Source organism: Mammaliicoccus sp. I-M35 (assembly GCF_022386455.1).
Lineage (GTDB): Bacteria > Bacillota > Bacilli > Staphylococcales > Staphylococcaceae > Mammaliicoccus > Mammaliicoccus sciuri_A.
Map to the genome: position 1 here is coordinate 1 of NZ_JAJNIL010000002.1, position 57671 is coordinate 57671.

Below are 57671 nucleotides of genomic sequence, written 5' to 3' on the forward strand. Positions count from 1 at the left end.
CACCTGTTCCCATGCCGAACACAGAAGTTAAGCTCTTTAGCGCCGATGGTAGTTGGGCTTACGTTCCGCGAGAGTAGGACGTTGCCGGGCAAATATTTAATTTTATTATTCCACAGTAGCTCAGTGGTAGAGCTATCGGCTGTTAACCGATCGGTCGTAGGTTCGAGTCCTACCTGTGGAGCCATGGCCCCTTGGTCAAGCGGTTAAGACACCGCCCTTTCACGGCGGTAACACGGGTTCGAATCCCGTAGGGGTCATTTTTATGGAGAATTAGCTCAGCTGGGAGAGCATCTGCCTTACAAGCAGAGGGTCGGCGGTTCGAACCCGTCATTCTCCACCATTTAATTTAATAAGCTGGAGGGGTAGCGAAGTGGCTAAACGCGGCGGACTGTAAATCCGCTCCTTCGGGTTCGGCAGTTCGAATCTGCCCCCCTCCACCATTTTTGGGCTATAGCCAAGCGGTAAGGCAACGGACTTTGACTCCGTCACTCGCTGGTTCGAATCCAGCTAGCCCAGCCATTAAGAGCCATTAGCTCAGTTGGTAGAGCATCTGACTTTTAATCAGAGGGTCAGAGGTTCGAATCCTCTATGGCTCATAAGTAAGAGGCATTAGTTAATCTAATGTCTCTTTTTTTATTGAAGAAAATATGCATAAATCGATGTATATACGTATAAATATTTGGAATATATTAATATTATCCACAAACCCTTATATAGCTTGATGTAAGTGCTTACATATACTAGAATATAATAGTAATGCAAATTAAGGGGGATTTGAAATTATGAAAAAGAGCATTGAAATAATCGGTGCACCAACTGCTTTTGGTCAAAGAAAATTAGGCGTTAATTTCGGACCAGATGCTTTGAGATATGCTGGTTTGATTGAAAGAATAGAAAATATAGGTCACCATGTCATAGATAAAGGTAATGTAGAATCACCTAATATTGATATGAAAAAATATAAAAGCGAACAAGAAGGTTTAAGAAATTTAGATGAAGTGATTTCATTTTCAAATAACTTATATGAATCCGTAAATGAAACGATGAATAATGGTAACTTTCCTTTAATTCTAGGTGGAGATCATTCATTATCAATAGGATCAATCGCTGGTATCAGTAAACATTATAATAATCTTGGTGTTATTTGGTATGATGCACATGGAGATTTAAATACATTAGATTCTTCACCGAGTGGGAATATTCATGGAATGCCATTAAGAGTTTTATTAGGTGAAGGTAATGAAGAATTAATGAATATCGGTGGATATAAAAATAAAGTAAAACCTGAAAATGTCGTTCTAATTGGTATGAGAGATTTAGATGATGGTGAAAAGGAATATATTAAAAAGTCAGGTATACGTACATATACAATGGCAGATATAGATAAACTTGGCATGAATCAAGTTATATCTGAAACGATAGACTACTTAAAGGATAAAACGGATGGTGTACATCTTTCATTGGATGTTGATGCATTAGATCCAGTCGAAACGCCGGGTACGGGCACAACAGTACCAGGAGGCGCGACATATAGAGAAAGTCATTTAGCTATGGAGTTACTCCATGAGTCAAATTTAATCGTATCTGCTGATTTAGTTGAAGTAAATCCTCTTATCGATGAATATAATAAAACGGCGCATCAAGCAATTGGATTAATGGGCTCATTCTTTGGAGAGAAATTATTATAATTGACAATCATGGATAAAATATACTTTAATAAAGAAGTCTCTTTAATAGAGGCTTTTTTTGTTTTATATATAATTAAATTAACAATATATCTCAAAAATTGTTATAATAATCACTAGGTAAATGAAACACGGAGGAGATACTATGCAGTTACCTGACATTTTTGGTGAATTAAGTGCCTTAAAAGTTATAACAGGTATACTTGATTTAATTATTGTATGGTATGTATTGTACTTAATTATAACGGTCGTTAAAGGTACAAAAGCGATACAACTATTAAAAGGTATATTTTTCATCATAATTGGTAGAACAGTAAGTAATTTTTTGAATTTGACGACTACTACGCTTTTATTTGATTTTGTATTGCAATGGGGATTTTTAGCAATCATTGTAATATTCCAACCAGAGTTTAGAAGAGCGTTGGAACAATTAGGGCGAGGAAGTCTATTTAAACGAGTAAATGTAGCGACATCAGCAGAACAAGAAAGGTTAACTGATAGTGTTGATAAAGCTGTTCAGTATATGGCCAAAAGAAGAATAGGTGCATTAATTGTATTCGAGAAAGAAACTGGTCTTCAAGACTACATAGAAACAGGGATACCTATTAATGCTGATATTTCTCAAGAATTACTCACAAATATTTTTATTCCAAATACACCATTACATGATGGTGCGATGATTATACGTGAACAAAAAATTGCTACAGCAGCAAGTTATTTACCGTTATCTGACAGTCAAAAAATTTCTAAAAGTTTAGGAACGCGTCATAGAGCAGCTGTAGGGATTTCAGAAGTATCAGATGCATTTACAGTTGTAGTATCAGAAGAAACAGGTTCAATATCTGTAACAATTGATGGTCGATTAAGAAAAGAAATATCAAGTGAAGCCTTTAGAGAATTACTAGTTGAGCATTGGTTTGGTTCTGTTCAAAACAGAAAGGATGTGAAGTAGATGCTAGAATCTAAATGGGGTTTACGTTTTGTAGCTTTAATTTTAGCGCTACTCATGTTCTTATCTGTGAATAATGTGTTCGGTAGCTTGTTTTCAGAAAATGCTTTGAAAAGTTCAGATCATGTAATAGAAGATGTGCCGGTAGATACAATCTATAATACAAAAGAATTATATTTATCTGGCGCACCTAAAACTGTGGATGTAAAAGTTTCTGGTCCACAATCAACAATATTACAGGCTGAAAAATTATTGAATTTTAAAGTGGAATTGGATTTGAAAAACAAATCTGTAGGGCAATATAAAGAAAACTTTAAAATCAAAGGACTTAGTGATGAACTTAAAGCGACAGTTGTGCCTAAAAGCGCAAATGTAACGTTACAAGACAAAGTTTCTAAAAAATATCCAATTGAAGCTGAGATTAATCAAAATAGAATTGCTTCTGGATATGAGCTAGTTGGAGAAACTGTTAATCCATCTCAAGTAACGATTACAGGTGGACAAGAAGAACTTAATAAAATTGCTTATGTTAAAGCTACTTTAGATGAAACGAAGCAATTAACAGATGATACGACTGAAAAAGCGGGTATTAGTGTACTTGATAGCAATTTAAATAAACTAGACGTACAGATTAGACCAGATACTGTTAACGTCAATATTAAAGTTGCAAGATCTAGTAAAACTGTGACATTAAATCCTGTGAAAAAAGGTAGTGTATCAAAAAATATAAATATTGATGATATTACTTTAGATAAATCCGAAGTTAAAATATATGGTTCAAGAAATGTACTTGATGGTATAGGATCAATAGATGTACCTGTCGATGTTTCTAATGTTGATGGAAATACAACTAAAAAAGTTGATCTTAGCTTGCCTGATGGTGTGGACGAAGCAGAATTCAAAGATGTTGAAGCAAAAATAGAAACTTCTAAAAACTAACGGAATTAAAGGAGAATTATAATGGGCAAATATTTTGGTACAGATGGTGTTAGAGGTGTAGCAAATTCTGAATTAACACCAGAAATCGCATTTAGATTAGGTAGATTTGGCGGCTATGTATTATCGAAGAAACATGGTAGTGAAAATCCTAAAGTATTAGTAGGTAGAGATACGCGTGTTTCTGGGGAAATGTTAGAAGCAGCTTTAATCGCAGGTCTTTCATCAATTGGTGCAGAAGTGATGAGGTTAGGTGTTATTTCAACACCAGGTGTAGCTTATTTAACAAGAGAAGTAGATGCAGATTTAGGTGTTATGATCAGTGCGTCACACAATCCAGTAGCTGACAATGGTATTAAATTCTTTGGTCCAGATGGTTTCAAATTAACGGATGATGAAGAATTAGAAATAGAAAAGTTATTAGATTCTACAGAAGACAATTTACCAAGACCTACAGGTAACCAATTAAATCATATTTCGGATTACTTTGAAGGTGCTCAAAAATATATAAGCTATATTAAATCAACTGTTGATGGAGATTTAGATGGATTGAAAATTGTCCTAGACGGTGCACATGGTGCTACTTATTCTCTTGCACCGTATTTATTCGGTGATTTAGAAGCAACGAGCGAAACAATCGGTTGTAAGCCAGATGGTTATAACATTAACTTAAATGTGGGTTCTACACACCCAGAAGAATTAGCAAAAGCTGTTATTAAACATGGTGCAGACCTTGGTTTAGCTTTTGATGGTGATGGGGATAGAATCATTGCTGTAGATGATAAAGGGCAAATTGTTGATGGTGACCAAATCATGTATGTGTTAGCTGAAGATATGGCACAAAATGGTGAATTAAAAGATAACATGGTTGTTTCAACAGTAATGAGTAATTTAGGTTTCTATAAAGCGCTAGAAGAAAAAGGTATTAAATCTAACAAAACAAAAGTTGGAGATAGATATGTTGTAGAAGAAATGCGTCGTGGTTCTTACAGCCTTGGTGGAGAACAATCAGGTCATATCGTGATGATGGATTATAATACGACTGGTGATGGTTTACTTACTGGTGCGCACCTTGCAAGTATCGTTAAAAGATCAGGTAAAAGTTTAAGTGACTTAACAAGCAATATGAAAAAATATCCACAAAAATTAGTAAACGTAAGAGTTTCTGATAAATATGGTGTTGAAGAAAACGCTAAAGTTTCTGAAATCATGACTAAAGTTGAAGTTGAAATGAATGGCGAAGGTCGTATATTAGTAAGACCATCAGGAACTGAACCACTAGTTCGTGTAATGGTTGAAGCTAAAACAGAAGAAGATGCTGAAAGATTTGTTAACAGTATTGCAGAAGTAGTAGAACAAGAAATGGGAATTGAATAATAATATTATAAATCTGAGACAACTGTTGTCTCAGATTTTTTATTTTAAAATTTAACAAGTGTAATTATATAGAAAATAATGATAATTGCACGGAATATAGTATAATAATTGCACAACATACTATTTCATTGTAGAATGAAGAGAGCTTGCATAAGGAGGATTGTGAGGTTTATCGAAATAAGGAAACTTATAGCGCCTGAACAAAGCGCATACACGATTGTAGAGGCATGTATAATCAGATACATGCTGAATGAGTGTTATGACCTTTGTTGACGAGGAGGATAGTTATCGAATTTTCGGCGGATGCTATCCCGGATGTGGCCCATTCGAAGTTCAATGTTTAAAGCATATAGGTGACTGTATGTCCAAAGACGTTGAAATAGCCATAAATTGAACAGAGTATTGAAAGCGACTAGACTAAAAATTTTAAAGTCTGACCGCTTATTTAAAATTGGAGGAATTTTGATTATGTGTGGAATAGTAGGATATATAGGTACAGCAAATGCTAAAGAATTATTACTTAGAGGATTAGAAAAATTAGAATATAGAGGTTATGATTCAGCTGGTATTGCTGTAAGAAATGAAGAAGAAATTAAAGTATTTAAAGAAAAAGGAAGAATTGCTGAATTACGTAAAGCAGCTTCTGATGACTTTGATGGAAATATTGGTATTGGACATACACGTTGGGCAACTCACGGTGTGCCAAACTATGAGAACGCTCACCCTCATCAATCAACATCAGGTCGTTTCACATTAGTACACAACGGTGTTATTGAAAACTATGAACAACTTAAAAATGAATTTTTATCAGGTATCACTTTTAAATCAGATACTGATACTGAAGTTATTGTTGAATTAATTGAACACTTCTCAAACGAAGGGTTAACTACAGAAGATGCTTTCAATAAAGTATTATCATTATTACACGGTTCATATGCATTAGGTTTATTAGATGAACAAGATGCTGACACAATCTATGTAGCTAAAAACAAATCACCATTATTAGTTGGTATCGGTGATGGATTTAACGTAATTGCTTCAGATGCAATTGCTATGTTAGCTGTAACAGATACTTATAAAGAATTAGTCGACAACGAAATTGTTATCGTAAAACGCGATGAAGTGATCATCAAAGACCAAGAAGGTAACGTAATCGAAAGAGATAGCTATAAAGCTGAAATCGATGCTTCAGACGTTGAAAAAGGTACTTACGATCACTACATGTTAAAAGAAATTCACGAACAACCAGGTGTTATGCGTAACATTATTCAAAACTACCAAGATGAAGAGGGTAACCTTAAAATCGATAAAGAAATTATTGAAGATGTTGCACAAGCAGATAGAATTTATATCGTTGCATGTGGTACAAGTTACCATGCTGGTTTAGTAGGTAAAGAATACATTGAAAAATGGGCAGGCGTTCCTACTGAAGTACATGTAGCTTCAGAGTTTGTTTACAACATGCCTTTATTATCTGAAAAACCATTATTCATCTTTATTTCACAATCAGGTGAAACAGCAGATAGCCGTGCAGTATTAGTAGAAGCTAAACGTTTAGGTCACAAAGCATTAACAATTACAAATGTACCAGGATCAACTTTATCTCGTGAAGCGGATCATACATTAATTTTACACGCTGGACCTGAAATCGCTGTTGCATCAACAAAAGCATACACAGCACAAATCGCAGTATTAGCAATTCTTTCTCAAGTAGTTGCGAATGCACATAACAAAAATACTGGTGTAGATATTATTCCTGAATTAGCGAAAGTAACAACTGCAATCACTGCAATTGTTGACGATGCGCCTAAAATGGAACAAATCGCTAAAGATTTCTTAGAAACAACACGTAACGCATTCTTTATTGGACGTACAATGGATTACTACGTAGGTCTTGAAGGTGCATTGAAACTTAAAGAAATTTCTTATATCCAAGCAGAAGGATTTGCTGGAGGAGAATTAAAACACGGTACAATTGCATTAATTGAAGAAGGTACACCAATCATTGCATTAGCTACACAAGAAAAAGTTAACTTATCAATTCGTGGTAACGTTAAAGAAGTTGTAGCACGTGGTGCTAATCCATGTATTATTTCTATGGAAGGTTTAGAACACGATCATGATACGTATGTAATACCACACGTTCATGAAATGTTATCACCACTTGTATCAGTAATCACATTACAATTAATCGCTTACTACGCTGCATTACACAGAGGTTGTGACGTAGATAAACCACGTAACTTAGCTAAATCAGTTACAGTTGAATAGAATGATATTGAACACCTGAGCTACTCGCTTAGGTGTTTTTTTATGTAAATTTTGAATATATTATATACGGATAGGCGTGTATGATGGCTATAGTAACAAAAGTCGAGAGAATTGTAACTAAGGAGGTCCATAGTAACAAAAGTCTGGGAAAGTGTAACTAAGGCAGGCCATAGTAACAAAAGTCGAGAGAATTGTAACTAAGGACGCCCATAGTAACAAAAGTCCGGAGAATTGTAACTAAGGGCGCCCATAGTAACAAAAGTCCAAGGAATTGTAACTAAGGCAGTCCATAGTAACAAAAGTCGGAGGAAATGTAACTAAGGAGGTCTATAGTAACAAAAGTCGGAGGAAATGTAACTAAGGGCGCCCATAGTAACAAAAGTCGGGAGAATTGTAACTAAGGCAGCCCATAGTAACAAAAGTCCGGGGAATTGTAACTAAGGCAGCCCATAGTAACAAAAGTCGGGAGAATTGTAACTAAGGGCGCCCATAGTAACAAAAGTCCAAGGAATTGTAATTAAGGCCGCTCATAGTAACAAAAGTCCAAGGAATTGTAATTAAGGCCGCTCATATATACAAATGACTAAGAAAATGTAACTCACGACAATACTCTTGATTATTCTTACTTTCTTTATTCAACATCTCATTATAAATTTTTGAGCTTTTATATTGAAAAATATACTATAGGGGGGTATAGTATTAATTAGAGAGAGGACGTGATTGTATGAGTGAATATTTACATGAACATACGGTAACACCTAGAACGAAAGAGGAAAAAGATAAAGTGATCAATAGACTTAAACGTATTGAGGGTCAAGTGCGTGGTATTCAAAGTATGGTTGAGGAAGATAGATATTGTGTGGATATATTAGTACAAATTAGTGCGATACAGTCTGCTTTAAAAAATGTTGGATTTGCGGTAACGGAAAGACATATTAAACATTGTGTGACGGATGCTATTCAAAATGGTGAAGGTGAAGAAACGATTGATGAATTAATGAGTGTACTTAAACAATTTTCTAAGTAAGGAGGTTAACGAAATGAGTGAATCTAAACATGTTACTGTTGGTGTAACGGGTATGACATGTGCAGCATGTTCCAATCGTATTGAAAAAGTGTTAAATAGAATGGATGGCGTTGATGCTCAAGTGAATTTATCGACTGAGAAAGCATCCATCACTTTCAATAATGACGCTACAAATTTATCAGATGTAACTAATAAAATTGAAAATCTCGGATACGGTGTCTTAACTGAAAAGGCTGAATTAGATGTCTATGGTATGATGTGTGCAGCATGTTCTAATCGTATCGAGAAAGTACTCAATCGACAAGAAGGTATTACACAAGCGACAGTTAATTTAACGACTGAGCAAGCTAATGTCGAATTCAATCCTGAAATTATAGATGTTAAAAGTATCATTAATAAAATTAAAAATTTAGGCTATGACGCTGCTACTAAAAGTGATGTTCAAAATAAAACAACGCATAAAGAACAAGAAGTACAGAAAATGAAAACTAAACTGATTATTTCTGCTATTTTATCGTTACCACTTTTATTAACAATGTTTGTGCATTTATTTAATATGCCTATGCCACATATCTTAATGAATCCTTGGTTTCAATTTATACTAGCAACACCTGTTCAATTTATCATTGGCTGGCAGTTCTATGTTGGCGCTTATAAGAACTTGAAAAATGGTGGCGCTAATATGGATGTATTAGTGGCATTAGGAACAAGTGCAGCATATTTTTATAGTTTATATGAAGCTATCAAAACAATTGGTAATCCATCTTATATGCCACATTTATATTTCGAAACAAGTGCAGTGTTAATTACTTTAATCTTATTTGGTAAATATTTAGAAAAACGCGCTAAAAGTCAAACAACGAATTCTTTATCATCTTTATTAAATTTACAAGCTAAAGAAGCAAGAGTTATTCGTGATAATAAAGAGATCATGATACCTATTGATGATGTCGTTGTCGGAGATATTTTATACATCAAACCAGGTGAAAAGATACCGGTGGACGGTATTATTGAAAAAGGACGTACATCAATAGATGAATCTATGATTACAGGTGAATCTATTCCTGTTGAAAAAACGATAAATGAAGAAGTCATTGGTTCAACGATTAATAAGAATGGTTTAATTCATGTAAAAGCAACTAAAGTAGGAAAAGATACAGCACTAGCTTCTATTGTTAAAATTGTAGAAGAAGCGCAAGGATCTAAAGCTCCTATACAAAGATTGGCTGATGTTATTTCTGGGTATTTCGTTCCGATTGTTGTTGGGATATCAATCTTAACATTTATCGTATGGCTAACATTAGTAGACCCAGGTCAGTTTGAACGAGCATTAGTTGCAGCAATTGCTGTGATTGTCATTGCTTGTCCATGTGCGCTTGGATTAGCTACACCTACTTCCATTATGGTTGGTACGGGTAAAGCTGCAGAGAACGGCATATTATTTAAAGGTGGCGAACATTTAGAACGTACACACCAATTAGATACAATCGTGCTAGACAAGACTGGTACAATCACAAAAGGTAAACCTGAAGTTACGGATTATACTGGAGACTTAGAAACACTCAGTCTATTAGCAAGTGCAGAAAAAGGTTCAGAACACCCACTTGCTGAAGCAATTGTTGCATACGCTACAGAACAAGAAGTCGCATTTAATGATGTAGACGACTTCGATGCAATACCTGGATATGGTATTCAAGCTACTATTCAGAATAAAGAAATATTAGTGGGTAATCGAAAATTAATGACAAGACATGGCATTGAAACGACATCATTTGAACAAGACATGTCCAATTTAGAACAAGAAGGTAAAACGGCTATGTTAGTTGCTGTTGATCGTACATTTAAAGGTATTGTCGCAGTTGCGGATACGATTAAAGAAAGTGCACCAGAAGCGATTAAAATGCTTCAAGATGAAGGGTTAGAAGTCGTAATGCTTACAGGTGACAACGAAAGAACAGCTCAAGCTATCGCAAATCAAGTAGGTATTCAAAAAGTCATTTCTGAAGTATTACCAAATGAAAAAGCTGATAAAATTAAAGAAATTCAAAGTACTGGCAAAAAGGTTGCAATGGTTGGCGATGGTGTTAATGATGCACCAGCATTGGCAATATCAGATATTGGTATCGCAATTGGAACTGGCACAGAAGTTGCGATTGAAGCGGCAGATGTAACTATTCTTGGTGGAGAATTATTACTTATCCCTAAAGCGATTAAAATAAGTCATGCAACAATTAAAAATATTAAACAAAACTTATTCTGGGCATTCGGATATAATACGGCAGGCATACCAATTGCTGCAATAGGTATTCTAGCGCCTTGGGTTGCAGGTGCAGCAATGGCATTAAGCTCTGTAAGTGTCGTAACAAATGCATTAAGATTAAAAAAAGTTAAATTATAAATACTCATTCACACTCATATATAAATGGGTGTGAATTTTTTTATGAATCATTTTAATGTAAAATAAAAAGTAATGACAATGCATATAAATAAAAATTGTCATGTTCATACTTAAGTCTTACACTTATTCAGCGTTATATATTATATAATTAAGTTTCATCATTATGTTTTATTTATTATTATTGAGAGTTTTTATTTACAAAGTAATAAAATGAGAAAGATATCAACTTAAAGGAGCAAATCAATGGAGAGTTGGATTACAAGTGTAATGGAACAATTTGGCTATTTTGGTATTGCCTTATTGATATTATTGGAAAATGTTTTCCCACCCATACCATCAGAGGTTATTTTAACATTTGGAGGTTTCATGACAACGAAGTCAGATCTAACAGTCTTAGGTGTAGTCGTTGCATCTACAATAGGTTCTGTAGGCGGTGCTGTCATATTATATTGGATTGGTCGTATTCTAAATGTTGAAAGAATCGAAAGAATTATCGAGAAATGGGGTAAATATCTTAGGTTAACGAAAGAAGATGTAAGAAAAGCAGATGCTTGGTTCGATAAATATGGACCATGGACTGTATTTTTCTGTAGATTTATTCCACTTATTCGAAGTTTAATATCCGTTCCAGCTGGTATGAGCGGTATGAATCAATGGTTATTTTTAGTATTAACGACAATCGGTACATTGATATGGAATTTAGTATTAGTACTGGTAGGTGCTAAAGTAGGAGATAATTGGCATCAAATCGTTAATTATATGGATGTTTATTCTCACTTTATGTACGCAGTTATTGCAATTGGTATAATTGTATTTGTCATTTGGTTTATTAGGAAGAAGAAAGTTTCATAATTTAAACAATGAAGGTGATACAATGATAACTTTATGTGAGCAGTTAAATGATAGACATTATGAATTATTAGCTTTAGCAGATGACAATCAACATGCAGTTAATGATTATGCTGCTAGAGGACAAGTGTATGTTTATCAGCAAGATCATCAAGATATCGGAATTGCAGTTGGGTTATTAACGAGACCCAATACATATGAGTTAGTTAATTTAGCAGTTGATCCTCAATTTCAAAATCAAGGTATAGGACGATTATTAATTGACCATATGATTAATGAAGCGAGAAACTTACATTGTCACACAGTAACTGTTGGAACAGGTAACTCAGGTATTGGGCAATTGAAACTTTATCAACAAGCTGGATTTAGAATGAAATCAATAGATATTGATTATTTTGTAAAGTATTACGAAGAACCTATCTTTGAGAATGGTATTCAATGCAAAGATATGGTGAGATTAGAGCTGGAATTGTAATAATATAGCCTATACGGATTCAATTTTAAATTGTACCGTATAGGTTTTTTTACTTTTCGAAACAAAGTAGTATACTTTTTATAGTATATAAAGTATACTATAGTTAATTAATAAATAAGAAGAGGTGCAAGTTATGTTTCATGGTAAAGATGCAAATTTAGTAAAAGGCATTACATTAAATGTTAAAGATTTAGAAAAAATGACAGTATTTTATGACAGTATTCTAGGATTAAATATAAAAAGTAAAGATGACAAACAAACAGTATTTGAGATTGGTAACTCAGGTCATACTATTACATTAAATTTATTAGTAGATGGTAGAGAACCAAGTATGAGAGAAGCTGGATTATTCCATCTAGCAATATTATTACCAACTACTGCTGATTTAGCTGACTTTTTATTACATGCTTCAAGATTAAATGTAAGACTGGGTGCTGGGGATCATATCGTGTCAGAAGCATTGTATTTAAATGATCCAGAAGGCAATGGTCTAGAAATTTATAGAGATAGAGATCCAGAAACTTGGGTATGGAATGATGGTAACGTTAATATGGATACACTTGAAGTAGACGCAGAAGCATTAGTCCAACATGCTTCAACTGAAGGTTGGAATGGTATGCCTGAAGGTGCTAAGATTGGCCACTTACATTTAAAAACAAGCAACATCAATGAAAGCAAAGATTTTTATATTGATACATTAGGATTAAAAATTGTTGTAGGTAATTTCCCTAATGCATTATTCATGTCAACAAAAGATTATCATCACCATATTGCGATTAATACTTGGCAATCAAATAAAAAACGTGAAGATTTAGACAATAGTTACGGACTTGCTAATATCGATATGCAAATTCCGAACAGAGCATCTGAAGTATTGATTTCACCAGATGGATTAAGATTCGATATTAATCCAGAATAATCATCATAAAATTAAGCCTTCCTATCCTATCGTCTTTAATATAAGAGTTGTTTCATGTACAATAAGTGAATATTCTAAATTCTTATATTAAAGGGGATGTAAGTATGCTTCTTGATTTGAAACATATTAATTGGATTAGAGAAGGCAAATACATATTAAAAGATATTTCTTGGGAAATAGTAGATGGAGAACATTGGGTCTTGTACGGATTAAATGGTGCTGGTAAATCTACTATTCTCGATATTATTAACGCATATACAGCTCCATCATCTGGTGAATTTGAAATACTAGATATGAAACAAGGAAGACCAGGTTATTCTGCTGATGCTATTAGAAGGCAAATAGGTTACGTTTCGTCATCTTTATTTAAGAAAATGAGACAACAGGACAATGCTTATACAACTGTTATTAGTGGTGCTTATGCGTCAATAGGTGTTTATGAAGAACCTACTGAAGAAATTAAAGAAAAAGCGAAACATATTTGTGAAACGCTAGGTATTACACATTATATAAATAGAAGGTTTGAAACGCTATCTCAAGGAGAACAAACGCGCGTATTAATAGGTAGAGCGTTAATGTCAGAACCGAGGTTGCTTATTCTTGATGAACCAACAAATGGATTAGACTTTGTAGCGCGTGAAGATCTGTTAGAAAGAATTGAGTATATCGGTCAAGATAGTAATGGACCAACGATTATTTATGTGACACATCATTTAGAAGAAGTCTTACCAATCTTTAAAAACATACTTTTATTGAAAAATGGAGAAGTATTCCAATCAGGTGATATTCATTCGCTATTAAATAGTGATAATATGAGTAACTTATTTGGCATTGATGTGGATGTAACATTTAAAAATAATAGACCAATTTTATCTAAAAAGTAATATAAATTTTAAAAAATTGCCTTTATGTTGTGAGCATGAAATAATAGACATTGATAAATGATATGGAGGATTCAACATGACGACTCAAGCAGTTTTTTTAGATATGGACGGGACAATTTTAAATGAAGACAACAGAGTAACGAATCATACAAATGATGTTATTCAAGAAGTTAGACAAAAAGGCATTAAAGTATTTATTGCGACAGGAAGAGCATATGATGAAATTCCATATTTAGTACCTGAGAATTTTGAAGTTGATGGTATTTTATCTTCAAATGGTGCAGTAGGATATATTAATGGAGAAGAAATATTTAAACACCAACTACCTATGGAAACAGTGCGTAAACTTGTTGATTTAGCAGAACAACATCAAATTTATTACGAGTTATTTCCATACTATAAAAATCGTATCGCCTTAAAACGTGATAAAACGTTATTACTTTCTGAAATCCAAACAGATGAATTGGGAGATGTAGAACGTAATGAATGGAAATCTCGACAAGAAGCTTTAAGTGAGAAAATCAATTGGGTTGATGAAATACCAGAAGATGCTTATTCTAAGTTTTATTTCTTCAAAAAATACGAGTCAGAAATTAAAAAATGGGAAGAACTTATCGTACCTATGAAAGAAGAATTAGATATTTCAATCTCTCATTCAACAACTTGTAATTTAGAAACAATGCCAACGGGTGTTAATAAAGCAACAGCTATTCAAGCGACTTTAGACTATTTAGGTATCGCAGCGGATACTGAAACTTTTGCGATTGGTGATAGTGATAACGATAGACAAATGCTCGAATTTGTAGATAATCCAATTGTTATGAAAAATGCACCTGATCATATTAAAGCGTTAGGTAGTGAAGTTACGAGACGTACAAATGTAGAAAATGGTGTCGCTGACTTTTTAAGCCAAAAGTTTTTAATTAATTAAATCAATATATGAAACCATGTCCGATATAAGGTGACATGGTTTTATTTTATGAATAATAAGGTTGTTAGCAATATATTTTGTGTGATTGGTTTATATACATTTGGATATAATATAATGAATGATGTTTTTAGGGGTGATGAAATGATTAAAACAGTAGTATATGACTTATATGGCACGCTTTTTGATATCGATAGTGTGAGAGAAAAATGTGAAAAGTTATTCCCGGGAAATGGGGATAGAATAGCTAAAGCATGGCGATATAAACTAATTGAGTATACGCATGTGAGACAATTAGTGGATGAATATAAACCATTTAGTAAAGTGATTCGTGATTCACTAGAGTACGTACTCAGTAGAAATGATTTTGATTACTCATTGAAAGAAATTAACGAATGTATGGCAGCATATAATCAATTAACGCCATTTCCAGAAGTTGCCCATACATTAAAAGAACTATCAGAAGTTGATCAAATAATATTTAGTAATGGTAATAAAGACATGATAGAACAAGTATTAGATAATTCAAATATTACAAATTACTTTAAGTTTATCTTGTCTCTTGAAGCGTTTGGGGTGTATAAACCAGATTCTAATGGATACGCTTTGTTAGAAGAAAATATTCCATATAATAAAGATGAAGTACTATTTGTATCATCAAATAAATGGGATATTGTTGGTGCAGAAAAGTTTGGATTTCAAACGGCATGGGTTAATCGTAACTTTAGTGATTTTGAATATATAGAAGTAAAACCCGACTTTGAATTACAATCCTTATATAGTATTAAAGATTTATTATAAAAAAAGCGCTCAATCTTTTGAATGTAGATTGAGCGCTTAATATGTTATCAATTAGGATTACTGGTTATTTGGAGGGTAAAGTGCATTTTTATTTTTGTGATAGAAGTTCATCACACTTCCGTAAATGAAGTATGAAACAGCAAACATAAAGATAAAGTACACAATATATCCAAGTACCGCGAATATAACTTGTAATACTGCTGGCATAAATGAAACGACAACTGCAACTACGATACCAATAATAGCTAAAACAATATATGCAACAACAACATAGAGTAAGTTGCTGAATAATAATTTCCAAGCATTATTAGGACCTTTACTTGTAATATTCCAACCAATTGAGAATTTAGTGAAAGTTGGTAACGATCTTTGATCAATATGAACAAGTACTGTGTTCATAATAAATATCACTATATAATATAATGGAATAAACACTGCGAATAGAACTAAAATCATAAATAACATGATAATTACAAATGATATAGACATTGCGCCGAAAGCTTCACTTGAACCGCTTGGTTGCATAATAGCCATAGATGTTCCGAATATTGCAACGAATATTAGTTCAACAACTAATACGACAATATAAATCGCTATGTACATTGCAACACTAATCACACCTATAATAACTGTAAGTTTTAATGTTTTAACGTAGTTTCCTTTTCGTAAGAACATAAATAAATCACTAAAGTTTGGTCCAATACCTAAGTCTGTATCTTTATAGTATTTAATCATGCCATAAGCTAAAGGAATTAAAACAAAGATATATAAACCAAGTGTTAGTAAAAAGCCGAGTACCATAGTGATAAAGAATATTGCTAGTCCTCCGCCAGAAGGTTCACCTGAAAAGTCTTGTGATGAAGCGAGTGAGACACCACCGATTAAGAATAATACACCCGGTATTAACATTATGAGAACCATAACGATTGATGCTAAAATAGAAAATAGAATAGTTTTTAAATGGAATCCCTGTCCATTTCTAAAGTAATCCAATTGGAACTTGAACATATGATTCACCTCTTGTCTTTTTGTATCATTAGGGTACCATAAAAAACTATGTAAATGTCATTTAATTGTCAAAAACTTTCTTGCATTTGCGAATTTTTCAAAAAAGTTATAAGCACTTTATTTGATATCCTACGTTTTAACTCATATATTTGAGGTACATTAGTTATAGGAGTGAGCTATGAAAAAGTTATTCCGCTTCATCGTTTACCTTGCAACGTGGGTCGCTATTATTACCATGGTTATGCTTTTTAAAAGCCAAGGTGGATTCGATTTATTGAATCATTATGTTGAAGACGTAAAGAAGCAGATGAAAGAAAAAGAAGTAGCGATTCGTACGGAACAAATTAAAAAGAATGATAAAACAGATGACCGTTCACTTGGTAATTACTATCAAGAAGGTCAATGTACATTTTATGTATTTGAAAAAAGATTGAAAATTGATAAAAAAATTAGTTCATCATGGGGTGACGCTAAACATTGGGATGACCGTGCAAAAGAAGAAGGCTATAAAGTTAACGGACAACCTAGTGAAGGCTCAATCTTACAAACTGATTATGGTGAACTAGGACACGTCGCAATAGTTGAAGAAGTAAAAAATGATGGTTCAATTGTTGTTTCTGATATGAACTATAAAAAGCCATATGAAGTGACTTCAAGGTTAATCACGCCAGATAGATTACACAACTATCGTTTTATACATGAAAAAATTTAAAGGAGTGTTTTATAATGAAGATTTTCGTAATAGGTGCTAATGGACAAATAGGAAGACATTTAGTTAAAGATTTAGTAGCAGAAGGCAATGAAGTTGTTGCAGGTATTAGAAAAAACAGTCAAGCAAGTTTCTTTGAAGACTTAGGTGCAACAACAGCACCACTAGATCTTGAATATGACGATATCAATGACATTTCTGAAAAAATAAAAGATGCAGATAAAGTTGTGTTTACAGCAGGTTCAGGTGGACATACCGGTGCAGACCAAACAATTATTATTGACTTAGACGGCGCAGTTAAATCTATTGAAGCAAGTAAAATAGCAGGTACGAAACATTTTGTACTCGTGTCTTCATTTGATACAAGAAGATCAGCTTTTGAAGGAGATTTAAAACCTTACACAATAGCTAAACACTATGCAGATGAACATTTAAGAAATGCTAATATACCATATACAATCGTTCACCCTGGTGCATTAACAAATGATGATGCTATAGGAACAGTTACATTAGCTGAAGAAGTAGAACGTGGTAAAATACCTCGTAAAGATGTAGCGACTGTCTTGGTTGAAGTATTAAACAATGATGAGAAAATTGGTCAAGAATTCCAAGTCGTTTCAGGAGATGTTGAAATTAAAGAAGCGGTTGATCAATTTAATCAATAATCATGAAGGAGTCTTATGATGGTTAAATTCGCAATTTTGACAGATATACATGGAAATATCGATGCATTAAACGCGGTACTTTCAGATATCGATAATCGAACGGATATAGATCACATTTATAACTTAGGTGATAATATTGGTGTTGGCCATTGTACAAACGAAGTTCTTGAAGCAGTTACTATCAGAAAAGATATGACATACATTGCAGGTAATCACGACGAAGCGATTATGTCAGTCGTTAAAACCATATCCAGAAAGTTTGAAAAGTAAGTTCTATGAACATCATCAATGGATAGTAGAACATTTAGACAGCAAATATTATACCTTTTTAAATGACCTTAAACGTGAAGTTACAAAAGAAATAGACGGTTTAAAATTTTATTTCACACATTATCGAATACTCGAAGAAAATATGGATAAGCATATTAGTGAAGATCCATTTGAACCAATCGTAGATCCTTCGTTAGAACATGTACACGGACTATTTAACGGCGTAGATGCAGATTTTGTTACATTCGGACATAATCACGTGTTACATCACTTTGATGATATAGAAACAATATATTTTAATCCGGGGTCAGTAGGGTTAAATAACGGTGCATACGCAGTGTATGGCATAGTAGAAGTTAAAGATGGTGCCATAAACGTAGAAAGAGTCAAAGTACCTTATGATAATCAACCATTCTTAGAAGGATTCGATGATAAGAAAGTACCAGGCAAACAATTAATTTTTGAATCATTCATATAGAAGAAAACAGCCACAACATTGATGTTGTGGCTGATTTTTTTACTGATATGGATTAAAATGGAAATGAATAAACTTATAAAGAAGGTGAACCATTGAAAAAGAACTATTATTCAGTGATTGAATCTCTTATAGGTAGAACATACATAAGTCCTCAAGATATTCAAAAATATGAAACATATAAAAAAGGAAAAGAAGGTGAAAGGAAGTTTTTGGAAATATTAAACTCTATTGATCAATTAGAGTTTATATATGATTTACAACTTCAGAGTACTCAAAATTATCAATTTGATTTTATAGTTATTACTGATAAGATTATCTATCAATTCGAAATCAAAAATTATTTTGGTAAATATGAATTTAATAATGGTAATTTGATTTGTGATAACGGCTTTGTAATTAAATATCCGTTAGCTCAATTAGATAGAAATGACTATATTCTAAATAAAGTACTTGATAAATTAGATATAGAAAGAACTATAAAAAGCTATATAATATTTATTAACGGAAATTTTAGTATGAAAGGTAAAATAGATGAAGAAACAATTATTTTACCAAACCAGTTAAATAAAGTAAGACATCTCCTTAAAAACAGTAACTCTCCAAATAATTCTATAATAAAAACCACATTACAAAATCTCCATACACCTTTTGAAGATGATTATCATCAATATCCGAATTATGAATTTAACAAATTAAAACCTGGTATAAGATGTACACAATGTAACAATATAATAGATACACCACTGAAAAATAAAAAGAAAGTAATCACTTGTTCTAACTGTTTTAATGAGATACCTAGAAAAGAACTTATTTTAAATACTTTAGACGAATTAATGTATTTGAAAGGAGCACCATTCAATATGAAAGAAGCAAGGAAGTGGTGTAATGGTGTACATAGAAATACACTTTCATATATTATGAAAGGACATTTTAATATGATTACACAAGGAAATACTAAAGTATATTATAAGTAAGTTAAGGTATATCATAAATTTGATTTTGAATAGTGTGATGGGGTACTGAATCCAGGTATGGCGCACGAAGACTGAAAGATATCGTGCGCTAGGGTACAAAATCGGGGTGTAACGCACGAAGACTGAAAGATATCGTGCGCTAAGGTACAAAATCAAGGTGTGGCGCACGAAGACTGAGAGATATCGTGCGCTAAGGTACAAAATCCGGGTGTAACGCACGAAGACTGAGAGATATCGTGCGCTAAGGTGCAAAATAAGGGTGTGGCGCACGAAGACTGAGAGATATCGTGCGCTAGGGTACAAAATAAGGGTGTAACGCACGAAGACTGAGAGATATCGTGCGCTAGGGTACAAAATCAGGGTGTAACGCACGAAGACTACGAGATATCGTGCGCTAAGGTACAAAATCAGGGTGTAACGCACGAAGACTATGAGATATCGTGCGCTAGGGTACAAAATCGGGGTGTAACGCACGAAGACTGAGAGATATCGTGCGCTAAGGTGCAAAATCAGGGTGTAACGCACGAAGACTGAGAGATATCGTGCGCTAGGGTACAAAATCAGGGTGTATCGCACGAAGATTGAGAGAGATTCCTATACCAAATTATATAAAGTAAAAAACTAGAACAAATTAGGTATATATACCTAAATGTTCTAGTTTTTCTAATGTACGTGTTCTGTTTGTTCCATGCAACAGAGTAGGGAACTGTCATGCTGATGATCTGGTGTTTCTAATTGGATTGTTGCGTGATGTATAGATTTATGAATAAGTTTATGATTGATTTCTTCTATTATACTGTCGCATTCCTCCACAGTCTTATCTTTATCTACGACTGCGTGGCAACTTAATGCTGTTAAATCACTTGTAATGGACCATATATGCAAATCATGTACTTCTATTATATCTGGGTGCGACTTGATTGTTTCTGAGATTTCATGAACATCGATATTTGATGGTGTGCCTTCCATCAATACATTTAATGCAGACTTCGTAACACCATATCCGCTTCTAATAATTAATAGTGCCACAATAACACTTGCTATCGGGTCAGCTAATTTCCAACCGAATGCAATCATAATGAGTGCTGCTACGATTGCGCCAACTGAACCTAATAAATCTCCGAGTACATGAATGAAAGCACCACGCATATTTAAGTTGTCTTTCGTATCAGACCCTTTAAACATTAACCAAGCTATGAAAATATTAACAAGTAAACCGATTGTACTTATGATTAACATGCCTGTGGAAGCGACTTCTGGTGGATCAATAAATCTGGAAATGGCTTCATAAAAGATATATATACTAATAGCAATTAACAAGACACCATTAATTAAAGCTGCTAAAATTTCAAATCTCTTATAGCCATATGTCTTATTCTTATTGGCAACACGTTCACCAAATTTAAATGCCATTAATGCTATAAAGAGTGAAATGGCGTCACTAAGCATATGTCCAGCATCTGATAGTAAAGCTAAACTATTTGTAATATATCCACCAATCACTTCAACTATCATAAATACAGCAATGATAATAAATGAAATGAGTAGTATCTTTTTATTGTTTGTATGAACATGGTTGTGGTCATGTCCATGATGTTCATGTCCCATGAAAACACCTCCTAAATTGTTAATGTTTGGCATGCTCGATGGCTTGTTTTAATAATAAGATAACGTGATCATCATCGATTGAGTAATAAATACTTTTACCTTCACGTTCAAATTTAACAAGTCTAAGATTCTTTAAAAATCTTAATTGGTGCGATACGGAAGATTGACTGAGTGAAAGTGTTTCAGCTATACAACCTACAGAATGTCTTCCGGTACATAATAAATGTAATATCTTTACGCGAGTCGGATCGCTTAATGCTTTAAAAGTTTGTGATACAAGTAATAATGTTTCATCATCTAAAATAGTATTTGTAGTCATATTATTCTCCTAACATATGAATATATGTTCATATGTTAATCTTATTAAAATTTATGTTATCTGTCAAATTATTATAAATTGACAAAATAGCTATATTTGTGAGATGTTCACTTAAAGTAAATTTTTTGGAGGATACTATGGTGAAAATACATGGCTTAACTGTAGATAATGAATCTAGATGTGAACATTATCAAACGCCGCTAGATATCATCGCGATTAAATTTAAATGTTGTGATAAATTCTATCCTTGTTACAAGTGCCATAATGAATGTGAAAAGCATGACATTAAGAGATGGGATCAATCTGAATTTGATGAACACGCGATCCTATGTGGCGTTTGTAAAGAAACGATGTCCATCAATGATTATATGTTAAAAGAGGTATGCCCAAATTGTGATGCTCGCTTTAATCACCGATGCAAGTATCATCATCATTTATATTTTAAAATTTAAGTTGGTTTTCTATTTTAAAGGTAATTTATTACAAAACATGTTATAATATTTTTGACTTTAAAAATTTAACATTGAAATGAATGTGAATGTTGCATAGAGAGAAAAGGAGGACATTGAATGAAGGATTTGATTAAAGGTCATATATTAAGTGGCGAATTTGATACTGCATATAGATTGATGTCCGAAGTGGATTTCTTAGAATTTGAAGAACACTTTATTTCAGCAGCTCACGAAGAAGAAAGTACGATGTTTTATACATTTATATTAGACTGTATTAAGAAGGAAGAAACGAGTGAACTTCATGACTTAGCGTTCTTGTTACACGTTTATCCATATAGTGAACATGATGGCGCATTTCATTCAGCTTATTATCATGCTGAAAGATCGATGATTTTAACAGATCATAAAGAAGTTAAGAGTTTATTACAAATGCTTCTATTACATGCTATACCGGAACCTTTACTTTCTGATAAACAAGCTTTTGATATAAGTAAGCAAATACTTAAGATAGACCCTGAAAATAAAGTTGCTAGAAATATAATGAAAGAAACAGCAAAGAGAATGGACCAAGTAGTGGTAGATTTTTCACAACTATCCAAATCTCAAAATGCATAAACCTAGTCTTTTGACTAGGTTTATTTTTTATGTCATTATAGAAAAGTTACAAAATAAAATTTAGGAGAAAAAAATGGAGAATCAGTTTAAAAGAAAAATAATTATGATTGTCTTTTTAGTTGGTACATTTTTCATGATTTTAAATGAAACGCTCTTAAATATTGCATTAAAAGAATTAATGTCAGTATTTGATGTAGATGCACCAACTGTCCAATGGATGGCAACTGGTTTCATGTTAGTAATGGGTGTACTAACACCATTGTCTGCAGTTGTAAATCAATGGTTTACAACGAGACGGTTATTTTTAGGGTTAGTAACAATATTTTCTATCGGGACTTTAACTGCCGGGTTAGCCGTTAACTTCCCAATGTTATTAGTAGGTAGAATGATTCAAGCAGCTGGAACGGGACTTATGATTCCAACTGTCATGAATGCAATGCTCATGCTATACAATGAGAGCGAACGCGGGAAAATTATGGGTCAATTCGGATTAGTCATTATGTTTGCACCTGCATTAGGACCAACGTTATCTGGTGTTATTGTTGATTATTTAGGATGGAGATGGTTATTTTTAATCGTTATCCCATTCATGCTATTTACATTTATATTCGCTTATAGATATTTACAAAATGTTGGTGAAATTACGAGACCGAAAATTGATGTCTTCTCAATCATTTTATCAACAATTGGTATTGCAACTATTATATATAGTGTTTCATCGGTAAGTACTACTGAAGGTGGCTTCTCAAGCCCTTCAATTTACATCACGCTTATCATTGGTGTTATTGCGATGATACTATTTGTCTTTAGACAACTTAAATTAGAAGAACCTTTATTAGATTTGAAAGTATTTAAATACCATAACTATACAAAGGGTGTTATTATTTTCGTTGTTGTAATTATGACAATGTTTGCTTCTGAAATTGTGATGCCTATGTACTTGCAAGGTCCAATGGGATTCAGTGCTAAAGTTGCTGGATTGATCTTATTACCAGGTGCTTTATTAAATGGTTTCTTATCACCATTTATGGGTGCCATATTTGATAAAGTTGGTCCAAGAAAGCTAGTTGTACCAGGATTAATTGTGCTGTTATGTGTCTCGATATTTTATTCAACGATTCATCCAGGTATTTCAGTATGGATATTTGTTATTGTATATATTATTTTAATGATTAGTATTTCTGCAGTATTGATGCCGGCAAATACAAATGCATTAAACGCTTTACCAAAAGAAATGTATCCACACGGTACAGCTGTATCCAATATGTTACAGCCAATAGGTGGCGCATTAGGGATTGCGATTTTTGTAAGTATTATGAACGGTGGACAAAGAGCCGCATTAGAAGGTATTAAGAACCCTACAGTAGACCAAATCAATCATGCTATGACGCAAGGTATTCATCAGTCATACTGGTTTGGTATTGTATTACTCGCTTTAGTAATCATTGTCGGATTGACAGTTACAAGAGCGAATTATAGTCAATCAATTAAAGAAAATTCATAAATATATATGAAAAAGAGCAGGACTTTTATAGTCTTGCTCTTAATTTTTGGAATACTTTCGTAAATAGTGGGTATACATCATTATGTTGAACAAAATTTTGAGGAGGAAAGTTTGTGTCAAATTTGAAAGAAGCAACAAAAATAGGGTTTGCTTATGTTGGGGTCGTTGTAGGTGCAGGGTTCTCGACAGGGCAAGAGGTAATGAAATTCTTTACCCACTATGGTTTATACGGGTATATAGGAGTTATTATATCTGGTATAATGTTGGCGTTTTTTGGTAGACAAGTAGCTAAGATTGGTACGGCACTCGATGCAGATGATCATAGCTCAACGATTAATTATTTATTCGGTAAAGCAGGTATCGTTATAGATTATGTATTAATATTTTTCTTATTTGGTATATCAGTAACGATGATAGCTGGTGCTGGATCAGCATTTAATGAAAGTTTTGGGGTGCCAACTTGGTTAGGTGCTTTAATTATGTGTATTTTTATTTATATCACGCTTTTATTAGACTTCGATAAAATTGTAAAAGCACTAGGTGTCGTCACACCATTTTTAATCATTGTCATATTAATAATAGCAGGTTACTTTTTTGTAAATGGTCAAGTAGGCATTTCTGAAATTAACGATACGGTTGAATCACCAAGTCTTTTCTGGGGAATTGTTCAAGGGTTTATTTATGGTGGTTTAGCGTTCTCAGTAGGATTTAGTACATTAGTTGCCATTGGTGGCGATGCTGATAAACGTCGTATTTCAGGATTAGGTGGCATTATCGGTGGTGTGATATATTTAATATTATTAGCACTTATCAATGCTGGATTATTAGTTGAATATCCTAATATTAAAGATATTGAGATACCAACGTTAGAACTCGCTAGAACAATTTCACCTATTATTGGATTTGCATTATCAGTAATTATGCTTATGGTTATGTACAACACGATTTTAGGACTTATGTACTCATTTACAGCAAGGTTTACTGTACCATTTTCTAAAAAATACGTTGTATTACTGACGATATCTATGGTAATCGCTTATGGCTTAAGCTTTGTAGGTTTCTCATCACTGATTGATAAATTATATCCAGCTATGGGTGTTATAGGTTTAGTGATTTGTGCTGCCATTGTTGTTAAATATATTAGTCGTAAAAGTGATAACAAAAAACATATCGCATAAAATAATTGAATATGTTAAACTATCTTCTTACATGAGGAAGTGAACATATGAAAAGAAAAAAACGACGATTGTTTATTTTGATTGTAGCGATTATCGTTGTTGTAAGTGGGTTTTACGGTTATAACAAATATCAGGAACATAAAGAAAGGGAAGCACAATTACAAGCTCAAAGAGCCAATCAATTATTACTAAACAATAAGAAAGTAAAATTGATACGTGATGTATCTTATGGTCATAGTGCACCAAATAGTCAAATGGATATTATTATGCCTTCAAGAATGAAAAAAGGTGAGAAACTGCCAGTCATATTTTGGACGCATGGTGGTGGTTTTATAGCGGGAGACAAAAGACATAAGAATCCATACTTAGCACAAATTGCTGAAAAAGGATATATCATCGTAAATGTAAATTATGCTTTAGCACCTGATTACCAATATCCGACACCAATACAGCAATTAGATCAAGCAACTAAATATACATTAAAACATAGAAATAAATTTAATATCGACTATAGACAAATTATATATGGCGGAGATTCTGCAGGTGCACAAATTGCCAGTCAATATGTGGCTTTACAAACAAATGATAAATTGCAACAGCAAATGCGTATGAAGCCAACTATTAAAAAAGATTATTTAAAAGCTGCCATTCTTTTTGGTGGGTTATATAATATGCAAACAGTGAGATCTACAGAATTTCCAAGAATTGATTTATTTATGACAAGTTATACGGGTACTAAAGAATGGGAAAAGAACTTTGCGAGAATTAATCAACTATCTACCGTTGATCAAGTGACAAAAGAGTATCCACCTACATTTTTAACAGTGGGAGATGCTGACCCATTTGATCCACAAAATAGAGAGTTTGATGAAGTCCTTAAAAAGCAAGGTGTTCAAACGACTACAACATTCTTTGACGGTACGCACGGTTTACGTCATCAATACCAATTCCATATGAACTTGAAAGAATCTAAGAAGAATTACAATAACGTCATGATGTTTCTAGGGGCTAATACGAAACAGTCACCATATGAAAACAATGCGAATCAAGATTCTGAAACAGTGATTAAAAAAGATAAATAATAAAAAAGGCAAACTACGCGAAATACGTGATGAGTTTGCCTTTTTTTATAATAATTTTGCCATCATAAATTCATCGTAATATTTATCATTAAAATACAATGTTTGTTCTTTCTTTCCTTCTACTTTAAAACCGAATTTCTCGTATAATCGGTATGCTGGTTCGTTCTCCGTAACGACTGTTAACTCTAGTCTATGCAGTTGTCTTCTCACTGCCCAAGCTTCGGTTTCTTGAAGTAGTTTAAATCCAATTCCTTTATTTCTAAATGTCGGAAGTAGACCCATAGCAATTTTTGCGGCATGACGATTTCGATTTGTTTTGCCACCTTGGATCGTTACATAACCAATTAATGTATCATTTAATTCTGCAACAATGATTGTAGAGTTACTTGTCGTAATCATTTCTTCTAGAAATAAAGTTTGGTTTTGTATAGATATTTGATGTTCTCCTGGATTAAAGAGTAAATATTCGGATTGATTAATCACACTATCTAACAATTTATTAAAGTTTTCAACATCATTTATTCGAATTTCGCGTATGATTTCTTTCATAAAATGTCTCCTATTTCTATTTATAAATTACAATCAGTGGTATATTTATGGTAATTAAACAATAAGTTATAAATAGTATAACACATATGTAAAGTCCGAATATAAAGGAGTGCTTAAAATGAAAGCGAATGTACTCATCTCAGGTGGATCAGGGTATATAGGCAAGCATTTAATCAGTACATTAAAAGATGTCGGCAATCTATATACGATTACAAAGTATGAATCAGATATGATGATAGATGATGAAGTTACATGGAGAAAATGCGATATTTTTGTACTTAAAGATATGATTGAAGCTTTAAAAGATATCGATATTGCAATTTATTATTTAGATCCAAACAAGAAATCAGCGAAGTTAACTCAAAGTACTGCACGTAATTTAAATATTATCGCGAGTCATAATATGGCAAAAGCATGTAAAGTCAATAATGTTAAAAAAATTATATACATTAAAGGTTCGCCTTTTGATATAGAAACGATGGAAATATTAAGTTCAACGGGAATTGAAGTTCAAGTGACAGAACAATCTATTAAGCGACCAGCTGTATCGATAGAATTACAGAAGTCTAAAATAGATGATGTTAGAAGTGTTGATAGAATGCCCATTCCTTATAAATGGGATTTAGAAGATGTTGTGAAATACTATTTCCAATGGTTACAAGAAACAAGTGGCACGTTAGTGAGAACAGAATTAATTGGAGATATTTATTATGTTTATTTTCAACATCGCAGTAAACCATTATTAAAATTAAAAAGAGTGCATCCAAATATTGACGAAGATATTATACAGTTCAAAGTTATCGGCGGTTCACTTACTGTAGATTTATATGAAGATAATGGCATGTTAGAATTTAGAAAGTTAAGATTAACAAATGAATTTATGGTTCATTTATTTAATTACGTACCGAGATTACCATGGAGTATATATTATTTATCACAAGCACCAATTCACAATGTAACGATGAAGGGGTTTGAAGTTGATTGTAGAATTAAAGATTTTCAACTACGCAGTATAGCAGGCGAAGTTAAAAAATATACAAAGTAGAGGGATAGTATGGAATTACTAATAATTGAAGATGATGAAACTTTATTTAATGCTATGAAGCAACAACTAGAAAAATGGGATTGGTCTGTACATGGCATAAATGATTTTGGTGCCGTACTTGAAGAATATAAAGCATTACAACCAGACATGGTCATTATAGATATACAGTTACCTCAATATGATGGATTCTATTGGTGTCGTGCGATTAGAAAACAGTCTAATATACCGATCGTATTCTTATCATCAAGGGACCACCCGATGGACCAAGTCATGAGTATGGAACTAGGTGCGGATGACTTTATACAGAAACCATTTCACACAGAAGTGCTTGTTGCCAAACTTCAAGCAATTTATAGAAGGGTTTATCAATATAATAAAGATGAGCCTAGAATCAAGTTATGGCATAAAGCACGCGTTGATTATGGTAAACATATTATTGAAAAGAACGATATTGAAATTTCGTTAACTAAAAATGAAATGTTTATTTTAGAAATTCTGTTGAATCATAAAAATGAAATCGTGAGTAGAGATACGATTATTACTGCTTTATGGGATGATGAACAATTTGTGAGTGACAATACATTAACTGTTAATGTCAATCGCTTAAGAAAGAAACTTACTGAAATTGGCTTCAATGATTTAATTGAAACGAAAGTAGGTAAAGGCTATATTGCGCACGAGCCGGAGGGATAAAATGATCAAATCGTTTCTGAAAGAAAGATGGATTTGGATATTACTGTTTATAGTCATGCAAGTTACTATACTGCTTACGAGCTGGTTAGATATAGCCTTTTCTTTTAAAAGCGCTTTGTACTTAATTGGTATAAATTTGATTATTTTTATCGTGTTTATATGGTTGATTTACACGCGCGAAACAAGATTTTATAGCGCATTAAAAAATGATATACCGATTAAAGAAATTGAACATAAAGAATTGAATCAATCAACATATGAAAAAATCGTTTTTGATTATATTCAACTTTATGATGAACGTACGAGACGTACCATTCATAACCAAAATAAAGAAATACAAGCGACTAAAAATGATTTGCTAGATTGGATACATGAAGTTAAAACACCCATCACAGCAATGAAATTATTATTAGACCAAATTGAAAAACAAGATTTAAAAAAGAATTTATTATATGAGTGGAGCAGAATCGACTACTTACTTGATCAGCAACTTTATATTAGACGTTTAAGCTCTAAAAGTAATGATTTTTATTTTGGACATTATGCTTTAAAAGAGATGGTTATAAAAGAAATTCAACATGCACGTAATATTAGCATGGCTAAAGGCATAGGGTATGATATACAAATTGAAGATGAAAAAGTTTATACAGATGAAAAATGGTGTCGTACTGTCATTAGACAACTCATAAGTAATGCTCTGAAATATACGGAGAATAAAGATATTATCATATCAACTTATGAACAGCATGGTCAAACATACTTGAAAATTCAAGATTTTGGGCGAGGTATTAAAGCGCGAGACTTACCACGTATTTTTGAAAGAGGCTTTACTTCAACGACAAATAGACGTGAGTCAACAGCCACAGGAATGGGGCTTTATTTAGTTAAAGAAATTACTGAAGGACTAAGTATTAAAGTCAATGTGAAATCTACTTATGGTGAAGGAACGACAGTATTGCTTATTTTCCCGCAACCAAATGATTTAACAACGGTAGAACATTCAAGTGACAAAAATGTCACTTCAAACATGAAAATGTACGATGAATCAAAGGAAGAATTGTAAAAAAGGCTATAAGATGGAATCATAAACAAATTACAAAGGAGTTTTGAATATGAGTATATTAAAAACTGAACAACTCGTTAAAGTTTATGGTTCTAAAAAAAATCAACAAGAAGTGTTGAAACAAATAGATATGACAGTTGAAAAAGGTGAATTCATTAGTATTATGGGGCCATCTGGATCAGGAAAGACGACACTGTTAAATGTATTAAGTTCCATTGATTATGCGACAACAGGGCAAATTGAAATTAATGGTCATCAATTACAGAATATGAACAATAGACAAATGTCTAATTTCAGAAAAAAAGAGCTGGGCTTTATATTCCAAGAATATAATTTGCTTAATACGCTTACCGTGCAAGAAAATATCATGTTACCTTTAACCATTCAAAAAATTTCTAAAAAAGAAGCGCAAGTAAGATTTGAAGAAATTAGTAAGGCGTTAGGTATTTTAGATATACAAAATAAATATCCTAGTGAAATATCTGGTGGTCAAAAGCAAAGAACATCAGCTGCAAGAGCATTTATAGCACAACCATCCATTATATTTGCTGATGAGCCAACAGGTGCATTAGATTCTAAATCTGCTTCAGATTTACTGAATAAATTAAATCAAATGAATCAAATGACACAATCAACAATTGTTATGGTTACACACGATTCATCAGCAGCAAGTTATTCCAACAGAGTCATATTCTTGAAAGATGGTAAGATCTACTCTGAACTTTATAAAGGAGACGATGATAGAGAGACATTTTACAAAGAAATCATCAAAACACAAAGTGTGTTAGGTGGTGTTGTAAATGAGCTTTAATCAAATTGTTATTAAGAATTTAAGACGAAACATTAGACATTATAGTATGTATGTCTTTTCAATAACGATGAGTGTCATGCTCTTTTTCGGATTTGTCACGTTAAGGTTCTCTGAAGATTTAAATAGTGTTCAATCTGGTATAAGAGTTGGCGCAGCTATTAAAGTAGGTGTAACAATACTGACGATTATCATCGTTATATTTCTACTTTATGCCAACAAACTTTTTATAAAGAGAAGATCGAGAGAAATGGGATTGTACCAATTAATCGGTATGACAAAGCGAGAAGTCTTTAAAATATTTGCTTTAGAAAACTTTGTATTATTCACATTAACAGCAGTGATTGGATCTATTTTAGGATTTTTCTCTTCTAAAATATTATTGATGATTTTATATAAAATCATCGGCGTCCAACAAGAAGCACATTTGAATTTTAGTATAGAAGCTTTCGTTCAAACGATTGTACTTATGATTGCGATTTATATCATTATCGCTTTTCAAAATGCAATATTTATAAATAGAAAGACAATTTTAGCACTTATGCATGAATACAATGCTACAGATACTAAAATTAAGAAAATTAAACTATATGAATTGATTTTTGGTGCAATTGGCATCGTCATGATTATTAGTGGTTATTATTTATCAAGTGTTATGTTCGATAATCTCAGTAATGCAGGGATGGCAACGTTATATATAAGAATGCTTACCATTTTATTCTTAACAATAGTGGGTGCATACTTGCTCTTTAGATGTTCAATCTCGTTAATATTTAATACCATTCGTAAATATAAAAAAGGCATGCTGAGTGTAACAGACGTTGTTTCAACTTCATCTATTATGCACAAAATGAAAACAAATGCTTTATCGCTGACAATTATCGCAATAGTGTCAGCTATGTCAGTCGGCCTATTAGCATTGAGTTACGTTCAATATTACAACGCCGAAGAAACAGCAAGAAGTACATCACCAGATGATTATATTTTTGTAAATAAAGATGCAAATCAACAATTTAAAAAAGCATTAGATGCTGAGCATATTCAATATAAAGAACGTAATTACAACGTGACACGTTATATTATTGATGATAGAAAAGTGCTTGAAGGTGCTAATGAAACTAGAGGAGTAGAACCCAATTCACCGTCAACAGTAGCTAAAGCATCTGAATTTAAAGGTATAAAATTGAAAAACGATGAAGTAGCAGTTGTAGGATTCAATGATCTTCTTGATAGAGTCACTAATGTAAATGATGAAGAAAAAATGTCTTACAAAATGGGTAATCAAACACATCATCTTAAAGTGAAATCTATTAGTAAAGAAAATTATTTATCTTCAATGGTTTCTTATAATGCACCTGTTTATGTTGTGTCAGATCATACATTCGACCAAATGAAAAAACATGAAGCTAGAAATGACGACATGAATCAGCAATTTGGTGTGAACTTAACAAATGATAAAGATGTTAAGAAAGCAGAGCAAATCTTTGGAAAAGTACAAAGTAAAACCGAGTCATCTATGTCATATCATGAAATTTACAATGACTCTAAAAGTAGCCTAGGTGTTATGCTGTTTATTCTTGGATTCTTAGGTATCGCATTCTTACTATCTACTGGATGTATCATTTACATTAAGCAAATTGATGAAACGGAAGATGAAACATCAAACTACAATATCTTAAGAAAGTTAGGCTATACATCTAAAGATATGTCTAAAGGTATTGCACTAAAAATTGGCTTTAACTTTGCATTACCATTAATCATTGGATTATGTCACGGATATTTCGCGGCTAAATCAGCTTGGTTCTTTATGGGACAATCATTCTATACACCAGTGCTGATCGTGATGTCACTGTATTCATTAATTTATATTCTGTTTGCCTTCTTAGCATACATCCACTCTAAACGCGTGATTCAAAGAGTGCTTTAAAAAATAAATATTTAAAATAAAGGCTAGTGCTTGTCATTAGCCTTTTTTTGTGTTATAAAATACCAATGTGAACTTTGTGTTTACGAAAAGTTTACAGACAAGATAAATTTTCAAAAATAAATTAATAAACTGTGGTCGAATTCATTTTGAAAGAGTACAATGAAAGAGTAATTACATAAATTATGATGTAAATTTTGGGAGGATTACTAATGTTTAATAAGAAGAAGGATAAGTTTGGTATTCAGTTAGAAGCTATAGCTGAGAATTTAAGTCGCGCATCAGTTGAATTTGGAGAAATGGATTTTGATTCAGATTTCGACTTAAAAGCTTATTCAGATAAAATTAAAGCCTATGAGTCTAATGGTGATGATCTTATGCACCAAATGATTACTGATTTAAATCAAACTTTCATTACACCAATTGAAAGAGAAGACATTTTAGAATTATGTGATGCATTAGATGATGTATTAGATGAAATGGAAGAAACTTCAGCAATGTTTGAAATGTACTCTATCAGTTATTCAGATGAATACATGGCAGAATTCGTGAAAAATATACAAGCAGCAATTAAAGAAATTGAAATCGCTGTAACGTTAGTAGCTGAGAAGAAATTCTCACACATTCGTGTACATTCTATCAACATTAAAGAATATGAAACGAATTGTGATGGTATTTTAAGACAATCAATTAAATATATTTTCAACAGTGAAACAGATCCAGTAACATTAATAAAAATTAAAGATATTTATGAATCTCTTGAAGATGTAGCAGATAAATGTCAATTAGTAGCAAACAAATTAGAACAAATTATTATGAAAAATAGCTAAGGAGTTTTAAAAAATGGATAGTTTACTCATTATTACCGTAGCTATTGTTGTGTGTGCGTTACTTTTTGACTTTATTAATGGTTTCCATGATACAGCCAATGCAATCGCTACAGCAGTATCTACAAAAGCACTTAAACCACGACATGCAATTATTTTAGCAGCGGTTATGAACTTTGTCGGGGCATTAATGGCAACAGGTGTAGCACAAACAATTGCTAAAGATATTGTCGATCCGTTTAAGTTAGAAAATGGTTCAGTCGTTATTTTAGCAGCATTGATTTCTGCTATAGCGTGGAATCTTATTACTTGGTATTTCGGGATTCCAAGTTCATCTTCACATGCATTAATAGGGTCAATTGCAGGTGCAGCTATTGCTTCTGCAGGATTTGGAATATTACATTACCAAGGATTTTCAAAAATTATATTAGCTTTAATTGCATCTCCAATTTTAGCGTTTATCGTTGGTTTCATTGTATATTCTATTTTCAAAGTCGTATTTAAAAATAATAATTTAACAAGAACAAATAGAAACTTTAGATTTATCCAAATTGGTACAGCAGCTTTACAAGCATTCTCACACGGTACAAACGATGCTCAAAAAGCAATGGGTATCATTACAATGGCACTTATTTCAGCTAATATGCAATCTACAACAGATATTGAATTATGGGTTAAAATAAGTTGTGCTACTGCAATGGGTCTTGGAACTGCAGTAGGTGGATGGAAAATTATCAAAACAGTTGGTGGAAACATTATGAAAATCCGTCCAGCTAACGGTGTAGCAGCTGACTTATCATCAGCATTCGTTATTTTCGGTGCTACATTCATTCACTTACCAGTATCAACAACACACGTAGTATCTTCATCTATTTTAGGTGTAGGTTCATCACAACGTGTTAAAGGTGTTAAATGGACAACAGCACAAAGAATGATTATTACTTGGATTATAACTTTACCAGTATCAATTATCCTTTCTTTCATCATTTATCATATTTGTGCTTTATTCGTATAATCAATCATCAAAACATCCAACTCATTAACGTTGGATGTTTTTTTGTATGGGAAAAATTGAGAAGGTTAGGAGAAATATAATGATAGGTGAATTTTAGTGGGGAGATATTCTGAGTTAGGGACAGAATTCTGAGAAATGTCCGTAAGAGAGGTTGTTAGAGACAGAATTCCGAGAAATGTCCGTAAGAGTGGGTGTTAGGGACAGAATTCCGAGAAATGTCCGTAAGAGAGGTTGTTAGAGACAGAATTCCAAGAAATGTCTCTAAATGAGTGCCCATCTAATTACCAGAATTCAGAATAATGGAAGTTACAGCATTCTAATTACCTGAATTCCGAATAGTGGAAGTTACAGCTCTCTAATTACCAGAATTCAGAATAATGATAGTTAGCGCACTCTAATTACCACAATTCAGAATAATGGAAGTTACAGCGTTCTAATTACCAGAATTCGAAATAATGGAAGTTAGCGCCCAGATAATAAAAACTTCCACACACTAATTTTCTGCATAGAAAAAACCAGTTCGTCTTCTGAACTGGTTTTTTTATTAATGAATATATGAATAGTTATATACTTGTGATGCTGGGACTGTTCTGTAATCTTTAACACCTGGAGGCGTATTATAGTTCATTTCTGAAATTAATAGACTTCCGTCTGCGTTAATAGATTCTACATATGATACGTGACCATATTGTCCAGCTGTAGTTTGCATAATTGAACCTACTTCAGGGGTACCGTCTACTCGGAAACCGTCAGCTTGTGCTGCGCCTGCCCAATATTTAGCATCTCCCCAGTATGTGCTGATTGAACTACCAGCTTGTGCTCTGCGATCAAATACGTAATATGTACATTGACCCCAGTCATATAAGTTTTGGTCATTGAATGATTGATTGCCACCTGTTTGAGTAGGTTGTGTGTTATTTGAAGGAGTAGTTGTAGTATCACTACCGCTTCCACCAGCAATTTTTAAAGTTTGACCAGGATAGATAATATAACCTTGTAAATTATTTGATTTCATTAGTTGGTCAACTGTAACACCATTTTGTTGTGCGATTACTGCTAATGAGTCACCGCTTTTAACTGTGTATGTAGATCCTGAAGTTGCTGTTTCTTGAGAACCGCTTCCTCCCGTTGAACTACTTCCGTTTACAGTAATGACTTGCCCTGGGAAAATCATATTTCCTGAAATATTGTTACTTGATTTCAGTTGATTAACAGATACACCATATTGGTCTGCAATCATCCATAAAGATTCACCATTTTTTACAGTATGTTGAGTTGAAGCTTCGGCGTCGTTATGAGCTGCTATAGCTGCAACACCAGAAACAGCTGTTACTGCGAATGCAAATTTTTTCAAAGGCTTATCCTCCTTAGGTATATATAATATATAAAAACAGAATACTAAAATGAACTTTCTTCTATACACGTAATGGTAACAAAAATAATATTGTATGTACCTGATGTAATCACTTTGTAATAAAAACACAATAATTAATATTTGCTTTTTTACATTGATTGAAGTGCGCTAAAACCGTTGTGAGCGTATCTATATGGAATATGGTAATTTATGTATGTATGATGAATGTTACAAATTATAGAAGACATGACGTTTGATATATAGAGAAATAGCATGTAAAATGTTGGTATTACGTTATAAAAAGGAATGATTAAAGATGAATTATGATAACCAATATGCATCTTATCAACATACAGATACTCATGGTTCAGCCATTAGAAAAACATGGCTATACTTCTTATATTATTGGGTAATCTTTGGCGTTGGGACATATGTAGGTCAATTCGTACCACCTGCATTACATTTACCAATTACAATAGGATTGTTTGTACTCATTATGATTTCATTATTTGTAAAATCGTCTAGAAAATTTGGCGGTTTAATTTCAAATATATATGCATTCTTTATCGGTGTGATTTCATATACGGCCTTTATGTATTATTTAGGCACATTAGGTACACAAGCGTTTTATGGCAATATTGCCTTAGCAATTGGTGCATTTGCTGCTTTTGGTATACTCGGTTACTTTATGATTGATGATGCCTCAGGTTTAGGAAAATATTTATTTGTAACATTAATCGCGTTAATCTTCGCAAGTTTATTAGGTATATTCATCCATAATCCTATTTTCCATACAGTGTTATCTGTTATAGGTATTGGACTGTTTCTACTTTACACTGTGTATGATTTTAACCGTATGAAACTAGGGAACTTCTCTCCTAGAGAGATGGGCTTTAATTTGTTTATTAATTTACTCAACATCATCATGCACATTTTAAGACTCGCAAGTATTTTAAAAGATTAAACATAACAAGTCTGAGGCAATCATCGTGTCTCAGACATTTTTTGATTTGTAAACTTTGCCAGATGTAATCATTATTGTATAATAAGTATGTTAAATAACTCACTTGAAAGAGAGATGGAAATATGGGACGTAAATGGAATAATATTAAGGATAAAAAAGCCCAAAAAGACAAAAATACAAGTAGAATCTATGCTAAATTTGGTAGAGAAATATATGTAGCTGCTAAATCAGGTGAACCTGATCCAGAATCAAACCAAAATCTTAAATTTGTATTAGAAAAAGCTAAAACTTATTCTGTTCCTAAACATATTATAGATAGAGCAATTGAAAAAGCTAAAGGCGGATCAGAAGAGAACTTTGATGAATTAAGATATGAAGGTTTCGGTCCAAGTGGTTCAATGCTAATTGTTGATGCATTAACAAACAACGTAAACCGTACAGCAAGTGATGTACGTGCAGCATTCGGTAAAAATGGCGGTAATATGGGTGTATCAGGCTCAGTTGCTTACATGTTCAACCATACAGCTGTATTCGCATTTAAAGGTAAATCTGCTGATGAAGTTTTCGAACTATTATTAGAAGAAGATTTAGATGTGAGAGATGTTATCGAAGAAGAAGATTTAACAATTGTATACGCAGAACCAGATCAATTTGCACAAGTTCAAAATGTGCTTAAAGCAAATGGCGTAGAAGATTTTGATGTAGCTGAACTTTCAATGTTAGCTCAATCAGAAGTAACATTATCAGAAGAAGATTTACAAACGTTTGAAAAATTAGTCGATGCAATTGAGGATTTAGAAGACGTGCAACAAGTATTCCACAATGTTGACTTGTAATGGAGTGTTTAGATGAATAAAGAGAAATGGATAAGCGCACTCAATTTAATACCACATCCTGAAGGTGGTTTCTATCATGAAACGATTAAATCAGAACATGCTTTAAATGATGGCAACGCGTTATATACAAGTATTTATTTTCTATTAGAAAAAAATAATATTTCGCATTTTCATAGAATAGAATCTGATGAGGTATGGTATTATCATGCAGGACAAACATTGACTGTGCATATGATTTATCCGGATGGACATTATGAAAAAGTTAAAGTCGGTCCAAATGTTGAAGAGGGAGATGTATTACAAGCGCTCGTACCAAAAGGCGTGATATTTGCTTCAACTGTTGAAGGTGACAATGACTATGCACTTGTAGGATGTATGTGTGCACCAGGATTCCAGTTTGAAAAATTCGAACTGTTTACGCAGGCTCAATTAATCGAACAGTATCCACAGCATCAAGAAGTAATTGAAAAATATGCTTTCGAAACAATTTAAAGTTTAATATAAAAAAAATCCCAATCCGAATGAAGCGGATTGGGATTTTTTTGCGGAATTATAGTTCTCCGTATACTTCTTTAGCAGTTTCGATGACATAAGATAATTTACGCCATTGCTCATCTTCAGATAAGATGTTACCTTCTTCTGTTGAAGCGAAACCACATTGAGGACTTAAGCATAGTTGATCTTTCGAAACGTATTTTGTTGCTTCGTCTAAACGATCAAGAATATTTTGTTTGTCTTCAAGTTCACCAGTTTTTGATGTGAATAAACCTAATACAACATATGCATCGTTTCTATCAAAGTGTCTTAATGGTTCAAAGTCTCCTGAACGATTGTCATCGTATTCTAAGAAGAAACCTTGTAGCTTTTCAGTGAATAGTTCTTTCGCAATTGGTTCATAACCACCCGTAATTGCCCATGATGATTGATAGTTACCACGACAAATATGAGTTGTAATCAATAAGTCTTCTGGTAAATCAGCTAATGCATCATTGACAACTTTTGCTGCTAGTTTGATAGCTTCTGCTTTTTCTTCTTCAGAACGCTCTCTATTTTTAATTAATTGTTTTGTTGCTGCTAATCCAGCCCAATATACATCGTCAATTTGTAAATAGCGACAACCTAATTCATAGAATTTAAGAATAGATTGACGATAAGCTTCTGAAACATCTTTCGCATATTCATAAATATCTGGATAGATTTCATGGTTTAATATGTTTGGATGGAATAACTGGTTTGGGCTCGGTATAGATACTTTACTTACAGCTCTTCCGTTTACTTGCTTATGTAAATAATCAAAATGTGCGAAGTGAGGATGATCTGGGTTGTATTGGACTTTTCCTACAACTCTTACGTCATGTTTTTTAGTCTCTACGCCATTAAATGTTAAACCAATTTCTGGTTCATAATCTTCTACACCTGTTAAATTTTCTAAGAAATCAAAGTGCCAATAAGAACGTCTGAATTCACCGTCAGTAATACTTTTCAATCCGACTTCTAATTGTTTTTCAATAATCTTATCGATTTCTTGATCTTCAACTTTCTTTAAATCTTCTTGTGTAATCGTACCTTCTGAAAATTGTTGACGAGCTTTCTTTAAAGGCTCAGTTCTTAGTAAACTACCTACATGGTCGGCACGGAAAGGTCTTAATTGTTCTGTCAATTTACTTCACTCCTGTTTATATACTCTAAAAATTCTGAAAAATTCAATATTAATTAAAAATACCAAAGTAATACATCGATGTCAATTTAGTTTTGATATAATAAATAAAAAGGAGGGGATTAAACACTTGGCTAATAAAAAGAAAAATATCAAAAAGAAAAGTCAGTCTGTAAAAAGAAAAAAGAAAAATGATAAATCAAAGCGTAAAAATAAAAAGAAATATATTTATGGATTCCTTTTATTGATTATTGGAATTGTAATAGCTATGAGTATTTATCATGTGTTTAAACCTTTACCACATGGCGTTTCAAAAGTGAGTTCAGAAACAATGACAGACCATGTGGAACTATTAACAGATGTCACTTATAAAAACGGGAATAAGATGCAGTACAATCAAGAAATATTTGATAAAGTAAATGAGACGATTAAAGAAGCGGATGATTTTATTATTATGGATATGTTCTTATTTAATCATTATCAAACGGGAGACAAGACTTATCCAAAAATATCTCAACGTCTTACACAATCATTAATTGATAAGAAAAAAGAAAACCCAGATATGAGAATTATTGTGATTACAGACCCACTTAATTCATTCTACGGTTCATACACGCCAGACAATATTAAGGATCTAAAAGCCAATAATATAGACGTCTACTATACAAATCTTAATGAATTAAGAGATTCTAACCCGATTTATTCAGGTATGTATCGAACATTTTTCCAATGGTTTGGTAATAGTGAAAATGGTAAGTTAAGTAATCCATTAAGCCCTGAAGCACCAGACGTTACAGTTAGAGGTTATTTAAATATTTTAAATATGAAAGCAAATCATAGAAAGACTTTAGTTACAGAAAAACATGGCATGATCTTATCTAGTAATCCACATGATCCAAGTGGCTATCATCAAAATGTTGGTGTCAGAGTATCAGGTCCAATCCAAAATGCAATTATTAAATCAGAAATTGCAGTTGCGAATATGAGTGGGGGTCGATACTCACCAAGTGATTTCAAAATTAAAAACAATAGCTGGAATGATAACGCCAAGTATAGTGTGCAATTAGCGACTGAAGGTAAAATTAAAGATCAAGTCATTCAAAATATTAAAAAAGCACAATCTAAAGACCATATTTCAATAGGTATGTTTTATCTTTCAGACAGAGATGTGATTGACGAATTGATTAAAGCTTCTAAAAGAAATGTAGATATCAAACTTATACTTGATATTAATAAAGAAGCATTTGGTAAAGAAAAGCCAGGCGTTCCGAATAAACCAGTTGCGAGTGAATTAATCAATCGCTCAAAAGGAAGCATTAAAGTAAGATGGGCTCGTTCAAATGGCGAACAATATCATTCTAAATATATGTTGTTTGAGCAAAATGAAAACAATCGTGCCACAATGATATTAGGTTCATCCAATTTAACAAGAAGAAACATTGGAGACTATAATTTAGAATCAGATATTATCATTAAAGGTAAACAAAATGATGCAGCCTTTAAAAAATTATCCAATAACTTTAAACAATCTTGGAATAATAGTGAACACGATATGACTGCACAATATGATGAATTCAAAGACGAAGCACTTTGGAAAAAAGTATTATATAGAATTCAAGAAAGTACAGGTTTATCAAGCTTTTAACAGTATATAAAAAAGACATTCATCGTGAAGGTGAATGTCTTTTTTGGATGAGACTGAATATTAGGGAGTAACGCACGAAGACTCGGAGATATCGTGCGCTAGGGCACAAAATAAGGGTATACCGCACGAAGACTCGGAGATATCGTGCGCTAGGGCACAAAATAAGGGTGTACCGCACGAAGACTGAGAGATATCGTGCGCTAGGGCACAAAATAAGGGTATAACGAACGAAGACTGAGAGATATCGTGCGCTAGAGCACAAAATAAGGGTATAACGCACGAAGACTCGGAGATATCGTGCGCTAGGGTACAAAATAAGGGTATAACGCACGAAGACTCGGAGATATCGTGCGCTAGGGCACAAAATAAGGGTATAACGCACGAAGACTGAGAGATATCGTGCGCTAGGGTACAAAACAAGGGTATAACGCACGAAGACTCGGAGATATCGTGCGCTAGGGCACAAAATAAGGGTGTACCGCACGAAGACAGAGAGATATCGTGCCTTATCTATTGATTTTAATAATATTCCGATACATAATATCTGCCATTTTTTCTGGTTTTTCTACACAGCCGTTTTTCAACCAACTATAAATGGTAGCGATTTGTCCACCGACTGTATAGTCTAGGAAGAAATTGACGTCTTGAAGTGTACCTATTCGTGTAATCAATTTTTCAAATCTTAGTTTAATGAGTTTGATAAAGCTGATGATGAGTTCTTTTTCTGGATGGACAACGAAGACGCTTGTGAAAAATCTCTGATGTCTTGATATGTAATAAAAGACATTTGTAAAGTACTGTTTAACATACTTTCTTCTTTTATCAGGGTTTTCAAGGATAGATTGTTCTATATTATCCATTAATGTTTCATAGTTCGTCATATGAAATTGTTTGATTTCTTCATACGTTTCATATTTATCTTTAAAATGTGCGTAAAATGTTGAACGATTGATACCACATTCTGCACATAACATTTTTATTGTGATTTCATCAAAATGATAATGTTCTAATAAGTAAACCATATTACTTATGATTAGTTGTCTCGCATGTTTTTTCATAGGTCACCTCGAATAAATACATACCTAATATTTTAACAAAAAGCCGTTCAAAGATACATTCATATACCATTTAAATATGTAGATATTATGAATAATTATCTGATTTTTCCGCCATCTTAACCCGACAAACTTATTTAATTTGTTGGTTTAAATCATGATTCCAGAGCCGTATAATGAATAAATCATTGAAATTTGGAGGAAATAAAGTAATGAAAAAAATAGTGCTTGTAAATGTTATCACTATAATAATTTTAGTGGCTATCGGCCTAGTAGGATTCCATTATTATAGTGAAGCAACAGATTATGTAAAAACAGAAAATGCAAAAGTTGACGGTGAGCAAATCAAAATTGCTAGCCCAGTATCAGGTAACTTAACAAGCTTCGACGCTAAAGAAGGTAAAACTTATGACAAAGGCGACAAAATCGGAGAAGTAGCTGGTAAAGGTGAAGATGGACAGTCTCAAGAAATGGACATTAAAGCACCATCTAAAAGTACAATCGTAAAAACTTCTGCAACAGAAAACAGTTTAGTTCAAGCTGGATCACCAATTGCATATGCATATAACTTTGATGATTTATATGTAACAGCAAACATTGACGATACAGATGTAGAAGATGTTGAAAAAGGACAAGCTGTTGACGTGTATATCGACGGACAAGAAGCTAGTGTTAAAGGTAAAGTGTCTCAAGTTGGATTAGCAACTGCATCAAGTTTCTCATTGATGCCTTCATCAAATAGTAATGGAAACTATACAAAGGTGACACAAGTTGTTCCAGTGAAAATCACATTTGATTCTAAGCCATCAACAAATGTTGTTCCAGGAATGAATGTTGAAGTTCGAATCCACAAGAATTAAGGAGGGTGTATTATGACATCAACCTTTACGGTGGCTTATATAATTGTAGCAATCCTATTATGGATTGGAATTAATGCATTTGTTTTAAAACGCAAAAAAAGTAAATCAGTTTCTAAGCAAGTAACTGAAGAAACAACAGAGAACAAAGAAACACAATTGAAATCAAAAGATGATAATATCAATCATCAACCAGAACATTCACATATTGAAAAAATGGAAGCTGAACATAAGTCATCTAACTCAGAGATGAACGAAACAACTTCTAACAAAATGTATTCTGAAGATCATGATAAAGAATCAGATGAATCACATGAGCATACTGAATTATCTGATCGTGGTATGGAATTAAATGAAGACGAACCAATTAATGAACAAATTAAAAAAAATCATGTCAATTTCGTATATGGCAAAGGTATTTCAAGAAACAAAATTTTAGTTGCGATGATGTTTGGTATGTTTATAGCTATTTTAAACCAAACATTATTAAATGTTGCTTTACCGGTTATTAACAATGAGTTCAGTATTTCAGCATCTACAGGACAATGGTTAATGACAGGATTTATGTTAGTGAATGGTATCTTAATACCAATCAGTGCATTTCTAATAAGTAAATATTCATACAGAAGACTATTTCTTATAGCAATGACGTTGTTTACAGTTGGATCAATTATATGTGCTTTATCATTTAACTTCCCAATGATGATGACAGGTCGTGTTATCCAAGCAGTTGGTGCAGGTGTGTTAATGCCATTAGGTTCAAATGTATTTATGACAATATTCCCACCAGAAAAACGTGGTGCGGCAATGGGTACTTTAGGTATTGCATTTATTTTAGCACCAGCAATCGGACCGACCTTATCAGGTTGGATCGTACAAAACTATCATTGGAATGTCATGTTCTATGGTATGTTTGCAATTGGTTTAGTTGCAATATTTATTAGTTTCTTCTGGTTTAGAATTTATCAAAAAACTTCTAATCCAAAACCAGACGTTCAAGGTATTATCTATAGTACTTTAGGATTTGGATTATTGCTTTATGGATTTAGTGAAGCGGGTAACGATGGTTGGACTTCATTAACAGTTTCATTATCATTGATTATCGGTGTAATCTTCACAGCATTATTTGTTATTCGTGAAGTGAGAATGAAAAATCCAATGCTTGATATGTCAGCATTAAAATATTCAGGCTTTACATTGACTACGATCATTAATGTTATCGTAACAATGAGTTTATTCGGTGGTATGATCTTATTACCAATCTATCTACAGAATTTACGTGGTTTCACACCACTAGATTCAGGGTTATTACTATTACCAGGTTCACTTATAATGGGCTTCATGGGTCCTATAGCTGGTAAAATGTTAGACTCATTTGGTATTAAACCACTCGCTTTAATTGGTTTAACAATTATGACATTTGCTACTTGGGAATTGACACAGTTAAATATGGATACACCATATACAACAATACTTGTTATTTATATTGTCCGTTCATTTGGTATGAGTTTTATCATGATGCCAATTATGACAGCAGGTATGAATTCATTACCACAACGATTAATTCCGCATGGTAATGCAATTAGTAATACGGTAAGACAATTAGCAGGGTCAATCGGTACTGCCATTCTTGTTACAGTAATGACTCAAAATACGACATCACATTTGGCAAATATGTCAGATAATATGGATTCAACAAATCCTATGATCCAAGAACAAATTAAAGCTTTATCAGATTCTGTTGGCGGTCAAGAAGCAGGTACAACTGCACTATTTACTTACTTCAATAAACTTGCAACAGTTCAAGGTATTAACGATGCATTCTGGATTGCAACATTATTCAGTGTGATTGCTTTAATTTTAAGTTTATTCTTAAAAGGTAAATCTCATTATTTATCAAAAGAATAGTAAGAACTCCTAGATATAAAAATATAAATTCATTTTGTATTTTTAAATTATATATTAATGTTTAATTGTTTAAACACTACAAGAAACAGTGAAGTTTCTTGTAGTGTTTTTTTAGAATAGTAATTTAATTTATGAAATTCTATATTGAATGCTTTGAATTAGACATGGTTTTTTATATAATGTAAAAAAGGAGTTGGTAACTTATGAAAGTTAAGTATATTGACAAACGTCATTGGCGACGTCTCCTTAATCGCGAATATAAAGAAGTTGTATTGGACACCAATCATTTTAAAGGGCTAATTGGATTAGTAACAATGGTACAAGTAAAAGAGCCTTTACAAGTAAATGTGGTCGGCAGGGAAATTACAGTTGCGGATAATGGATATAAGTGGATGCAAATCTTACCTGAAAAGAAGCCATATAGTATCACTGTAATGTACGATAAACAGAATAAACCAGTACAATACTATTTTGATGTGAATTTGAGGAATATCACACAACTTGGCAATGCTAGAACATTAGATTTATGTCTTGATGTATTAGTGATACCGAAGTCGGGTGAATATGAACTTGTTGATGAAGATGATTTAGAAAGAATGCTCAAAGAGAAGAAAATATCCAAAGCCCAATTCCATAAGGCATATGTTACAGCTCATGAAATTATGTTTAAATTAGAGACGGATTTCAAAGGAATTGAAAAGAAAATCAGATATTGTTTTCACGAAATTATGAATGCGAAGTGATTTAACTACAATGTTATGGCATATTTCTATATAAAAACGAGGAATCCCTTTAAAGTTGGAATTCCCCGTTTTTTTATTATAAGAAGATTAATGCAAGTATGATTGCTAATGGACCTACGATGAAACAATATTTACTAAAGATACCTAATTGACCACGTTCCATAATGCCTTGTAACCATTTAAGCGAGAAATAACTTGCTACAAGAGATGCAATAAATGCAAATACATATGAAATCATTAATGATGTATCGGGTGGTGTTTCAACAATATCTTTAATACCAAGTAAAGCTGTACCTAGACTTACTGGAATATATAGTAAGAATGAGAATTTAAATGCTGTTTTTTGGTTCATACCTACACCTAATGCACCAACAATCGTTGCACCACTTCTACTTAGTCCTGGTACTAACGCAACTGCTTGAAATAGACCGACGATAATAGCGTCTTTAAGTGACAAATCTTTTTCAAGTTTTTGACCACGTTTATTCTTAATAAACCACAATGCGATACCAGTGACGATAAGCATGATACCTACCATAATCACACTTTTAGTATCCCCGATAATATCTTTAAAGATTATACCTAGAACACCTGCAGGAATCGTTGCAATGACTAAGTACATCGCAAGTTGGAAATTTTTCTTAATCGATTCGGTACGGTCACCTTTAATATATTTAAGTGTATCAACAATAAGCGTGATAATATCTTTTCTAAATAAGATAAGCACGGCAATTAATGAAGCGGTATTCACAACAATTTCAAATGTTAAACCGTCCGTATGTAATCCTAAAAATTCTTGTGCCATCACAAGGTGTCCACTTGAAGAAACCGGAATTGGTTCAGTTATACCTTGAAGTAACCCAAGAAAAACATATTTAATAATTTCGATAATAAGCATGATATGATCCTTCCTATTTAATGTACATGGTCAACTATAACGAATTATGAATTGACTTTCAATTTATGAAATAAAAAAATTTATATTTCGGTCTAAAGTTGTAGGCGTGGTCGTGTAGGCAAATCGTGTTATAATATAATGAAAGTAAGGAGTGTGTGTCAATTGAAAGTAGACGATTATAAGTTACTCGTAACATTAGAAGACGTAAAGACATTAAGGAAAGCAGCAGACATTCTCTATATATCTCAGCCGGCAGTGAGTCAAAGGTTGAAAACAATTGAAAACTTTTTCGGTATAGATATTTTTATAAGAACAAAGAAGCAATTGATAACAACAAATGAAGGTTCACTTGTAATTGAACACGCTCGAAAAATGTTAAAAGAAGAACGTTTATTATTAGATAAAATCAGTTCTAAAATAGGCGAAGTAAATGGTAGCATTTCAATAGGTGTATCTTCATTAATCGGACAGACCATTCTCCCGCAAGTATTAGGAGAATACACGCACTTATATCCTAATGTGGATATACAATTACAAATCGGTTCAAGTGAACATATTAAACAATATCAGAATGACTTTCATATCATGGTCGTAAGAGGAAATGAAGTCATGAATGTTCAAAATGATCTCTTACTTAATGAACAGCATTACTTTATATATCCTAAAAATAGAAAACAAGATCTACACCTTTTACCAATGATCGAGTTTCAAGCAGAACCTATCTACTTAAAACAAATAGAAGAGTGGTATTCAGATTACTTACAACAAGAATATCATGCACTCATTAAAGTCGATCAAATCGCTACATGTAAAGCATTACTATTAAATGGTGTAGGTGTAACAGTCTTACCTGAACTCGTTATAGGTGATATCGATACAGATAAATTTGAAATCAAGAAATTGAATGTCATGCGTAAACCACTGACAAGGTCTACATATATATGTTATGAACATAACGTATTACAATTACCACAAGTGAAATCATTCATAGAAGTCTTAAAGAACTATATTAATCAGCTTGAAATAGGTAAAAAATAAGCAGAAAAGAAATCTGTACGGATTTCTTTTCTGCTTTCGTTATATTGATATCGATTGCTATGACAGACGCTTTCTTAACTTCGTAAATATTTCACGAGTTTCATCATTAATCGCGTCATGATTTAAAATATTGTCGATACGTTGTAGATTCTTACTATCTTTAAATCGTGTTTCGTTCAATTCATAAATCGATAATTTTGGCTCAGTTTGTTCAATTAATCTCATATTGTCATTCTGTGAAACATATCCTTCTTTTAATACTCTGAAGTAACAGCCTGTTCGATAACTATCAGCCATTCGTTTAACTAAGTCTTTAATGCCATATCGTTGTGCAATTGTAGCGCAAGGTTGTCTTGGACATGAAACTTGAATGATCGCTTCACCAAGTTCGTAAGTGTCACCAATGTTTAAATCTTCTTCTGTTAAACCTGAAACGGTTATATTCTCTCCGAAAATTGCATACTTTGGTAACAAATCAATAATATCATCCCAATATGCGTAATTATCTTTGCTGTAAAAACAGAGTGCTTTTTCAGGTCCACCATGTCCTTTGTATTGCTGTTCGTCTTCAACAAAGCCTGTATGTGTTAAGTACATCTTATCTTTAAAAGGTTCTTTGAAAATGGCAGTCTTTTTTGATTTTTGATCGCTAAATGTGATATTGGCAATTTTTCCGACTGATATATAATCTACTTTGTAATTCACTAGAATGACTCCTTTTTACAATATTTAATAATGATTTTACCGGTTAATGTGAATTATAGCAATAAAGCATTGACGTAGCAGAGGATAAGCTTTAAAGTACAAGCATATAATAAAATATAGGAAGTTGTGAATTCATGTTTTTGAAATTATTTCAAATAAAAAATTATAAACTCTTTACAGCAAATATGGGTTTACTTGGTATGGCAGTTGCGATTACTGTTCCATTTTTAGTGTTGTATGCGACACAGCACTTAGGCATGACGAAAGGGCAATATGGTTTGTTAATGGCGCTTGCAGCAGGGGCATCATTTACAGTAAACTCTATTGTTGCTAGATTTTCAGATAGTGGCAAAATTAATCGTAAATATCTTATCATTACCGCACTTATTATGGGTGCATTATGTTTCTCCATTTATTTCTACATACATACTATTTGGGTGTTCATTGCACTTTACGCAATGTTCCAAGGTTTAGCTGCACCAGCAATGCCTCAAATGTATGCCTCAGCACGTGAATCAATTAATGAATCAGCTTATAAAGATAGAAGTATATTTGCTAATACAGTTCTACGTTCTACATTTTCATTAGGATTTTTATTTGGTCCTTTAATTGGTACAGTATTGTTAAGTGCCTTTGGATATGATGGATTGTTTGGTGGAACGGTAGCACTATTTTTAACAGTTTTAGTATTATTAATTATATTTTATAAAGAGCCGAAGAAAGTTATTAAAAATGCTATCGGTAATTTTACAGAAAAGAAAGCACCAAACTTAATAAAAGAACCGACATTATTAATACCTTTCTTAGCATTCATTTTGTTACATGTTGGTCAGTGGATGTATACGTTGAATATGCCGTTATATGTAACAGAATATCTTAAAGATAATGAATCACATGTCGGCTATTTAGCAAGTTTATGTGCGGGCTTAGAAGTTCCGTTTATGATTATACTTGGTATTATTGCAAGTAAGTTCAAAACAAAAACATTATTAATGGTTGGATCTATTTTTGGATTCGGATATTACTTTAGCATCGGGGTGTTTGATAGTTTCGTCGCAATGTTGATAGGACAACTCGCATTAGCATTCTTCTTAGCTATTTTACTAGGCTTAGGTATTAGTTATTTTCAAGATATTTTACCAGAATTTCCAGGATACGCATCAACATTATTTGCCAATGCAATGGTCATCGGTCAGTTAGGTGGAAATTTATTAGGTGGTATTATGAGTGATCTCGTTGGACTAGGAAATGTATTCTTTGTTTCAAGTTTATCAATAGCAGTAGCATTTGTATTACTTATATTCACAGTAGAACATACGACACACAACGAAACTAAAGTAAGTTAGGAGATATAAAAATGACAGCAATAAGTTGGATATTAATTATCTTAATGTTTGTAATTGCATTTATAGGATTAGTGAAACCTATAATTCCATCCGTATTATTTATATGGGTAGGGTATTTCATTTATCACTTTGCAATTGATTCAAGCAAATTATCTTGGGTATTTTGGGTAGTAATGATTGTATTTACAATATTTATGATATTATCAGATATCATTATGAATAGTTATTTCGTTAAGAAATTTGGAGGTTCTAAATTAGGAGAAACAATGGCAGCAGTCGGTGTCATCATCGGTTGTTTCGTATTTCCTCCATTTGGAATTATAATCGTTCCATTTGTATTAGTATTTGTAACAGAAATCATTCAAAAAGGTGATATCGCAGCTGCAACAAATGCAAGCGTAGGATCATTACTTGGTTTCTTAACAAGCTCAATAGCAAAAGCATTGATTATGGTAGTCATGATTATCTGGTTCTTTATAGATATTATTATTTAATATAGTAGGGAAAGCCTGGTACAGAATATAAGCTGTACTAGGCTTTTTTATTTGGAATGAGGAGTATGGGGAGTGGTGGTTTATTTTAGGTGTGGAGGTTAGTTGGGTATGGGGGAGAAGGTGTGTTGGATATGGATGCCGAAAGATGTGAGTTAAAGAGATAGTAAACTCACGAGAATGAAGAAGATGTGAGTTAAAGGAGTAATAAACTCACGAGATTGAAAAACATGTGAGTTAAATGTGGAATAAACTCACGAGATCGTAAAACATGTGAGTTAAAGAGGCAGTAAACTCACGAGATTGAAAAAGATGTGAGTTAAAGAGGCAGTAAACACACGAGATCGCAAAAGATGTGAGTTAAATGAGGAGTAAACTCACAAGATTGGTAAAGATGTGAGTTAAAGAGGTAATAAACTCACGAGATTGGTGAACATGTGAGTTAAAGAGGCAGTAAACACACGAGATTGATAAAGATGTGAGTTAAAGAGGGACTAAACTCACGAGATCGAAAAAGATGTGAGTTAAAGTTGGAATAAACACACGAGATCGCAAAACATGTGAGTTAAAGATGGAATAAACTCATGAGATCGCAAAACATGTGAGTTAAAGAGGTATTAAACTCACAAGATCGCAAAACATGTGAGTTAAAGAGGTAGTAAACTCACGAGATTGCACAAGATGTGAGTTAAATGTGGAATAAACACACGAGATCGCAAAACATGTGAGTTAAAGAGATAGTAAACTCACATCTTTTCAAATTAAATGATTATATAGAAATGAACATTTTTGATTACTTGAAAAATTACTTAAGTCATGGCTTAACGCCTAACTTAAGCCAAGAGATCATCCAAGTCATAGCTTAACTACTGAATAAAGCCAAGAGATCGTCCAAGTCATGGCTTAACGCCTAACTTAAGCCAAGAGATAGTCCAAGTCTTAGCTTAACTACTGAATAAAGCCAAGAGATGCCGCAAGTCATAGCTTAACTACTGAATAAAGCCAAGAGATCGTCCAAGTCATGGCTTAACGTCTAACTTAAGCCAAGAGATAGCCTAAGTCATAGCTTAACTACTGAATAAAGCCAAGAAATCCCCCAAGTCTTAGCTTAACTACTGAATAAAGCCAAGAGATAGCCTAAGTCATGGCTTAATGTATAACTTAAGCCAAGAGATGTCCCAAGTCATAGCTTAACTCCCGAATAAAGCCAAGAGATGTCCCAAGTCTTAGCTTAACTACTGAATAAAGCCAAGAGATAGCCCAAGTCAAAGCTTAACTACTGAATAAAGCCAAGAGATAGTCCAAGTCATGGCTTAATACCTAACTTAAGCCAAGACATTCCCTACATATCACAATAAAAAACCTCAGGGACAAATGAAACTGCGTCCCTGAGGGTTCCTCTTTTCTTACTATTTGCCTTCTTTCATATCTTGTTCGATTTGTTCTTTTGATTCGCCGCTTTCTTCTAAGACCATTTTACGGTCGTACATTTTGAAGAATGGAAAATAGATAATGACTGAAACGGCGATATTAAATAGTACGAGTACGATTGCTCGCCAATCGCCACCTGTTGCTAAATATGCACCGATTGGAGCTGGTAATGTCCACGGTGCCATTACGCTTGTGGCATTTACGAGTCCAAATAATGTTGCTAAGTAGGTTATGACGGTTAATACTAATGGAATGATAATAAATGGTATAACCATGATTGGATTTAATACAATTGGTAATCCAAATATTACTGGTTCATTAATATTAAATAATGACGGTATTGATACAGCTTTACCGAATTTCTTTAAGAACTGAGATTTTGCAAACAATAATATACAAATGACAAGTCCTAATGTAGCACCTGCGCCACCTATCCAAACAAACCATTGGAAAAATGTTTCTGGTGCTATATGCGGTAATGGTTCTCCGGCAGCATGTGCTTCTGCATTTTTAGCTAAATAAACTTCCCATAGTGGACGCTCGATTGTCCCGACAATTGACATACCATGAATACCAAATGCCCAGAAGAAAGTTGTTAAGAATACAGGTACTAGTACACCAGGCAATGTATCACCTGCAAAGACAAGCGGACCTACGATTTTATCAACGAGTGTATGTAAATCAAGTTGGAATACTACTGTAATGATACTCATTGCACCGAGTACAAATACTACTGGGATTAAAGATTCAAATGAGCGACTTACTGATGGCGGTACTTGAGGTGGCATCTTGATCGTAATATTTTTATTTTTACATAATCGATATATTTCTACTGAGAATATCGCAACAAACATTGCAACAAATAGTCCGTGACCTCCTAAATTGGTCATTGGTAATACGAAACCTAATTTTTTATCCATAGTTGGTGCGATTGTTAATAAGAATGCAGCAGTGGAAAGTTGTGCTGCTGACAATGGATCTAAGTCATAGGATTTGGCGAGATTGTAACCTATACCAAACACTATATATAAACTCATGATAAACATCGTCATTCTATATGGAATTAAAATTTGCTCAACGTGTTCTGTTGCCCACTGAGTAATTGCCCACGACTCTGGTAACGGTGGTGTCGCAAATATTAGGAAGAATGAGCCGAATATAATAAATGGAAGTGCTGAAATAACCCCGTCACGAATGGCGAGTAAATGACGCTGGTTAGAAAGCTTGGTCATTGGACCTGAAAGTTTGCCTTCTATCCATGTCGCAAAGTTATTCATAAAAAAATCCCCCTTCGTTTGTAAGCGCTTCAATTTTGTTATAGTATAAACTAAATAGATAAAATATTCAAAATTATAAAAAAAGAAATATATTGTGAATGGAAGTGAAGTTTGATGAAACGGTTAGGAATTTCTTTATATCCAGGAAAATCAAATGAAAATGAAGATATTCAATATATCGAAAAAGCCCATCAATACGGTTTTACGAGAATATTTACAAATTTATTGCAACTTACCGATGAAAATAAAGCGACATTGTTACCAGTCATTGAAAAAACAATTCGTTATGCTAAAAATTTAAACTTTGAAATTTTTATAGATGTGGCACCTCGCACATTCAAAGTACTCGGCATCGAACCAAATGATTTATCTTTTTTCAATGATTTAGGTGTAGATGGTATAAGACTTGATGAAGGGGTAGGTGCGAAAGAAACAAGTGATATGACTTATAATCCTTATGGTATAAAGATTGAACTGAATATGAGTGTGATGAATCATTATATTGATAATGTAATGGATTTTGAGCCGAATCGCGCTTGTTTAGTAGGATGCCATAATTTTTATCCGCATCGATATGCAGGGATATCCGAGGCATTCTTTTTAGAAGGTAGTAAAAAATTCAAAAAATATGGGTTAAGAACTGCAGCATTCGTTTCAAGTAAAGTAGCTGACTTTGGTCCGTGGCCTGTTACAGAAGGTTTGCCAACTTTAGAAGATCATAGAGGTTTGCCAGTAACAACCCAAGCGCAACATTTATGGGCTACAGGGTTGATAGATGATGTCATTATCAGCAATTGTTACCCTTCAGAAGCGGAATTAGAGATTTTGAGTCATTTGAAGAATGAACCTATTACATTTGATGCAAAATTATTTGATGAAATATCTGACTTAGAGAAGAAAATTGCAATCGAAGAGCCTCATTTTTATAGAGGTGATGTGAGTGAGTACATGATTCGTTCAACACAAAGTCGTGTGAAGTATAAAAATGAATCATTTCCAGCACATCATACAGTTGCCATTAAACGTGGTGACATATTAATAGACAATGAAGAATATGGTCAATATAAAGGTGAATTACAAATTGCATTAAAGCCGATGCTCAATACTGGAAAAGTCAATGTGATTGGCAGAATTGAGCCACATGATTTACCACTGCTCAACTATTTAAAACCTTGGGCACATTTTAAATTTAATATAAAGGAGAAAGATTAACATGAAAAAAATATTATTAGTTTGCTCAGCGGGTATGTCTACAAGTATGTTAGTTAAAAAAATGCAAGATACTGCAAATAAAGAAGGTAAAGAATACGAAGTAGAGGCATTAGCCTTATCAGAAGCAGAAACAAAAGTTGATGAAGTAGATGTTATTCTACTAGGACCACAAGTAAGATTTCAAAAAGCACAAGTAGAAAAAGTAGCGAATGGTAAAGTACCAGTAGACGTTATTGATATGCAACAATATGGCATGATGGATGGAGAAGGTGTATTGAAACATGCCGAAAGCTTAATGGAATAAGGTGAGAATATGGAAAAATATGAACAAATTGCTTTTCAAATTATTACAAATGTAGGAATGGCAAAAAGTAATTATATGCAAGCAATTCAAGAAGCAAAAGAAGGCAATTTTGAAACAGCTGAGAACTTAGTTTCTGAAGGCAATCAATTTTTAGTTGAAGGACATAAAGTGCATAAGGATCTGATCCAAGCAGAAGCTTCAGGTGAGCCGGTTCCTTTAAATTTGTTATTGTCTCATGCTGAAGATCAACTTATTTCTACTGAAGTCATTAAAGAAATGGCTAAAGAACTGATTTATGTACATCAAAATTATGTGAAAAAGCAATAAAAATAAGGAGATAAACAATGTCGAATAGAATTCTAGCAATTACTGGACCAACTTCAGGAATAGGAAAATCAACCGTTATTGAATTAGCACACGATTATGACATTATTATTTTGTTATGTAGAAATGTTGAAAAAGGTAATGACTTAAAAAAGCTTTTAGAAGCGGAACATCAACATATTACAGTAGATGTTATTAAGTGTAATTTATCAGATTTAGCAAATGTTATGAAAGCTGCGACACTTGTTTTAGAACGATATCCTTATGTCGACTGTCTTATCAATAATGCAGGCGTCATGTCATTAACAAGACAAAAAACTGTAGATGGTTACGAATTAATGTTTGGTACGAACTATTTAGGACACTTTATGTTAACGCATATTTTATTTGGTTCAATTATGAATAGTCATGACAAACAAATTATTATCGTTTCATCTGGTGCGTATTTATTTGCACATCTTGGAAGACGAAACTTTAAGTATCCATTAAGGTTTAATCCGATTAAGTCTTATGGAAGATCTAAGCTTGCGACTTTATATTTTATGCAAGAATTACATGAGAAATTTTCAAAAGATGGCTTACATGTTACGGCAGTACATCCAGGTGCTGTTTCAACTAATTTAGGAAAAACAAAATATAATCAAAAATTTGGGAACTTAGTTTATAAAATATTTGATCCATTATTTATATCTCCTAAAGAAGGCGCTAAGTCGACGATTAAAGTATCGAAGAATAAAAATTTGTATAAAGGTGAATATGTTCAAGAAGGAAAGATTACAAAACTCAAATCACATGGTCTTAATTACTATGATCGCAAAAGATTAATTCGTGAGACGTTAGCATCATTACAACTAGACCAATTCATGTATTGGGAAAAATAATAAATGAATACGTTTACATTTGAAACTGATGATGTAATTTATTGTTTTCTTTTAAATTAAATTTTATAATAGTTGATATTGTAAGAATATTTCCAAAATTAATCAAAGGATGAGGCACATGAGTAAGCATTATATTTTATTGGCTGATTGTAAAGATGAAATTGGCATTACATCATTAATATCCACTATTATAAAAGATACAAATTCAAATATATTTCATTTAGATCACTATACAGACATTCAAGAAGAAGAAAATCATTTATATTTACGTATAGAATTTGATAAAAACGATGAAGTTAAATCACTTTTAGAGAATGAACTGACAAATAGAAAGATTAATTTTCAAATCTTTGATGCTGAAGAAAAAGTGAAAACAGCGTTACTTGTGTCTAAAGAAGACCATGCGTTAAGTGAAATTATGTTACGTGCGAATAGACAAGAATTTCCGATTGAAATCAGTTGTGTCATTAGTAATCACGAGAATAATCGCAAATTTGTTGAGGATATGGGCATTCCTTTTCATCATGTTAGCGTAACAAAAGAAACAAAGCGTGAAAGTGAAGATGAAATTACAAGCATTTGTGAAAGCTACAATGTTGATTTACTTGTACTTGCGAAATACATGCAAATATTATCACCAGTATTTGTTGAAAGACATCACTTGAAAATTATTAACATTCACCATTCATTCTTACCGTCATTTATTGGTGCGAACCCTTATAAACAAGCCTATACAAGAGGTGTTAAATTAATTGGGGCGACGAGTCATTATGTGACTGAAGATTTAGATGCAGGACCAATTATTGAGCAGGATGTTGTAAGAGTTAATCATAGATATACTGCACAAGATATGAAACATACAGGTAGGCATGTTGAATCTCAAGTATTAGCGAGAGCGGTGCAATGGCATTGTGAACATAAAGTCATCGTTAATGGTAATAAGACAGTAGTATTTTCATAATTTATTTTTAGTAGTGAGTATATTTGCTCACTGCTTTTTTAGTTGTATAATATGAAATAAAGTAAAGCGAAAAATGGTGTGAAAAAGATGATTAAAACTTATTATGTCAATTTAAAAGATGAAATAAAAGAAACTAATTCACCTAAAGATATTTCAGAAGAGAAAAAATGGATATGGGTGGATTTAAATGAACCAACTAAAGAAGAATCAGAAATATTAGTTGATTATTTTAATTTTCATCCTTTATCAGTAGAAGACGCAACGCAAGTTCAACAAAGACCGAAGTTTAAACAATATGATGATTATCAATTTATTGTATTCCATGCATTAGATCTAAAGACTTTAGAATCTGAAGAAGTGGATATCTTTATTGGTGAAGATTTTATCGTGACATTCCATAGAGAACGTTATGAAGAAATCGATACAATCAAAAGAAAGTTATTTAATGAAACGATCGAAATAAATGAACCTAAAGATATACTATTACATATTCTAGATGATATAGTAGATAACTATTTTCCGTTTATTTATGATATTGAAGACAAAGTATTTAATTTCGAAGATCGTCATAATTTAGATATTACAACAAAGACGTTAATCGATGATACATTTGATTTAAGAGAAGAATTGCTGATTATTAAAAGAACTGTTCAACCGATGAAGGATTTAGTATATAGAATGCGTGAGGGTAAAGTGTTGCATCTTAATGAACAACAATTTCTGTTTATTACGCATATTAATGACCACCTTATGAAACAAATGGAAATGGTAGATTCGTCACGAGAAATGACGAGTGATATACGAGATAATTATATTTCTTTGAACTCATTCAAGATGAACAATATAATGAAAATATTAACCATTTATTCTGTTGTGTTTATGCCTTTAACTTTAATTGCAGGTATTTACGGGATGAACTTTACGAATATGCCAGAACTCGAATGGCATGATGGGTATTATATTGTTCTTGTTATTATGGCCGTTATAGCAATTATTATGTTAATCGTCTTCAAGAAGAAGAGATGGTTCTAATGAACGTATGCGTTATGATTTAGAGTATGATTTGTGAAAATAAATAAAATGGGAAAGAGTGTGATATAAGTGAAACTTCTAGGTGCGATTGAAGCGGGTGGAACGAAATTTGTATGTGCAGTTGGTGATGAAGATTTAAATGTAATTGAACGCATCTCTATACCAACAACTGAGCCGTCAGAAACATTACCTAAAGTTATAGAATTTTTTAAACAATATCAAATTAGTAGTATAGGTATAGGATCATTTGGACCGATAGATATCAATAAAGATTCTGATACATATGGATATATCACTTCGACACCAAAAATTGCGTGGCAAAATTTTGATTTTATAGGAGCAGTTCAAGAACATTTCGACGTACCTGTAGCATTTACAACAGATGTAAATGCCTCTTTATACGGTGAGTATAAAAAAGGAATCGCAAAAAATATTGACTCAGCGGTTTACTATACAGTAGGTACTGG

The 57671-nt window shown here is 32.9% G+C and carries 55 protein-coding genes, 6 tRNA genes, 1 rRNA gene and 1 pseudogene (1 of these 63 running past the window's edge); 53 read left to right on the forward strand and 10 right to left on the reverse strand.

Features of this window, described 5'->3' with window-relative positions:
* From rrf to LQ679_RS02690, 20 genes are all read left to right on the forward strand, one after another.
* Window positions 1-90: ribosomal RNA gene (gene rrf, locus LQ679_RS02595) — 5S ribosomal RNA — on the forward strand; the annotation flags it as partial.
* Window positions 91-109: 19 nt separating this feature from the next.
* Window positions 110-184 (forward strand) — tRNA-Asn (locus tag LQ679_RS02600).
* A 1-nt stretch (window position 185) separates the two neighbouring features.
* Window positions 186-257, forward strand: a tRNA-Glu gene (locus LQ679_RS02605).
* Between the two features lie 7 nt (window positions 258-264).
* Window positions 265-340 (forward strand) — tRNA-Val (locus tag LQ679_RS02610).
* Between the two features lie 16 nt (window positions 341-356).
* Window positions 357-440, forward strand: a tRNA-Tyr gene (locus LQ679_RS02615).
* 4 nt (window positions 441-444) lie between these two features.
* Window positions 445-519 (forward strand) — tRNA-Gln (locus tag LQ679_RS02620).
* Window positions 520-523: 4 nt separating this feature from the next.
* Window positions 524-596 (forward strand) — tRNA-Lys (locus LQ679_RS02625).
* Between the two features lie 186 nt (window positions 597-782).
* Entirely contained in the window at window positions 783-1688 is a 906-nt protein-coding gene (gene rocF, locus LQ679_RS02630; RefSeq protein WP_037590050.1) for an arginase, read from the forward strand.
* A gap of 142 nt (window positions 1689-1830) precedes the next feature.
* Entirely contained in the window at window positions 1831-2637 is an 807-nt protein-coding gene (gene cdaA / locus LQ679_RS02635) for a diadenylate cyclase CdaA (RefSeq protein WP_025907437.1), read from the forward strand.
* Window positions 2638-3573 carry a CdaR family protein gene (locus LQ679_RS02640; protein WP_037590047.1) on the forward strand — a complete coding sequence of 312 codons (936 nt, stop codon included), beginning with the start codon at window positions 2638-2640 and terminating at the stop codon, window positions 3571-3573.
* 21 nt (window positions 3574-3594) lie between these two features.
* Window positions 3595-4947, forward strand: a complete 1353-nt coding sequence (glmM, locus tag LQ679_RS02645; RefSeq protein ID WP_239762046.1) for a phosphoglucosamine mutase — start codon at window positions 3595-3597, stop codon at window positions 4945-4947.
* A 468-nt stretch (window positions 4948-5415) separates the two neighbouring features.
* Entirely contained in the window at window positions 5416-7218 is a 1803-nt protein-coding gene (glmS, locus tag LQ679_RS02650) for a glutamine--fructose-6-phosphate transaminase (isomerizing) (protein WP_037590043.1), read from the forward strand.
* A 724-nt stretch (window positions 7219-7942) separates the two neighbouring features.
* Complete coding sequence (locus tag LQ679_RS02655; RefSeq protein WP_025907429.1) at window positions 7943-8245, forward strand: metal-sensing transcriptional repressor; 303 nt, start codon at window positions 7943-7945, stop codon at window positions 8243-8245.
* A 13-nt stretch (window positions 8246-8258) separates the two neighbouring features.
* Window positions 8259-10643 (forward strand): heavy metal translocating P-type ATPase, encoded by a 2385-nt coding sequence (locus LQ679_RS02660; RefSeq protein WP_239762047.1) that lies wholly within the window; start codon window positions 8259-8261, stop codon window positions 10641-10643.
* Window positions 10644-10886: 243 nt separating this feature from the next.
* Entirely contained in the window at window positions 10887-11495 is a 609-nt protein-coding gene (locus tag LQ679_RS02665; protein WP_126477692.1) for a DedA family protein, read from the forward strand.
* A 22-nt stretch (window positions 11496-11517) separates the two neighbouring features.
* Window positions 11518-11967, forward strand: a complete 450-nt coding sequence (locus tag LQ679_RS02670; RefSeq protein WP_126477693.1) for a GNAT family N-acetyltransferase — start codon at window positions 11518-11520, stop codon at window positions 11965-11967.
* Window positions 11968-12100: 133 nt separating this feature from the next.
* Window positions 12101-12886 (forward strand): VOC family protein, encoded by a 786-nt coding sequence (locus LQ679_RS02675; RefSeq protein WP_126477694.1) that lies wholly within the window; start codon window positions 12101-12103, stop codon window positions 12884-12886.
* A 104-nt stretch (window positions 12887-12990) separates the two neighbouring features.
* Window positions 12991-13770 (forward strand): ABC transporter ATP-binding protein, encoded by a 780-nt coding sequence (locus LQ679_RS02680; protein ID WP_159316322.1) that lies wholly within the window; start codon window positions 12991-12993, stop codon window positions 13768-13770.
* Between the two features lie 76 nt (window positions 13771-13846).
* Window positions 13847-14701: a Cof-type HAD-IIB family hydrolase gene (locus tag LQ679_RS02685; protein WP_191836083.1), complete on the forward strand. Its 855-nt coding sequence runs from the start codon at window positions 13847-13849 to the stop codon at window positions 14699-14701.
* Between the two features lie 141 nt (window positions 14702-14842).
* Entirely contained in the window at window positions 14843-15499 is a 657-nt protein-coding gene (locus LQ679_RS02690; protein ID WP_204258887.1) for a haloacid dehalogenase type II, read from the forward strand.
* Window positions 15500-15556: 57 nt separating this feature from the next.
* Here LQ679_RS02690 and LQ679_RS02695 read toward each other — a convergent pair whose 3' ends face one another.
* The gene (locus tag LQ679_RS02695; RefSeq protein WP_239762048.1) at window positions 15557-16507 is read right to left on the reverse strand and encodes a hypothetical protein; all 951 of its coding nucleotides are present in this window, start codon (window positions 16505-16507) and stop codon (window positions 15557-15559) included.
* Between the two features lie 178 nt (window positions 16508-16685).
* Here LQ679_RS02695 and LQ679_RS02700 point away from each other — a divergent pair, with 178 nt between their 5' ends.
* From LQ679_RS02700 to LQ679_RS02715, 4 genes and pseudogenes are all read left to right on the forward strand, one after another.
* Window positions 16686-17219: a CHAP domain-containing protein gene (locus LQ679_RS02700; protein ID WP_037590028.1), complete on the forward strand. Its 534-nt coding sequence runs from the start codon at window positions 16686-16688 to the stop codon at window positions 17217-17219.
* A 14-nt stretch (window positions 17220-17233) separates the two neighbouring features.
* Window positions 17234-17881 carry an SDR family oxidoreductase gene (locus LQ679_RS02705; protein ID WP_037590026.1) on the forward strand — a complete coding sequence of 216 codons (648 nt, stop codon included), beginning with the start codon at window positions 17234-17236 and terminating at the stop codon, window positions 17879-17881.
* An 18-nt stretch (window positions 17882-17899) separates the two neighbouring features.
* Window positions 17900-18629 (forward strand): annotated as a pseudogene (locus tag LQ679_RS02710) (metallophosphoesterase family protein).
* A 92-nt stretch (window positions 18630-18721) separates the two neighbouring features.
* Window positions 18722-19603, forward strand: coding sequence for a nuclease-related domain-containing protein (locus tag LQ679_RS02715; protein ID WP_191836086.1), 882 nt, complete (start codon window positions 18722-18724; stop codon window positions 19601-19603).
* Between the two features lie 663 nt (window positions 19604-20266).
* On the opposite strand, the gene LQ679_RS02720 is transcribed toward LQ679_RS02715, so the two are convergent.
* Together LQ679_RS02720 and LQ679_RS02725 are read right to left on the reverse strand one after the other, a co-directional pair.
* Window positions 20267-21211: a cation diffusion facilitator family transporter gene (locus LQ679_RS02720; protein WP_191836087.1), complete on the reverse strand. Its 945-nt coding sequence runs from the start codon at window positions 21209-21211 to the stop codon at window positions 20267-20269.
* A gap of 19 nt (window positions 21212-21230) precedes the next feature.
* A complete protein-coding gene (locus LQ679_RS02725; protein WP_025907403.1) occupies window positions 21231-21530 on the reverse strand; it encodes an ArsR/SmtB family transcription factor in 300 nt (99 codons plus the stop codon).
* Between the two features lie 137 nt (window positions 21531-21667).
* Between LQ679_RS02725 and LQ679_RS02730 the strand changes: the two genes are divergently transcribed.
* From LQ679_RS02730 to LQ679_RS02750, 5 genes are all read left to right on the forward strand, one after another.
* A complete protein-coding gene (locus LQ679_RS02730) occupies window positions 21668-21982 on the forward strand; it encodes a CHY zinc finger protein (protein WP_025907402.1) in 315 nt (104 codons plus the stop codon).
* Between the two features lie 117 nt (window positions 21983-22099).
* Entirely contained in the window at window positions 22100-22597 is a 498-nt protein-coding gene (locus LQ679_RS02735; protein WP_037590018.1) for a hypothetical protein, read from the forward strand.
* A gap of 73 nt (window positions 22598-22670) precedes the next feature.
* Window positions 22671-24101: an MDR family MFS transporter gene (locus LQ679_RS02740; RefSeq protein ID WP_037590016.1), complete on the forward strand. Its 1431-nt coding sequence runs from the start codon at window positions 22671-22673 to the stop codon at window positions 24099-24101.
* Window positions 24102-24214: 113 nt separating this feature from the next.
* Window positions 24215-25279 (forward strand): YkvI family membrane protein, encoded by a 1065-nt coding sequence (locus LQ679_RS02745; RefSeq protein WP_037590015.1) that lies wholly within the window; start codon window positions 24215-24217, stop codon window positions 25277-25279.
* Window positions 25280-25326: 47 nt separating this feature from the next.
* Entirely contained in the window at window positions 25327-26361 is a 1035-nt protein-coding gene (locus LQ679_RS02750) for an alpha/beta hydrolase (protein ID WP_037590012.1), read from the forward strand.
* Window positions 26362-26406: 45 nt separating this feature from the next.
* On the opposite strand, the gene LQ679_RS02755 is transcribed toward LQ679_RS02750, so the two are convergent.
* Entirely contained in the window at window positions 26407-26910 is a 504-nt protein-coding gene (locus tag LQ679_RS02755) for a GNAT family N-acetyltransferase (RefSeq protein ID WP_025907393.1), read from the reverse strand.
* Between the two features lie 118 nt (window positions 26911-27028).
* Here LQ679_RS02755 and LQ679_RS02760 point away from each other — a divergent pair, with 118 nt between their 5' ends.
* The 7 genes from LQ679_RS02760 to LQ679_RS02790 all read left to right on the forward strand — a co-directional run bounded on the left by LQ679_RS02760 (window position 27029) and on the right by LQ679_RS02790 (window position 34285).
* Window positions 27029-27955: an NAD-dependent epimerase/dehydratase family protein gene (locus LQ679_RS02760; protein ID WP_037590010.1), complete on the forward strand. Its 927-nt coding sequence runs from the start codon at window positions 27029-27031 to the stop codon at window positions 27953-27955.
* 9 nt (window positions 27956-27964) lie between these two features.
* Window positions 27965-28648: a response regulator transcription factor gene (locus tag LQ679_RS02765; RefSeq protein ID WP_025907390.1), complete on the forward strand. Its 684-nt coding sequence runs from the start codon at window positions 27965-27967 to the stop codon at window positions 28646-28648.
* A gap of 1 nt (window position 28649) precedes the next feature.
* On the forward strand, window positions 28650-29711 hold the full coding sequence (locus LQ679_RS02770) for a sensor histidine kinase (RefSeq protein ID WP_239762049.1): 1062 nt from the start codon (window positions 28650-28652) through the stop codon (window positions 29709-29711).
* A gap of 49 nt (window positions 29712-29760) precedes the next feature.
* Window positions 29761-30522, forward strand: a complete 762-nt coding sequence (locus LQ679_RS02775) for an ABC transporter ATP-binding protein (protein WP_025907385.1) — start codon at window positions 29761-29763, stop codon at window positions 30520-30522.
* Window positions 30512-32446: an ABC transporter permease gene (locus LQ679_RS02780; protein ID WP_239762050.1), complete on the forward strand. Its 1935-nt coding sequence runs from the start codon at window positions 30512-30514 to the stop codon at window positions 32444-32446. The genes LQ679_RS02775 and LQ679_RS02780 overlap by 11 nt, the downstream gene beginning before the upstream one ends.
* 209 nt (window positions 32447-32655) lie before the next feature.
* On the forward strand, window positions 32656-33273 hold the full coding sequence (locus LQ679_RS02785) for a DUF47 domain-containing protein (protein WP_037590003.1): 618 nt from the start codon (window positions 32656-32658) through the stop codon (window positions 33271-33273).
* A gap of 13 nt (window positions 33274-33286) precedes the next feature.
* Complete coding sequence (locus LQ679_RS02790; RefSeq protein ID WP_037590001.1) at window positions 33287-34285, forward strand: inorganic phosphate transporter; 999 nt, start codon at window positions 33287-33289, stop codon at window positions 34283-34285.
* A gap of 544 nt (window positions 34286-34829) precedes the next feature.
* Here LQ679_RS02790 and LQ679_RS02795 read toward each other — a convergent pair.
* The gene (locus LQ679_RS02795; RefSeq protein WP_191836093.1) at window positions 34830-35639 is read right to left on the reverse strand and encodes a LysM peptidoglycan-binding domain-containing protein; all 810 of its coding nucleotides are present in this window, start codon (window positions 35637-35639) and stop codon (window positions 34830-34832) included.
* A gap of 316 nt (window positions 35640-35955) precedes the next feature.
* On the opposite strand from LQ679_RS02795, the gene LQ679_RS02800 reads away from it, so the two are divergent.
* The 3 genes from LQ679_RS02800 to LQ679_RS02810 all read left to right on the forward strand — a co-directional run bounded on the left by LQ679_RS02800 (window position 35956) and on the right by LQ679_RS02810 (window position 37931).
* Window positions 35956-36603 carry a Bax inhibitor-1/YccA family protein gene (locus LQ679_RS02800; RefSeq protein WP_037589997.1) on the forward strand — a complete coding sequence of 216 codons (648 nt, stop codon included), beginning with the start codon at window positions 35956-35958 and terminating at the stop codon, window positions 36601-36603.
* Between the two features lie 122 nt (window positions 36604-36725).
* The gene (locus LQ679_RS02805) at window positions 36726-37439 is read left to right on the forward strand and encodes a YebC/PmpR family DNA-binding transcriptional regulator (protein WP_048541255.1); all 714 of its coding nucleotides are present in this window, start codon (window positions 36726-36728) and stop codon (window positions 37437-37439) included.
* Window positions 37440-37451: 12 nt separating this feature from the next.
* Window positions 37452-37931 carry a cupin domain-containing protein gene (locus tag LQ679_RS02810; RefSeq protein WP_025907371.1) on the forward strand — a complete coding sequence of 160 codons (480 nt, stop codon included), beginning with the start codon at window positions 37452-37454 and terminating at the stop codon, window positions 37929-37931.
* Window positions 37932-37989: 58 nt separating this feature from the next.
* Here the strand turns inward: LQ679_RS02810 and LQ679_RS02815 are convergent, their stop codons facing one another.
* Window positions 37990-39099 carry a 5-methyltetrahydropteroyltriglutamate--homocysteine S-methyltransferase gene (locus LQ679_RS02815; RefSeq protein WP_239762051.1) on the reverse strand — a complete coding sequence of 370 codons (1110 nt, stop codon included), beginning with the start codon at window positions 39097-39099 and terminating at the stop codon, window positions 37990-37992.
* 127 nt (window positions 39100-39226) lie between these two features.
* Between LQ679_RS02815 and LQ679_RS02820 the strand changes: the two genes are divergently transcribed.
* Entirely contained in the window at window positions 39227-40741 is a 1515-nt protein-coding gene (locus LQ679_RS02820; protein ID WP_204255761.1) for a phospholipase D family protein, read from the forward strand.
* Window positions 40742-41247: 506 nt separating this feature from the next.
* On the opposite strand, the gene LQ679_RS02825 is transcribed toward LQ679_RS02820, so the two are convergent.
* Window positions 41248-41799, reverse strand: a complete 552-nt coding sequence (locus LQ679_RS02825) for a TetR/AcrR family transcriptional regulator (RefSeq protein ID WP_025907366.1) — start codon at window positions 41797-41799, stop codon at window positions 41248-41250.
* Between the two features lie 209 nt (window positions 41800-42008).
* Between LQ679_RS02825 and LQ679_RS02830 the strand changes: the two genes are divergently transcribed.
* The 3 genes from LQ679_RS02830 to LQ679_RS02840 all read left to right on the forward strand — a co-directional run bounded on the left by LQ679_RS02830 (window position 42009) and on the right by LQ679_RS02840 (window position 45304).
* Window positions 42009-42656, forward strand: coding sequence for an HlyD family secretion protein (locus LQ679_RS02830; RefSeq protein WP_037589989.1), 648 nt, complete (start codon window positions 42009-42011; stop codon window positions 42654-42656).
* 12 nt (window positions 42657-42668) lie between these two features.
* Window positions 42669-44561, forward strand: coding sequence for a DHA2 family efflux MFS transporter permease subunit (locus LQ679_RS02835; RefSeq protein ID WP_239762052.1), 1893 nt, complete (start codon window positions 42669-42671; stop codon window positions 44559-44561).
* A gap of 203 nt (window positions 44562-44764) precedes the next feature.
* Window positions 44765-45304 carry a ribonuclease FAU-1 family protein gene (locus tag LQ679_RS02840; protein ID WP_239762053.1) on the forward strand — a complete coding sequence of 180 codons (540 nt, stop codon included), beginning with the start codon at window positions 44765-44767 and terminating at the stop codon, window positions 45302-45304.
* Between the two features lie 76 nt (window positions 45305-45380).
* On the opposite strand, the gene LQ679_RS02845 is transcribed toward LQ679_RS02840, so the two are convergent.
* Window positions 45381-46202 carry an undecaprenyl-diphosphate phosphatase gene (locus tag LQ679_RS02845; RefSeq protein ID WP_037589984.1) on the reverse strand — a complete coding sequence of 274 codons (822 nt, stop codon included), beginning with the start codon at window positions 46200-46202 and terminating at the stop codon, window positions 45381-45383.
* A gap of 162 nt (window positions 46203-46364) precedes the next feature.
* Between LQ679_RS02845 and LQ679_RS02850 the strand changes: the two genes are divergently transcribed.
* Window positions 46365-47240: a LysR family transcriptional regulator gene (locus LQ679_RS02850; RefSeq protein ID WP_025907355.1), complete on the forward strand. Its 876-nt coding sequence runs from the start codon at window positions 46365-46367 to the stop codon at window positions 47238-47240.
* A 57-nt stretch (window positions 47241-47297) separates the two neighbouring features.
* Here LQ679_RS02850 and LQ679_RS02855 read toward each other — a convergent pair whose 3' ends face one another.
* Complete coding sequence (locus LQ679_RS02855) at window positions 47298-47945, reverse strand: MOSC domain-containing protein (protein ID WP_239762054.1); 648 nt, start codon at window positions 47943-47945, stop codon at window positions 47298-47300.
* 134 nt (window positions 47946-48079) lie between these two features.
* Here LQ679_RS02855 and LQ679_RS02860 point away from each other — a divergent pair, with 134 nt between their 5' ends.
* Both LQ679_RS02860 and LQ679_RS02865 read left to right on the forward strand, forming a co-directional pair.
* Window positions 48080-49291 carry a sugar efflux transporter gene (locus LQ679_RS02860; protein WP_037589981.1) on the forward strand — a complete coding sequence of 404 codons (1212 nt, stop codon included), beginning with the start codon at window positions 48080-48082 and terminating at the stop codon, window positions 49289-49291.
* An 11-nt stretch (window positions 49292-49302) separates the two neighbouring features.
* On the forward strand, window positions 49303-49785 hold the full coding sequence (locus LQ679_RS02865; protein WP_025907349.1) for a DUF456 domain-containing protein: 483 nt from the start codon (window positions 49303-49305) through the stop codon (window positions 49783-49785).
* A gap of 1406 nt (window positions 49786-51191) precedes the next feature.
* On the opposite strand, the gene LQ679_RS02870 is transcribed toward LQ679_RS02865, so the two are convergent.
* Window positions 51192-52490 (reverse strand): PTS sugar transporter subunit IIC, encoded by a 1299-nt coding sequence (locus tag LQ679_RS02870; RefSeq protein WP_239762055.1) that lies wholly within the window; start codon window positions 52488-52490, stop codon window positions 51192-51194.
* A gap of 114 nt (window positions 52491-52604) precedes the next feature.
* Here LQ679_RS02870 and LQ679_RS02875 point away from each other — a divergent pair, with 114 nt between their 5' ends.
* The 7 genes from LQ679_RS02875 to LQ679_RS02905 all read left to right on the forward strand — a co-directional run.
* On the forward strand, window positions 52605-53702 hold the full coding sequence (locus LQ679_RS02875) for a DUF871 domain-containing protein (RefSeq protein WP_239762056.1): 1098 nt from the start codon (window positions 52605-52607) through the stop codon (window positions 53700-53702).
* Between the two features lies 1 nt (window position 53703).
* Window positions 53704-54006: a PTS sugar transporter subunit IIB gene (locus LQ679_RS02880; protein ID WP_103361981.1), complete on the forward strand. Its 303-nt coding sequence runs from the start codon at window positions 53704-53706 to the stop codon at window positions 54004-54006.
* Window positions 54007-54015: 9 nt separating this feature from the next.
* Window positions 54016-54333, forward strand: a complete 318-nt coding sequence (locus LQ679_RS02885) for a PTS sugar transporter subunit IIA (protein WP_025904329.1) — start codon at window positions 54016-54018, stop codon at window positions 54331-54333.
* Between the two features lie 17 nt (window positions 54334-54350).
* Window positions 54351-55211 (forward strand): SDR family NAD(P)-dependent oxidoreductase, encoded by an 861-nt coding sequence (locus LQ679_RS02890; protein WP_204175217.1) that lies wholly within the window; start codon window positions 54351-54353, stop codon window positions 55209-55211.
* 118 nt (window positions 55212-55329) lie between these two features.
* On the forward strand, window positions 55330-56172 hold the full coding sequence (gene purU, locus LQ679_RS02895; protein WP_037589969.1) for a formyltetrahydrofolate deformylase: 843 nt from the start codon (window positions 55330-55332) through the stop codon (window positions 56170-56172).
* A gap of 87 nt (window positions 56173-56259) precedes the next feature.
* Window positions 56260-57204 (forward strand): magnesium/cobalt transporter CorA, encoded by a 945-nt coding sequence (gene corA, locus LQ679_RS02900; protein ID WP_037589968.1) that lies wholly within the window; start codon window positions 56260-56262, stop codon window positions 57202-57204.
* A gap of 69 nt (window positions 57205-57273) precedes the next feature.
* Window positions 57274-57671: the beginning of an ROK family protein gene (locus LQ679_RS02905; protein WP_196308353.1), read on the forward strand. The gene runs 472 nt beyond the window's last position; 398 of the gene's 870 nt are visible here — the first part of the coding sequence; the start codon lies at window positions 57274-57276; its stop codon lies beyond the right edge, outside the window.

What these genes read in the sequence shown, in the direction of transcription:
- LQ679_RS02690 (WP_204258887.1), top strand. Translation starts at nt 14,843, where the DNA reads ATGATTAAAACAGTAGTATATGACTTATATGGCACGCTTTTTGATATC.
- LQ679_RS02775 (WP_025907385.1), top strand. Translation starts at nt 29,761, where the DNA reads ATGAGTATATTAAAAACTGAACAACTCGTTAAAGTTTATGGTTCTAAA.
- LQ679_RS02830 (WP_037589989.1), top strand. Translation starts at nt 42,009, where the DNA reads ATGAAAAAAATAGTGCTTGTAAATGTTATCACTATAATAATTTTAGTG.
- LQ679_RS02760 (WP_037590010.1), top strand. Translation starts at nt 27,029, where the DNA reads ATGAAAGCGAATGTACTCATCTCAGGTGGATCAGGGTATATAGGCAAG.
- LQ679_RS02750 (WP_037590012.1), top strand. Translation starts at nt 25,327, where the DNA reads ATGAAAAGAAAAAAACGACGATTGTTTATTTTGATTGTAGCGATTATC.
- LQ679_RS02835 (WP_239762052.1), top strand. Translation starts at nt 42,669, where the DNA reads ATGACATCAACCTTTACGGTGGCTTATATAATTGTAGCAATCCTATTA.
- LQ679_RS02890 (WP_204175217.1), top strand. Translation starts at nt 54,351, where the DNA reads ATGTCGAATAGAATTCTAGCAATTACTGGACCAACTTCAGGAATAGGA.
- LQ679_RS02845 (WP_037589984.1), bottom strand. Translation starts at nt 46,202, where the DNA reads ATGCTTATTATCGAAATTATTAAATATGTTTTTCTTGGGTTACTTCAA.
- LQ679_RS02790 (WP_037590001.1), top strand. Translation starts at nt 33,287, where the DNA reads ATGGATAGTTTACTCATTATTACCGTAGCTATTGTTGTGTGTGCGTTA.
- LQ679_RS02800 (WP_037589997.1), top strand. Translation starts at nt 35,956, where the DNA reads ATGAATTATGATAACCAATATGCATCTTATCAACATACAGATACTCAT.
- glmS (WP_037590043.1), top strand. Translation starts at nt 5,416, where the DNA reads ATGTGTGGAATAGTAGGATATATAGGTACAGCAAATGCTAAAGAATTA.
- LQ679_RS02785 (WP_037590003.1), top strand. Translation starts at nt 32,656, where the DNA reads ATGTTTAATAAGAAGAAGGATAAGTTTGGTATTCAGTTAGAAGCTATA.
- LQ679_RS02670 (WP_126477693.1), top strand. Translation starts at nt 11,518, where the DNA reads ATGATAACTTTATGTGAGCAGTTAAATGATAGACATTATGAATTATTA.
- LQ679_RS02885 (WP_025904329.1), top strand. Translation starts at nt 54,016, where the DNA reads ATGGAAAAATATGAACAAATTGCTTTTCAAATTATTACAAATGTAGGA.
- corA (WP_037589968.1), top strand. Translation starts at nt 56,260, where the DNA reads ATGATTAAAACTTATTATGTCAATTTAAAAGATGAAATAAAAGAAACT.
- LQ679_RS02660 (WP_239762047.1), top strand. Translation starts at nt 8,259, where the DNA reads ATGAGTGAATCTAAACATGTTACTGTTGGTGTAACGGGTATGACATGT.
- LQ679_RS02765 (WP_025907390.1), top strand. Translation starts at nt 27,965, where the DNA reads ATGGAATTACTAATAATTGAAGATGATGAAACTTTATTTAATGCTATG.
- LQ679_RS02755 (WP_025907393.1), bottom strand. Translation starts at nt 26,910, where the DNA reads ATGAAAGAAATCATACGCGAAATTCGAATAAATGATGTTGAAAACTTT.
- LQ679_RS02720 (WP_191836087.1), bottom strand. Translation starts at nt 21,211, where the DNA reads ATGGGACATGAACATCATGGACATGACCACAACCATGTTCATACAAAC.
- LQ679_RS02840 (WP_239762053.1), top strand. Translation starts at nt 44,765, where the DNA reads ATGAAAGTTAAGTATATTGACAAACGTCATTGGCGACGTCTCCTTAAT.
- LQ679_RS02730 (WP_025907402.1), top strand. Translation starts at nt 21,668, where the DNA reads ATGGTGAAAATACATGGCTTAACTGTAGATAATGAATCTAGATGTGAA.
- glmM (WP_239762046.1), top strand. Translation starts at nt 3,595, where the DNA reads ATGGGCAAATATTTTGGTACAGATGGTGTTAGAGGTGTAGCAAATTCT.
- rocF (WP_037590050.1), top strand. Translation starts at nt 783, where the DNA reads ATGAAAAAGAGCATTGAAATAATCGGTGCACCAACTGCTTTTGGTCAA.
- LQ679_RS02735 (WP_037590018.1), top strand. Translation starts at nt 22,100, where the DNA reads ATGAAGGATTTGATTAAAGGTCATATATTAAGTGGCGAATTTGATACT.
- LQ679_RS02705 (WP_037590026.1), top strand. Translation starts at nt 17,234, where the DNA reads ATGAAGATTTTCGTAATAGGTGCTAATGGACAAATAGGAAGACATTTA.
- LQ679_RS02640 (WP_037590047.1), top strand. Translation starts at nt 2,638, where the DNA reads ATGCTAGAATCTAAATGGGGTTTACGTTTTGTAGCTTTAATTTTAGCG.
- LQ679_RS02880 (WP_103361981.1), top strand. Translation starts at nt 53,704, where the DNA reads ATGAAAAAAATATTATTAGTTTGCTCAGCGGGTATGTCTACAAGTATG.
- LQ679_RS02685 (WP_191836083.1), top strand. Translation starts at nt 13,847, where the DNA reads ATGACGACTCAAGCAGTTTTTTTAGATATGGACGGGACAATTTTAAAT.
- LQ679_RS02875 (WP_239762056.1), top strand. Translation starts at nt 52,605, where the DNA reads ATGAAACGGTTAGGAATTTCTTTATATCCAGGAAAATCAAATGAAAAT.
- LQ679_RS02695 (WP_239762048.1), bottom strand. Translation starts at nt 16,507, where the DNA reads ATGTTCAAGTTCCAATTGGATTACTTTAGAAATGGACAGGGATTCCAT.
- LQ679_RS02680 (WP_159316322.1), top strand. Translation starts at nt 12,991, where the DNA reads ATGCTTCTTGATTTGAAACATATTAATTGGATTAGAGAAGGCAAATAC.
- LQ679_RS02805 (WP_048541255.1), top strand. Translation starts at nt 36,726, where the DNA reads ATGGGACGTAAATGGAATAATATTAAGGATAAAAAAGCCCAAAAAGAC.
- LQ679_RS02780 (WP_239762050.1), top strand. Translation starts at nt 30,512, where the DNA reads ATGAGCTTTAATCAAATTGTTATTAAGAATTTAAGACGAAACATTAGA.
- LQ679_RS02810 (WP_025907371.1), top strand. Translation starts at nt 37,452, where the DNA reads ATGAATAAAGAGAAATGGATAAGCGCACTCAATTTAATACCACATCCT.
- purU (WP_037589969.1), top strand. Translation starts at nt 55,330, where the DNA reads ATGAGTAAGCATTATATTTTATTGGCTGATTGTAAAGATGAAATTGGC.
- LQ679_RS02825 (WP_025907366.1), bottom strand. Translation starts at nt 41,799, where the DNA reads ATGAAAAAACATGCGAGACAACTAATCATAAGTAATATGGTTTACTTA.
- LQ679_RS02740 (WP_037590016.1), top strand. Translation starts at nt 22,671, where the DNA reads ATGGAGAATCAGTTTAAAAGAAAAATAATTATGATTGTCTTTTTAGTT.
- LQ679_RS02675 (WP_126477694.1), top strand. Translation starts at nt 12,101, where the DNA reads ATGTTTCATGGTAAAGATGCAAATTTAGTAAAAGGCATTACATTAAAT.
- LQ679_RS02865 (WP_025907349.1), top strand. Translation starts at nt 49,303, where the DNA reads ATGACAGCAATAAGTTGGATATTAATTATCTTAATGTTTGTAATTGCA.
- LQ679_RS02770 (WP_239762049.1), top strand. Translation starts at nt 28,650, where the DNA reads ATGATCAAATCGTTTCTGAAAGAAAGATGGATTTGGATATTACTGTTT.
- LQ679_RS02725 (WP_025907403.1), bottom strand. Translation starts at nt 21,530, where the DNA reads ATGACTACAAATACTATTTTAGATGATGAAACATTATTACTTGTATCA.
- LQ679_RS02700 (WP_037590028.1), top strand. Translation starts at nt 16,686, where the DNA reads ATGAAAAAGTTATTCCGCTTCATCGTTTACCTTGCAACGTGGGTCGCT.
- LQ679_RS02665 (WP_126477692.1), top strand. Translation starts at nt 10,887, where the DNA reads ATGGAGAGTTGGATTACAAGTGTAATGGAACAATTTGGCTATTTTGGT.
- LQ679_RS02860 (WP_037589981.1), top strand. Translation starts at nt 48,080, where the DNA reads ATGTTTTTGAAATTATTTCAAATAAAAAATTATAAACTCTTTACAGCA.
- LQ679_RS02655 (WP_025907429.1), top strand. Translation starts at nt 7,943, where the DNA reads ATGAGTGAATATTTACATGAACATACGGTAACACCTAGAACGAAAGAG.
- cdaA (WP_025907437.1), top strand. Translation starts at nt 1,831, where the DNA reads ATGCAGTTACCTGACATTTTTGGTGAATTAAGTGCCTTAAAAGTTATA.
- LQ679_RS02870 (WP_239762055.1), bottom strand. Translation starts at nt 52,490, where the DNA reads ATGAATAACTTTGCGACATGGATAGAAGGCAAACTTTCAGGTCCAATG.